Annotated in this window: 54 protein-coding genes, 1 pseudogene and 1 other annotated feature (2 of these 56 cut by a window edge); of the genes and pseudogenes, 51 read left to right on the top strand and 4 right to left on the bottom strand. The window is 44.8% G+C overall.

Annotated features, from left to right (window positions below; genetic code table 11):
- From cysS to B6K08_RS03640, 18 genes are all read left to right on the top strand, one after another.
- Nucleotides 1–988, top strand: partial view of a cysteine--tRNA ligase gene (cysS, locus tag B6K08_RS03725; RefSeq protein WP_039210711.1) — the 3' portion only. The gene continues 452 nt to the left of window position 1, outside the view; 988 of the gene's 1440 nt are visible here — the last part of the coding sequence; the start codon falls outside the window, past its left edge; its stop codon occupies nt 986–988.
- Between the two features lie 3 nt (nt 989–991).
- A complete protein-coding gene (locus B6K08_RS03720) occupies nt 992–1480 on the top strand; it encodes a Mini-ribonuclease 3 (protein ID WP_080325414.1) in 489 nt (162 codons plus the stop codon).
- A 31-nt stretch (nt 1481–1511) separates the two neighbouring features.
- The gene (gene thyX / locus B6K08_RS03715) at nt 1512–2201 is read left to right on the top strand and encodes an FAD-dependent thymidylate synthase (protein ID WP_037330021.1); all 690 of its coding nucleotides are present in this window, start codon (nt 1512–1514) and stop codon (nt 2199–2201) included.
- Nucleotide 2202: 1 nt separating this feature from the next.
- On the top strand, nt 2203–2973 hold the full coding sequence (rlmB, locus tag B6K08_RS03710; protein ID WP_234985200.1) for a 23S rRNA (guanosine(2251)-2'-O)-methyltransferase RlmB: 771 nt from the start codon (nt 2203–2205) through the stop codon (nt 2971–2973).
- A 2-nt stretch (nt 2974–2975) separates the two neighbouring features.
- Entirely contained in the window at nt 2976–3509 is a 534-nt protein-coding gene (locus tag B6K08_RS03705) for an NYN domain-containing protein (protein WP_027397250.1), read from the top strand.
- A 140-nt stretch (nt 3510–3649) separates the two neighbouring features.
- Nucleotides 3650–4396, top strand: coding sequence for an RNA polymerase sporulation sigma factor SigH (gene sigH, locus B6K08_RS03700; protein WP_027397251.1), 747 nt, complete (start codon nt 3650–3652; stop codon nt 4394–4396).
- Nucleotides 4397–4662: 266 nt separating this feature from the next.
- Nucleotides 4663–5016, top strand: coding sequence for an NADH-quinone oxidoreductase subunit A (locus B6K08_RS03695; RefSeq protein WP_027397252.1), 354 nt, complete (start codon nt 4663–4665; stop codon nt 5014–5016).
- Nucleotides 5007–5579, top strand: coding sequence for an NADH-quinone oxidoreductase subunit B (locus B6K08_RS03690; protein ID WP_080325412.1), 573 nt, complete (start codon nt 5007–5009; stop codon nt 5577–5579). Before B6K08_RS03695 ends, B6K08_RS03690 begins: the two co-directional genes overlap by 10 nt.
- 1 nt (nt 5580) lies before the next feature.
- Nucleotides 5581–6081: an NADH-quinone oxidoreductase subunit C gene (locus tag B6K08_RS03685; protein WP_039210717.1), complete on the top strand. Its 501-nt coding sequence runs from the start codon at nt 5581–5583 to the stop codon at nt 6079–6081.
- Nucleotides 6054–7151: an NADH-quinone oxidoreductase subunit D gene (locus B6K08_RS03680; protein ID WP_039210719.1), complete on the top strand. Its 1098-nt coding sequence runs from the start codon at nt 6054–6056 to the stop codon at nt 7149–7151. The genes B6K08_RS03685 and B6K08_RS03680 overlap by 28 nt, the downstream gene beginning before the upstream one ends.
- A 21-nt stretch (nt 7152–7172) precedes the next feature.
- Entirely contained in the window at nt 7173–8210 is a 1038-nt protein-coding gene (gene nuoH, locus B6K08_RS03675; RefSeq protein ID WP_080325411.1) for an NADH-quinone oxidoreductase subunit NuoH, read from the top strand.
- Nucleotides 8211–8224: 14 nt separating this feature from the next.
- The gene (locus B6K08_RS03670) at nt 8225–8632 is read left to right on the top strand and encodes a NuoI/complex I 23 kDa subunit family protein (RefSeq protein WP_039210724.1); all 408 of its coding nucleotides are present in this window, start codon (nt 8225–8227) and stop codon (nt 8630–8632) included.
- Nucleotides 8625–9128, top strand: a complete 504-nt coding sequence (locus B6K08_RS03665) for an NADH-quinone oxidoreductase subunit J family protein (RefSeq protein ID WP_039210726.1) — start codon at nt 8625–8627, stop codon at nt 9126–9128. The genes B6K08_RS03670 and B6K08_RS03665 overlap by 8 nt, the downstream gene beginning before the upstream one ends.
- Nucleotides 9125–9436 carry an NADH-quinone oxidoreductase subunit NuoK gene (nuoK, locus tag B6K08_RS03660; protein WP_027397258.1) on the top strand — a complete coding sequence of 104 codons (312 nt, stop codon included), beginning with the start codon at nt 9125–9127 and terminating at the stop codon, nt 9434–9436. Before B6K08_RS03665 ends, nuoK begins: the two co-directional genes overlap by 4 nt.
- Nucleotides 9437–9449: 13 nt before the next feature.
- Nucleotides 9450–11348, top strand: coding sequence for an NADH-quinone oxidoreductase subunit L (gene nuoL / locus B6K08_RS03655; protein ID WP_039210729.1), 1899 nt, complete (start codon nt 9450–9452; stop codon nt 11346–11348).
- Nucleotides 11348–12883, top strand: coding sequence for a complex I subunit 4 family protein (locus B6K08_RS03650; RefSeq protein ID WP_080325410.1), 1536 nt, complete (start codon nt 11348–11350; stop codon nt 12881–12883). The genes nuoL and B6K08_RS03650 overlap by 1 nt, the downstream gene beginning before the upstream one ends.
- On the top strand, nt 12883–14331 hold the full coding sequence (locus tag B6K08_RS03645; protein WP_039210735.1) for an NADH-quinone oxidoreductase subunit N: 1449 nt from the start codon (nt 12883–12885) through the stop codon (nt 14329–14331). The genes B6K08_RS03650 and B6K08_RS03645 overlap by 1 nt, the downstream gene beginning before the upstream one ends.
- A 265-nt stretch (nt 14332–14596) precedes the next feature.
- Nucleotides 14597–14860: a late competence development ComFB family protein gene (locus tag B6K08_RS03640; protein WP_039210738.1), complete on the top strand. Its 264-nt coding sequence runs from the start codon at nt 14597–14599 to the stop codon at nt 14858–14860.
- Nucleotides 14861–15096: 236 nt separating this feature from the next.
- On the opposite strand, the gene B6K08_RS03635 is transcribed toward B6K08_RS03640, so the two are convergent.
- From B6K08_RS03635 to B6K08_RS03625, 3 genes are all read right to left on the bottom strand, one after another.
- On the bottom strand, nt 15097–16872 hold the full coding sequence (locus tag B6K08_RS03635; protein WP_159446679.1) for a prolyl oligopeptidase family serine peptidase: 1776 nt from the start codon (nt 16870–16872) through the stop codon (nt 15097–15099).
- A 266-nt stretch (nt 16873–17138) separates the two neighbouring features.
- A complete protein-coding gene (locus tag B6K08_RS03630; protein WP_039210740.1) occupies nt 17139–18308 on the bottom strand; it encodes an aminotransferase class I/II-fold pyridoxal phosphate-dependent enzyme in 1170 nt (389 codons plus the stop codon).
- Nucleotides 18305–18784: an Lrp/AsnC family transcriptional regulator gene (locus B6K08_RS03625; RefSeq protein WP_027397264.1), complete on the bottom strand. Its 480-nt coding sequence runs from the start codon at nt 18782–18784 to the stop codon at nt 18305–18307. Before B6K08_RS03625 ends, B6K08_RS03630 begins: the two co-directional genes overlap by 4 nt.
- A 49-nt stretch (nt 18785–18833) precedes the next feature.
- Nucleotides 18834–19059 (bottom strand) — a binding site (T-box leader).
- Between the two features lie 175 nt (nt 19060–19234).
- Between B6K08_RS03625 and B6K08_RS03620 the strand changes: the two genes are divergently transcribed.
- From B6K08_RS03620 to holA, 18 genes are all read left to right on the top strand, one after another.
- Nucleotides 19235–19711: a NanQ anomerase/TabA/YiaL family protein gene (locus tag B6K08_RS03620; RefSeq protein ID WP_039210742.1), complete on the top strand. Its 477-nt coding sequence runs from the start codon at nt 19235–19237 to the stop codon at nt 19709–19711.
- Between the two features lie 36 nt (nt 19712–19747).
- Nucleotides 19748–23524: a phosphoribosylformylglycinamidine synthase gene (locus B6K08_RS03615; RefSeq protein WP_080325409.1), complete on the top strand. Its 3777-nt coding sequence runs from the start codon at nt 19748–19750 to the stop codon at nt 23522–23524.
- Between the two features lie 541 nt (nt 23525–24065).
- Complete coding sequence (gene glpK / locus B6K08_RS03610; protein WP_080325408.1) at nt 24066–25565, top strand: glycerol kinase GlpK; 1500 nt, start codon at nt 24066–24068, stop codon at nt 25563–25565.
- A gap of 141 nt (nt 25566–25706) precedes the next feature.
- Nucleotides 25707–26435: an MIP/aquaporin family protein gene (locus B6K08_RS03605; RefSeq protein WP_027397268.1), complete on the top strand. Its 729-nt coding sequence runs from the start codon at nt 25707–25709 to the stop codon at nt 26433–26435.
- A 113-nt stretch (nt 26436–26548) separates the two neighbouring features.
- Nucleotides 26549–27538 (top strand): dihydroxyacetone kinase subunit DhaK, encoded by a 990-nt coding sequence (gene dhaK / locus B6K08_RS03600; RefSeq protein WP_027397269.1) that lies wholly within the window; start codon nt 26549–26551, stop codon nt 27536–27538.
- 41 nt (nt 27539–27579) lie between these two features.
- Nucleotides 27580–28185, top strand: a complete 606-nt coding sequence (gene dhaL / locus B6K08_RS03595; RefSeq protein WP_080325407.1) for a dihydroxyacetone kinase subunit DhaL — start codon at nt 27580–27582, stop codon at nt 28183–28185.
- 72 nt (nt 28186–28257) lie between these two features.
- Nucleotides 28258–28644, top strand: a complete 387-nt coding sequence (gene dhaM, locus B6K08_RS03590; RefSeq protein ID WP_027397271.1) for a dihydroxyacetone kinase phosphoryl donor subunit DhaM — start codon at nt 28258–28260, stop codon at nt 28642–28644.
- A 257-nt stretch (nt 28645–28901) separates the two neighbouring features.
- Nucleotides 28902–29792: a DMT family transporter gene (locus B6K08_RS03585; RefSeq protein ID WP_080325406.1), complete on the top strand. Its 891-nt coding sequence runs from the start codon at nt 28902–28904 to the stop codon at nt 29790–29792.
- A 53-nt stretch (nt 29793–29845) separates the two neighbouring features.
- Nucleotides 29846–31036 carry a cell division protein FtsZ gene (ftsZ, locus tag B6K08_RS03580; RefSeq protein ID WP_159446678.1) on the top strand — a complete coding sequence of 397 codons (1191 nt, stop codon included), beginning with the start codon at nt 29846–29848 and terminating at the stop codon, nt 31034–31036.
- A gap of 11 nt (nt 31037–31047) precedes the next feature.
- Nucleotides 31048–31788 (top strand): tRNA threonylcarbamoyladenosine dehydratase, encoded by a 741-nt coding sequence (locus B6K08_RS03575; RefSeq protein ID WP_080325404.1) that lies wholly within the window; start codon nt 31048–31050, stop codon nt 31786–31788.
- Nucleotides 31789–31948: 160 nt separating this feature from the next.
- The gene (locus tag B6K08_RS03570) at nt 31949–32899 is read left to right on the top strand and encodes a TAXI family TRAP transporter solute-binding subunit (protein WP_051555464.1); all 951 of its coding nucleotides are present in this window, start codon (nt 31949–31951) and stop codon (nt 32897–32899) included.
- A 6-nt stretch (nt 32900–32905) separates the two neighbouring features.
- Nucleotides 32906–33442, top strand: a complete 537-nt coding sequence (locus tag B6K08_RS03565; RefSeq protein ID WP_080325403.1) for a DUF1850 domain-containing protein — start codon at nt 32906–32908, stop codon at nt 33440–33442.
- Between the two features lie 26 nt (nt 33443–33468).
- Nucleotides 33469–35406 (top strand): TRAP transporter permease, encoded by a 1938-nt coding sequence (locus B6K08_RS03560; protein ID WP_080325402.1) that lies wholly within the window; start codon nt 33469–33471, stop codon nt 35404–35406.
- A 157-nt stretch (nt 35407–35563) separates the two neighbouring features.
- Nucleotides 35564–37282 (top strand): bifunctional diguanylate cyclase/phosphodiesterase, encoded by a 1719-nt coding sequence (locus B6K08_RS03555; protein WP_080325401.1) that lies wholly within the window; start codon nt 35564–35566, stop codon nt 37280–37282.
- A gap of 39 nt (nt 37283–37321) precedes the next feature.
- Complete coding sequence (queF, locus tag B6K08_RS03550; RefSeq protein ID WP_039207063.1) at nt 37322–37819, top strand: preQ(1) synthase; 498 nt, start codon at nt 37322–37324, stop codon at nt 37817–37819.
- 144 nt (nt 37820–37963) lie between these two features.
- Complete coding sequence (locus B6K08_RS03545; RefSeq protein ID WP_080325400.1) at nt 37964–38563, top strand: ComEA family DNA-binding protein; 600 nt, start codon at nt 37964–37966, stop codon at nt 38561–38563.
- A 39-nt stretch (nt 38564–38602) separates the two neighbouring features.
- Nucleotides 38603–40966, top strand: a complete 2364-nt coding sequence (locus B6K08_RS03540; RefSeq protein WP_159446677.1) for a DNA internalization-related competence protein ComEC/Rec2 — start codon at nt 38603–38605, stop codon at nt 40964–40966.
- Nucleotides 40967–40994: 28 nt separating this feature from the next.
- Nucleotides 40995–42065, top strand: coding sequence for a DNA polymerase III subunit delta (gene holA / locus B6K08_RS03535; RefSeq protein ID WP_159446676.1), 1071 nt, complete (start codon nt 40995–40997; stop codon nt 42063–42065).
- Nucleotides 42066–42123: 58 nt separating this feature from the next.
- On the opposite strand, the gene rpsT is transcribed toward holA, so the two are convergent.
- The gene (rpsT, locus tag B6K08_RS03530; protein ID WP_027397281.1) at nt 42124–42387 is read right to left on the bottom strand and encodes a 30S ribosomal protein S20; all 264 of its coding nucleotides are present in this window, start codon (nt 42385–42387) and stop codon (nt 42124–42126) included.
- A 188-nt stretch (nt 42388–42575) separates the two neighbouring features.
- On the opposite strand from rpsT, the gene lepA reads away from it, so the two are divergent.
- The 15 genes and pseudogenes from lepA to B6K08_RS03455 all read left to right on the top strand — a co-directional run.
- Nucleotides 42576–44372, top strand: a complete 1797-nt coding sequence (gene lepA / locus B6K08_RS03525) for a translation elongation factor 4 (RefSeq protein WP_039207059.1) — start codon at nt 42576–42578, stop codon at nt 44370–44372.
- A gap of 295 nt (nt 44373–44667) precedes the next feature.
- Nucleotides 44668–45819: a radical SAM family heme chaperone HemW gene (hemW, locus tag B6K08_RS03520; RefSeq protein WP_080325397.1), complete on the top strand. Its 1152-nt coding sequence runs from the start codon at nt 44668–44670 to the stop codon at nt 45817–45819.
- A 129-nt stretch (nt 45820–45948) separates the two neighbouring features.
- A pseudogene (gene hrcA, locus B6K08_RS03515) lies at nt 45949–46975 on the top strand (heat-inducible transcriptional repressor HrcA).
- 25 nt (nt 46976–47000) lie between these two features.
- Entirely contained in the window at nt 47001–47600 is a 600-nt protein-coding gene (gene grpE / locus B6K08_RS03510; RefSeq protein ID WP_080325396.1) for a nucleotide exchange factor GrpE, read from the top strand.
- Between the two features lie 48 nt (nt 47601–47648).
- Nucleotides 47649–49499, top strand: a complete 1851-nt coding sequence (gene dnaK / locus B6K08_RS03505; RefSeq protein WP_080325395.1) for a molecular chaperone DnaK — start codon at nt 47649–47651, stop codon at nt 49497–49499.
- A gap of 117 nt (nt 49500–49616) precedes the next feature.
- Nucleotides 49617–50780, top strand: a complete 1164-nt coding sequence (gene dnaJ / locus B6K08_RS03500) for a molecular chaperone DnaJ (protein WP_027397287.1) — start codon at nt 49617–49619, stop codon at nt 50778–50780.
- 77 nt (nt 50781–50857) lie between these two features.
- Nucleotides 50858–51793, top strand: a complete 936-nt coding sequence (gene prmA, locus B6K08_RS03495) for a 50S ribosomal protein L11 methyltransferase (protein ID WP_080325394.1) — start codon at nt 50858–50860, stop codon at nt 51791–51793.
- A gap of 2 nt (nt 51794–51795) precedes the next feature.
- Nucleotides 51796–52545 carry a 16S rRNA (uracil(1498)-N(3))-methyltransferase gene (locus B6K08_RS03490; RefSeq protein WP_080325393.1) on the top strand — a complete coding sequence of 250 codons (750 nt, stop codon included), beginning with the start codon at nt 51796–51798 and terminating at the stop codon, nt 52543–52545.
- Nucleotides 52545–53846, top strand: coding sequence for a tRNA (N(6)-L-threonylcarbamoyladenosine(37)-C(2))-methylthiotransferase MtaB (gene mtaB, locus B6K08_RS03485; protein ID WP_080325392.1), 1302 nt, complete (start codon nt 52545–52547; stop codon nt 53844–53846). Before B6K08_RS03490 ends, mtaB begins: the two co-directional genes overlap by 1 nt.
- Nucleotides 53847–53976: 130 nt before the next feature.
- Entirely contained in the window at nt 53977–54324 is a 348-nt protein-coding gene (locus B6K08_RS03480; protein ID WP_039208592.1) for a histidine triad nucleotide-binding protein, read from the top strand.
- Between the two features lie 124 nt (nt 54325–54448).
- Nucleotides 54449–54631: a 30S ribosomal protein S21 gene (gene rpsU, locus B6K08_RS03475; RefSeq protein WP_027397292.1), complete on the top strand. Its 183-nt coding sequence runs from the start codon at nt 54449–54451 to the stop codon at nt 54629–54631.
- Nucleotides 54632–54831: 200 nt separating this feature from the next.
- Nucleotides 54832–55569, top strand: coding sequence for a hypothetical protein (locus B6K08_RS03470; RefSeq protein WP_080325391.1), 738 nt, complete (start codon nt 54832–54834; stop codon nt 55567–55569).
- Between the two features lie 16 nt (nt 55570–55585).
- The gene (gene sfsA / locus B6K08_RS03465; RefSeq protein ID WP_080325390.1) at nt 55586–56260 is read left to right on the top strand and encodes a DNA/RNA nuclease SfsA; all 675 of its coding nucleotides are present in this window, start codon (nt 55586–55588) and stop codon (nt 56258–56260) included.
- A 93-nt stretch (nt 56261–56353) separates the two neighbouring features.
- A complete protein-coding gene (locus tag B6K08_RS03460; RefSeq protein ID WP_080325389.1) occupies nt 56354–57538 on the top strand; it encodes a hypothetical protein in 1185 nt (394 codons plus the stop codon).
- Between the two features lie 55 nt (nt 57539–57593).
- Nucleotides 57594–57671, top strand: the 5' portion of a protein-coding gene (locus B6K08_RS03455) for a hypothetical protein (RefSeq protein WP_080325388.1). It continues 1083 nt past the right edge of the window; only the first 78 of its 1161 coding nucleotides appear in the window; it begins with the start codon at nt 57594–57596; its stop codon lies beyond the right edge, outside the window.

The following is a 57671-nucleotide window of genomic DNA, read 5'->3' as shown; positions in this document are numbered from 1 at the left end:
TGGTAAGCTCTCCGGCCGCAAGCTGGAGGACATGCAGGCGGGAGCCAGAGTAGAGGTGGACAGCCGCAAGCATAATCCAATGGATTTTGCCCTTTGGAAGTCTGCAAAGCCAGGGGAACCATTCTGGGAAAGCCCATGGGGTAAGGGTCGTCCAGGCTGGCACATCGAATGCTCCACCATGTCCCTTAAGTATTTGGGAGAAACCTTTGATTTCCATGGTGGTGGCAGTGACCTTATCTTCCCTCACCATGAGAATGAGATTGCCCAGTCCCAGTGCTGCTGTGGTAATTATAAGAGTTTTGCCCAGTATTGGCTTCACAATGGCTTTATTACCATTGATAACGAGAAAATGAGCAAGTCTTTGAATAACTTTATTACAGTACCAGATATTTTGAAGCAGTATCCTGGTGAAGTTGTTCGCTTCTTCATTTTGCGTACCCATTACAGAAGTCCGTTGGATTTCAGTGAAGAACGTATCAAGGAGGCCCAGGCTGGTCTTTTGCGCCTGAAAAACGCCTTTGACCTTGGTAATGAGGTGCTGGAGAAGGCAGGCACTACAGAAAAGGATAATCAGCTGGAAGAAATTGCTGAAAAGGCAATGGCTGATTTTTATGAGGCCATGGATGATGACTTCAACACCGCTCTGGCTATTGGCTATATGTTTACACTGTCCAAGGAAATTAATACCTATGCCAACAATGTAATTAATAAGGGAACTGAGTTTGATGCAGTTCACTTTGGTAAGCTGATGCAGGTTTATAAGGATATGGCAGCTGTAATTGGTATTTTTGAAAGCTCCCTTGAAATGCCTGAAGCTGATGACGGGGCTGGAATTTCTTCAGAGGAAATTGAGGCGCTTATTGCTGAAAGAGCTGAGGCCAAGAAAAACAAGAATTGGGGACGGGCTGATGAAATTCGTGACAGTTTAAAGGCTCAGGGCATTATTCTTGAGGATTCTGCAGCCGGAACCAAATGGAAGAAAGCGTAAAATATGACATTTGAGCATTTAAAGAAGCTAGTTGATATGATGTTCGTGGATGATGGCAATGGTGGTGTTCAGCAGAGATATGATTCTGTTGACCCCAAAAGCCTTAATCCCTTGGTGTTGGCCTATATAGGGGATGCCTATTTTCACCTGTTTGTAAGGGGACGAATTCTTTCCTATGAGCAGAGCAAGGTTCAGGTGCTGCATCAGTTCAGCGCTCAGATTGTATCTGCTGTGTGGCAGGATAAGGCATATCGTGGTATCGAATCCATGCTGACAGAGGAAGAAAAGGCTGTCTACAAGCGTGGTCGCAATGCCAAAAGTCATGCCCCAAGAAGTGCCAGTGTAGCCCAGTATCATTCCAGCACAGGCTTTGAAGCCTTATTGGGATATCTGTATCTCATGGAAAGAAGCGAACGCCTTTATGAGCTGGCGGAAGAGTCGTTTAAGATTATTTCCAAGGCCATGATGGATGAAATATCAAATAAGAAATAAATTTTGTGTATATATTAATTGGAGAAAAACTATGATAAAGGTTAAATTATTGGAGCATACTCCTGAGCCAGAGCGTGTTGTGGCTATGTCTGCAAGACTTTGCTATTCTGCCTCCGGCGCTGAGGAGCTGTCAGAGCGAATGACTGATGAGCAGGTTCAGAAGCTGCTGGCCAAGATTATTAAAATGGGTCATGCCTCCACCATGGAGCACGTTTCGTTTACATTCGGCATTGAAGGTGTATCCCGTGTGCTGACTCATCAGCTGGTACGCCATCGTCTGGCATCCTATAGCCAGCAGTCACAGCGTTATGTGGCAGAGCATGATTTCGAGTATATCCTGCCACCAAGTATTGAGGAAAAGCCTGAGGCCAAGGAGCGCTTCCAGAGTTTAATGGATGATATTCAGAAGGCTTATAATGAATTGGCTGATATGGGAATTCCTAAGGAGGATGCCAGATATGTGCTGGCAAATGCCACTGAAACCAAGATTGTGGTAACCATGAATGCCCGTTCTTTGATGCACTTTTTTAATCTTCGTTGCTGCAACCGTGCTCAGTGGGAAATTCGTGAGCTTGCTTATAAGATGCTGGAACAGGCGAAGAAGGTTGCACCGCTTCTGTTTAAAAATGCAGGAGCCTCCTGTGTGGCCACCGGCCATTGCCCTGAGGGTGCCATGACCTGTGGTAAATTTGCTGAAATGATAAAGATGAGAGAAGACTGATATGGATAATAAAAAAAGTCCTGTACGAGAAATGCCCGAGGATATGGTGGCTGGACGCAATGCGGTTATGGAAGCATTAAAGGGCAGTCGCAGCGTCAATAAAATTATGGTGGCCAAGGGCAGCAATGAAGGCTCAATTAAGGAAATAATTGCTGTGGCCAAGGAGAAGGGCGTTAATATTATGTACATGGAGCGCAGTAAAATTGACTCCATGGCCCGGGGAATCCGTCATCAGGGGGTACTGGCCCAGGTGGCACCAGTCCAGTATGTGGAGCTGGAGGATATCTTACAGATTGCCCGGGATAAGAATGAGCCTCCATTTATCCTGTTATTGGATGAGCTGGAGGACCCGCATAATTTGGGAGCTCTCCTTCGTACTGCTGATGCAGCCGGTGTTCATGGGGTGCTGATTCCTAAAAGGCGTAGTGTGCCTTTGTCTGCAACTGTGGCCAAAACCTCTGCCGGTGCAGTGGAATATGTGCCAGTAGCCCGTATTGGAAATATGGTGCAGACTATTCGCCGTTTAAAGGATGAGGGGCTGTGGGTAGCTGCTGCAGATATGGATGGCACTGACTATTATGAGGCTGATATGACAGGACCGTTGTTATTGATCGTGGGCAGTGAGGGCCATGGTGTTGGCCGTCTTGTAAAGGAGCAGTGCGACTTTGTTGTGCGTATACCAATGATGGGAAAGATCAATTCACTGAATGCATCTGTGGCAGGCTCCATTCTCATGTATGAGGCCATGAAGCAGAGAATTCAAAGGGGCTAGCTATAATGAAGAAAAAGCCAAGAGAATATTATATTATTGATGGCTATAATGTAATCAATTCCTGGCCGGAGCTCATGAAGCTAAGAAATAATCTGGCTGAGGCCAGGGATACCCTTGTCCATCTTTTGTCAGAATATGGTGCTTATGAGCGTTACGAAATGATAGTGGTTTTTGATGCCCTGTTTACCGATTCCGAGGAACATGTGGAAAAGGTGAATGAACACTTTACGGTGGTATATACAGGCAAGGGGGAAACTGCTGACAGCTACATTGAGCGCAATGCCTATGAGTATGTTCGTTTGGGTAAGGAGGTCCACGTGGTCACTTCTGACGGGGCGGAGCAGTCTGTTATTTTAGGTGCCGGAGCCTATCGTCACCCTTCCAAGGAATTTCATCGTATATTGAAGCGGGCCAAGAAAGAATTACGGCGTGAGTATCTGAATAAGCCGGTATTCCCTATTTCCCGCAATGAAATCAGCAGCCATCTTGATGCTGATACTTTGGCAAAATTAGATGCACTTCGTAAAATGAAATAGGCAAAATAAATATCAATTATAGTTAATTTGGGGAAATAGTTGTAACTCTTGATTATTTTTTTGCTGGGCTGTATAATCAATTTGTGGGCTGTATATAAAGATATGAAACAGTCTGACAGTTTATAGGGGGCAGGGGCTTAATGGAAAACAGCTTGTTGACCTGGGATGAATCCTTTGATGATTACATTGATCTTCCCGATGAAGATGTGATAGTAAAAATTCAGGATAATCAAGATGGCGTGGCCATGGATTATCTTATAAATAAGTACAGAAATTTTGTCAGAGCCAAGGCACGTTCTTACTTTCTTATTGGTGCTGACAGGGAGGATATTATCCAGGAGGGCATGATTGGCCTTTATAAAGCCATCAGGGACTTCCGTAATGATAAGCTGTCTTCATTTAGAGCTTTTGCTGAGCTGTGTGTTACCCGGCAGATTATTACTGCTATTAAAACCGCTACCAGACAGAAGCATATTCCACTTAACTCTTATATTTCGTTAAATAAGCCGATTTATGATGAGGACTCTGACCGCACCCTATTGGATGTTTTGTCCGGTGCCAAGGTAACCGATCCTGAGGAATTGGTTATCAGCCGTGAGGAGTTTATTGATATTGAGGCCAAGATGGAAGACATCCTCTCTGATCTGGAGTGGTGTGTTCTTATGGCATATCTCGATGGAAAGTCTTATCAGGAAATAGCGTTGGACCTGGACCGTCATGTTAAATCCATAGATAATGCTTTGCAGCGTGTTAAACGCAAGCTGGAGCGCTATATGGAAATGAACGGAAATGAAGTAGATATTGGAACTATATATAAGGGACTTACGACAATTAAGCGTAGGGGCCGTATTTTCTCTGAGATTAAAAAAGGAGAAGGGGTGCAGTGATGCGCCTCTTTTTTTATATATAAATATTTTTTATAACGTCATTGTTAAAATTTTTCCTTTTTATATAGAAATAACATACAGGGGTACTTTTTTTTTAAGAGAAGTACAATTTAAAAGTATAACGGGCTTTACAGTGGGCCTTTTTGTTGACAAGTTTACAATCAGTATATTATACTCTTTATTAATGGCGTTTATTGTAACATAAATGTAATCTTTACAAGATACAATTATGTTAAAACGCATAAAGGGGTTAAGGAGGGGTTTATATGGATGGTTATGCAACACTGGGAATTTTTTTCATCATGGCTTTGGGCTTTCCTATTGCGCCAATTATTATTGCCAATATTATTCAGCCTAAACAACCAACCAATGAAAAAGATATCCCCTATGAATGTGGTGTAAATACCATTGGAAAGAACAATGTGCAGTTTCATATAGGCTATTTTATGTACGCACTTGTCTTTCTGCTGTTTGATGTTGAGACAGTATTCCTTTATCCATGGGCTGTAAAATACAGCCAGCTGGGCCTTTTTGCACTGGTGGAAATGCTGGTGTTTGTGGGGATATTAACAATAGGTCTCTGGTATGCGTGGAAGAAGGGGGCGCTCTCATGGAAATAGTAGATATCGTGCCACCTGAGCTGAAAAATAATGTTATTGTTACCAGCGTGGATGCACTTTTTAAATGGGGTAAATCCAACTCCATTTGGCCGTTGTCATCTGGTCTGGCCTGCTGCTCCATTGAAATGATGTGTGCTGCTGCTTCCAGATTTGACTTGGCACGTTTTGGTTACGAGGTATTTCGTTCCTGTCCTCGCCAGTCTGACCTTCTTATCGTTGCAGGAACCTTAACATGGAAGATGACACCACCGCTTATTCGTCTCTACGAGGAGATGCCTGAGCCAAAGTATGTTATTGCCATGGGCAACTGTAATATCGGTGGCGGACCTTTCGCAGATTCCTATTCGGTGGTGACGGGGCTGGACAAAATTATGCCGGTGGATGTATATCTGCCTGGTTGTCCTCCAAGACCAGAGGCTCTTATTGATGCTATGCTTAAGCTGAAAAAGCTGATTCGTCATCCTGAGCTGGGCCGCGATGCCGCGGATGCCAAGGCTCTCAGCAGAGCTAATCTGGAACTGATGACCCGTCCTGTACGCAATGTGGAAGAAAGGGCGGAATAATATGGGAACTTATTTTGAATTAGAGAAGCTGGAGCTTTTGAAGGCCCAGTTTGATACAGCTGAATATGATACAGAGCAGGCTGAGCCAGCCCTGTATATTGGTAAGGAACAGCTCTTGGAGCTTATGCGGGTATTGAGGGAGACTCCTACCTATTCCTTCGACCGTATGGGTATGCTGACGGCAGTGGATTATAAGGAATATATTGAAATGGTATATAGTCTTTATTCCCGCCGTTATGACAAGTGGGTTACAGTAAAGGTAAAGCTTGACAGGGATAACCCAGAGGTGGAATCCATGACTCAGATTTGGGAAGGCACCAATTTTGAGGAAAGGGAGACCTATGATCTCATGGGAGTTAAATTCTTGCACCATCCGGATCTTCGTCGTATTCTGATGCCGGATAACTATGAGGCACATCCTTTAAGAAAGGATTTTGTACCTCTGGAGCCTAGAATCGAAGGAGGAGTGCTGACATGGCACAAACAGAGAAGTATGTCTTAAACATGGGACCTCAGCATCCAAGTACCCATGGTGTACTTCAGGTTCAGGTGGAGCTTGACGGTGAAAATATCGTTGGCGCAAAGCCTGTAATGGGTTACCTCCATCGTGGTATTGAAAAGCTGATGGAATCCCGCACTTATGTTCAGTGTGTCCCATTTACCGACAGACTGGATTATGTGTCCGCCATGAATAATAACCTTGGCTTTTGTATGGCTGTGGAAAAGCTGGCGGGGATTGAGGTGCCTGAGCGTGCAGAGTTCATAAGGGTAATTTGTGCTGAGCTTAACAGAATTGCCAGTCACCATGTATTTATCGGTTCTTTGACCAATGACCTTGGTTCTGCCACTGGTATGATTTACGCGTTCCGTGACAGAGAAAAGATTCTGGATTTATTTAATATTATCTGTGGCGCACGCATGACAGCCCACTACATTCGTATTGGCGGTGTGGCAGCTGATGCCCAGGATGAATTTTTAAGGGATACCCAAAAGTTCATTGATTATGTGCCGGAAATGCTGGATGAGTACAATAAACTGTTCAGTGGCAATGAAATTTTCCAGGCCCGTATGAAAAAGACTTCCATTATAACTAAGGAAATGGCCCTGAAGTTTGGCATGTCCGGCCCGAATATCAGAGCCAGCGGTGTGGATTATGATATCCGCAAGATCGATAAGTATGGTGCCTATGGCAAATTTGATTTTGACGTACCTTTGGGCAAGCGTGGCGATAACTGGGACCGTTACATGATTCGCATGAAGGAAATCGCTGAAAGTGCAAAGATTATTCAGCAGGCACTGGATAATATGCCAGAGGGACCTTATATGGCCAAGGTGCCAAAGGTTCTGCGTCCACCTAAGGGCGATGCATATCATCGCGTGGAAAATACCCGTGGTGAGCTTGGCTTCTATATTGTAAGTGATGGCTCCACCAAGCCGTACCGTGTTCACATCCGTCGTCCATCCTTTGTAAATCTTCAGGCGCTGGACACCATGTGTAAGGGAATGCTGCTGGCTGATGCCGTTACAGCATTTGCTACCATTGACCCTCTCATGGGCGAGGTAGATTGTTAATACAGATAGGCAGGTGGAAATATGCATAGCGGAATTCTTTACTCTTTGGGGCAGTCCCTTAGAGAAATTCTGACGTCATTGATAGGCGTTCCTATTTTAGTAGATCTTCTTATGACGATAATATGCGCAACGATTCTCCTTTTGATTATGGCTACCTCAGCCTTGGTATTTACCCTTGGAGAAAGAAAAATCTGCGCATTTATCCAGGTTCGTATCGGACCAAACCGGGTAGGTCCCGGTGGTTTGCTTCAGTCTGTGGCAGATATGCTTAAGCTGATGGACAAGGAGGACATTGTTCCACGTGGTATTGATAAGTGGCTTTGGGTGTTATCCCCAATCCTTTTGTTGGTACCATCTGCATTGATTTATGCCTTCTTCCCATTTGATGATGGCGTTATATTGGCAGATGTTAATGTGGGCTTGTTCCTGCTTATTGCCATAACTTCCCAGACCATTTTGCCATTTCTCATGGGCGGCTACTCCTCAAACAGCAAATACTCCCTGATAGGTGGTATGCGTACTGTAGCTCAGATGCTGGGCTATGAGGTACCTATGGTATTCGCCCTTATGGGTATCGTAATGATTACTGGTTCTTTGAAAATGAGTGCCATTGTGGAGGCTCAAAGCGACGTTTGGTTTATCGTGCTGCAGCCATTGGCATTCCTCATTTATATTGTTACTGCTCTTGTAGAGAGCAACCGTCCTCCGTTCAACATTGTAGAGGGTGAATCTGAGATTATTGCCGGTCCGTTTACGGAGTATACTGGTATGCGCTGGGCTCTGTTTTTCCTGGCTGAGTTTTCAAATCTCATGTGCATTGGTATTTTAACCACGACCCTGTTCCTGGGAGGCTGGCACGGCCCTGATTTCCTGCCGGGATTCTGCTGGTTCTGGATAAAGACCCTTTTATGTGTACTGTTTTATCAGTGGGTGGGTTGGACCTTCCCTCGTGCCAGAGTGGACAGCATGCTGTCCTTCGGCTGGAAGGTGCTGCTGCCAATCGCTCTTATTAACGTACTGCTGACTGGTGTTGGTATCTATGTTTACAATGTAATGTGATAGGAGGCTTCATTATGTGGGGCAAAGGACTTATTACAGGAATGAAGGTTACCTGGGGCCACTGGTTTGGCAAGAAGGAAACCGTTTATTATCCTGAAGAAAAGCTGCCAATGACTGAACGCTTCCGTGGTGGTCATCTGGCATTTGATGAAGAAAAATGTATCGGCTGCAAGCTGTGTGCCATAGGCTGTCCAAATGCGGCACTGGATCTTACGGTGTCCGTGGACGAAAATAAAAAACGTCACATGGAATCCTATATTCACCAGATTGGCCGTTGTATGTATTGTGATTTGTGCATTGAGGCATGTCCTACCAAGGCAATTACTTGGGATAAGAACTATGAATTCGCTTCTTATTTCAAGGAGGACATGACCTATGATGCATTGGTAGAGGCTCGGAACAGGAGGGGTAATAATGAATGAAATGATTAGTACCCTGGTGTTCTACGCAATGGCCATGGTGATTTTGGGTACAGCTTTGGGGGTTGTAATGAGCCGTAATCTGGTTCACAGCGCACTTTTGATGACTGCCTGCTTTATCGGTGTTGGTATGCTGTTCTTTTATCTGGATGCTGATTTTCTGGGGGCCATGGAGTTTATGCTGTACTCCGGTGGTGTAGCAATTCTGGTGGTAATGGGTGTCATGCTTACCAAGCGTCATGACGGACCTCCGGGGAACCCATTTAACAACAACACAATTCTGGCATTAGGCGGTGCGGGACTGTTTGTTCTGGTGATGATTGGTGTGGTGATTTCTACACCAGCTCCTGCCGGTGGCTACGTTTCTCCTGATACTGTCAACGAACTGGCGGATATGATGCTGAACAAGTATATCCTGCCATTTGAAATTGCAGCAACGCTGCTGTTGGCTGCCCTTGTGGGAGCTATTATCTTGGCGAAGGGGGATGGAGAAGCATGAGTATCGGATTGGGTCATTGCCTGCTCCTGGCTGCAATGCTGTTTTCCATTGGCCTTTACGGAGCGCTGGCAAAGCGTAATATTATTGCAATTCTCATGGGTATTGAGCTTATGCTTAATGCCGTAAATATCAATTTTGTTGCCTTCAACCGCTTCACTGTTGTTTCAGACCTGACAGGTCAGCTGATGACAGTTTTTGCCATTACCGTGGGCGTAGCTGAGGTGGCAATTGGTGTGGCGCTGGCTTATCGCATCTACAATGACAGATTAACTATCAATGTGGATGAGCTGGATAATATGAAGGGATAAGGGGGAGTTTAAGATGTTTTATGATTTTGCACTTGAACATGCCTGGCTGATTCCTCTGTTACCGGCAATGGCCTTTGTCATTATTGGCATGATAACCCGCTCCTACGGAAAGCTGTCAGCAGCTATTGCTGTTTGCATGAGCTTTATTAGCTTTTTGCTTTCCTCCGGTGTTACCTATGCCTTGGTAAATTATGGAATCAGTGTTGAGCAGCCTTTTGTGCAGCAGTTGAACTGGATGCATATTGGTAGCGTCAGCATTTCCATGGGTGTTCTTATTGATCCGCTGACGGCCATGATGCTGATGGTGGTTTCCACAGTATCATTGCTGGTTCAGATATATTCTGTGGGATATATGAAAGGGGATAAGGGCTACGGACGGTTCTTTGCATTCCTTTCGCTGTTTGCCGCTTCCATGCTGGGACTGGTATTGGCAGTAAACTTCCTTCAGATGTATGTATTCTGGGAGCTGGTTGGTCTTTGCTCCTATCTGTTAATCGGTTTCTATTATTACAAGGTTTCTGCAAGGGAAGCTGCCAAGAAGGCCTTTATGACTACCCGTGTGGGTGACTTTGGCTTGCTCCTTGGTATTCTCCTGTTACAGATTAACTTTGGAACTCTTGATTTCATGGAGCTTAGGGAGATAATTCCAGCCTACATTTCTATGGCTGGCACTGGCTTGATGACAGTCATTGCCCTGCTGGTATTTGTTGGTCCTATTGGCAAATCTGGTCAGTTCCCACTTCATGTGTGGCTGCCTGATGCCATGGAGGGTCCTACTCCTGTATCTGCACTGATTCATGCAGCAACCATGGTTGTTGCCGGTGTATATTTGGTAGGACGTGCCTTCTTCATGTTCACCGAGCTGCCTTGTGTTATGAATGTTATAGCCTGGGTGGGCGGCTTCACAGCCTTCTTTGCTGCCAGCATAGCCTTTACCCAGACTGCCATAAAGCGTATTTTGGCATATTCCACTATAAGTCAGCTGGGCTACATGATGTTGGCTCTGGGAGTTGGTTCCCTTACTGCCTCCTTCTTCCACTTGATGACCCATGCTTTCTTTAAAGCACTGTTATTCCTCTGTGCTGGTGCAGTAATGCACGCCATGGCGGATGAGGCAAATATCTTTAAAATGGGCGGCCTGAGAAAGAAGATGCCGATAACCTTTGCCACCATGACCATTGGTGTGTTGGCTATTGCCGGTATCCCGCCTTTTGCAGGCTTCTTCTCCAAGGATGAAATCCTGCTGGCTGCAGCTCAGGTGAGCACACCTCTTTATGTGCTGGCTACTTTAACAGCTTTTATGACGGCCTTCTATATGGCCCGTCTGCTGTTTGTAACCTTCTGTGCTGACCCTGCCAACGAGGAATCTTATGAGCATGCCCATGAACCATCAAAGTTTATGCTGTTCCCATTGATTGTTTTGGCAGCCTTGGCAGTTGTCAGTGGTCTTTGGGGGCATCTGGAGGGCTTTGGGGAGTGGGTACGCTTCGGCCATCCTCATGAAGCCGGTATTGATATGACTATTGCTGTTTCCTCCACTATTCTTTCCTTCATTGCTTTCGGCATTGCATGGAACATTTATGTGGCCAAGCGTTGGAGCTCCGATACAATAGCGGAGAAAACGGGTATTCTTTACAAATTAAGCTATAACAAATTCTATATTGACGAAATCTATGAAGCCCTTATCAAGGTATTTGTAGATGGCGTTGCCAAGGTATTCTACTGGATTGATATCTACATCGTTGATGGCATTGTCAACGGTCTGGCTCATCTGGTAGGGGGCATCAGCTGGATTTTAAGCAAGGCACAAAATGGACAGGCCCAGCATTATTCCGGGGTCTTCATCTGTGGTGTGGTAATCCTTGTGGCTTATAGCCTCTACTTTTTGGCAGTTCTGGGAGGTGCATTGTAATGACTAGCTTTCCTTTGTTATCAGCAGTCCTGCTGGCACCTATCTGCGCTGCTGTAATTCTGTGCTTTGTCTCTCCAAAGGCAGCACAGTCCGTAAGGGTTATTGCTGCTTCAGCCATGACTGTGGCATTGGCTCTTACCTTGTATGCTTTCTTTAGCTATGATATGACAGCAGGGGGCATGCAGTTTACCGAAAGTATTCCCTGGATTAAGGATTTAGGTGTTCACTACGCATTAGGTGTAGATGGGATTTCCCTTCCTATGCTGTTGCTCACAGATCTCATTGGGTTGGCGGCAGTGTACAGCTCCTGGAATATTACCAATCGCCCAAAGGAATTTTACATTCTGCTGATGATTCTCATTGCAGGTGTAACGGGTACCTTTATTGCAACCGATCTGTTTATATTCCTCCTTTGCTATGAGGTAGTGGTTATTCCAATTTACATCATGGTAATTATTTGGGGCTCCACCAAGAGGGTTTCAAAGGAATATGCTGGTATGAAGCTCACCATTTATCTTTTGATGGGATCTGCTTTTATGCTGGTGGGTGTAGTTGCCCTTTATCTTACTGTGGGTGATGTGGTTGGCTTCAGAACCTTTGATATGCAGGCATTGGCTGTGGCAGGTCAGAATGGTCTCCTCAGTGAGGAATTCCAGATTTTTGCCTTCTTGTTGCTGCTCCTGGGCTTTGGTTCACTGCTTTCCATGTTCCCTTTCCACAGATGGTCTCCAGATGGTTATGCTGGTGCACCAACTGCGGTTTCTATGATTCATGCTGGCGTGCTTAAGAAAATCGGTGGCTATGGTCTTATCCGTCTTGGTCTTCTGGTGCTTCCATTGGGTGCCAGATTCTGGGCTCCGGTTATTGCGGCTCTGGCCATCATAAATGTAATGTATGCCGCATATATAGCACTTGCTCAAAAGGATTTGAAGTATGTAATCGGTTATTCCTCTGTATCACACATGGGTTATGTTCTTCTTGGTTTTGCTTGCCTTAATGTGGTATCTGTAAGCGGTGCTGTGGCCAACATGGTGGCTCATGGTGTAATGAGTGCCCTGTTCTTCTCCATGATTGGCTTTGTATATGAAAAGACTCATATGAGAAGCGTTACTGAGCTCCGTGGTCTGGCTCATCAGATGCCTCGTGTAGCCACCGGCTTTATGCTGGCTGGTATGGCATCTTTGGGGCTGCCAGGTCTCATCGGCTTCATTCCGGAGTTTACAATTTTCGTCGGTTCCTTCAGCGTATATCCTGTTTTTGCTATTCTGGCAATTTCCGGTATAATCTTCACCGCTCTTTACACCCTGCGTGTATTGGCGAAGGTGCTGTTTGGACCAAGGGATTCCAAGTTTGACAGATATAAGGATGCCAGAGGCGTGGAGATGATGCCACTGGTAATTCTGGGTATTGCACTGGTTGGCTTTGGTATATTCCCACAGGTTCTTATGGGGATGGTTGGCTCCGGTACAGAGCAGCTGATGCCATTGCTTGACCGCATCGCAGAAGTACCTGGGTTCATAGGAGGGATCAGATAATGAATTTTGAAGCTATTAGTACAGAAATTTTCATTTTGGTCCTTGGCCTTTTTGCTATTGTTATGGACCTGGTATTACCTAAGAATGAGTCCCGCAAGAGCATTGGTGGGGTTCTGGTATTTGCCCTAACCGGATGGGTTCTGTATATGTTTTCCATGTATGTACCGGAAACTGCTGTGGCCGATGGTTCAGCAACTACAAGATATTTCATGGATATGATGTATATCGTGGATAACTATTCTTTGTTCTTTAAACAGTTATTTATGGTAGCCACTGTGTTTACGTTGCTGTTTTCCATGGATTATATGCAGACGGTGCTTCGTTACAAGGGTGAGTTTTATGCTCTCCTGATGACAGCACTTCTCGGTATGTGCGTTCTTGCTTCTGCCAATGATTTCTTGACTGCCTTCATTGGGCTGGAGCTTATGACCATTTCCTTCTATATTTTGGTTGGTGCAAGGATTTCTTCCGTGAATTCCTCTGAGGCTGCCGTAAAGTATCTGGTGGTTGGATCAGTATCTACGGCCATCATGCTTTATGGTATCAGCTTGGTATATGGTTCTACCGGCACAGTGCAGTTTTATGAGATGTTCCACAACCAGCATCTGTTTACCGCTGCAGGGCTTGCAGGAGCCACTATGATAATGATTGGCTTCTTCTTCAAGCTGTCAGTTATTCCGTTCCACATGTGGGCTCCTGATGTATATCAGGGGGCACCAACACCGATTACGGCCATGCTGGCCATGGGTTCCAAGGCTGCGGGGATTGCGGTGTTCATGCGGGTAATCTATGTGGCCTTCCCATTGATTGGCTTCTACTGGCTGCCAATTTTGGCAGTACTGTCTGCAGTATGTATGATTGGTGGTAACATTATGGCTATCCGTCAGAATGATGTGAAGCGTATGCTGGCCTATTCATCTATTGCTCAGGCAGGCTATATGATGGTGGGTATGGTATCTGCGGATTATCCTGGCATGAAGGCTGTAATGTTCTACGGTATGCTGTACGTATTTGCCAATGTAGGTGCCTTTACGGCTCTTACAGTGGTGGAACAGCAGCGTGGGGGATCTGATTACAAGTCATTGGCTGGGCTTGCCAAGTCGGCTCCTGTTCTGGCGGCTGTCATGACCATTTCCTTGCTGTCCATGGCGGGTATTCCTCCTACAGCTGGCTTTGCCGGAAAACTGTATCTCTTTACAGCTGTAGTAAATCAGGGGTATTTGTGGCTGGCCTTTGTGGGCTTTATAATGTCCATGATTTCCGTTTACTACTATTTACAGGTAGCCAAGGCTATGTATCTGGCTGAGGGTGATGGCAAGGAGCTTCATATTAGCGGTGCAGTTAGGGCTGCCGCTGTATTGAGCGTCATCGCTACTATTCTCTTTGGTGTATGGCCTGAGAAGCTGGCAGAGCTTACGAATTTGGCTGCATATACTTTCCTACAATAAGAGCATATTAATTGATAACAAAAAAATAGGGCCTGTGACGAGATAAGTGTCTTGTCATGGACCCTATTTTATTATGCTTTAAATTCAATTTTAGATAAATTTTTTTGGTCTAAATATGTATACAGTATATTTTGCAATAAATATTAATAATACATTGCCTGTATATTGGTATAATGTTAGAATCATGGTTAGTGGATAATTGCTAACAGCTTTGATATTAGTCTTAGCCAAGGGATGGCTAATTTAATCAGGGAGGATTAACGGGATGGTATTGAAGAACTACATGGAGGACTTTGTTCTGGATAAGCTTGAGGAGCTTATTCCTAAGTATCCGGGATGTTGTTTTTGTGAAAATTGTAGAACGGATATAGTAAATTTGGCACTTAATCACTTGCCACCTAAATATGTATCAACAGACAAGGGACAAGTTTTTGCCCGTGTGGAATGTTTTAACAGCCAAAGTGAAGTGGAAATCGTCAAACAAATTGCTGCAGCCATTGAGCAGGTGGAGGCACACCCAAGACATTAAGGTTCAAATGTATTCTAATACTGTAAATAATTTTTGGTATAAATTAGCGAGTTATCAGGTGGGTATAAAAAACATAGCTATGTGAGTGAGCACTCTATCCTAAGGTGGATTGAGTGCTTTTGTTATGCAGTAAATTGGAAAAAAATCGATTTTATTCAGAAGAAAAAGGATAATGCCGGAATAGTATATTAATTAATGGAGCTACTGAACATTTTCCATATAACAACGAAAAGCTATTACTGTAAATTTTGGTCACCTATAAAGCCGGTGGCTGCTGCTTTTGTGTACCATTCCTGGGCCTTTTGCAGATTTTTTTCTACACCAAGGCCACTTTCATACATATGCCCCAGAGCCACCATGGCTGGGGCGGCAATAATGTCACCGCGCTGGGCGGCTTTTTGATATAGGGTCAAAGCCTTGCGGTAATCCTGGGGAACACCATTGCCGGTTTCGAAAAGCCGTCCTAAATAATAGGTGCCTGTAATATCGCCACGTTTGGCGGCAATGGCATACCATTTGGCGGCTTCCTCGAGATTGGCTTTTACGCCATAGCCGTGTTCGTAGCAAAGGCCTATGTAACGGGAGGCCTTTATGTGTCCTTTGTTGTTGGCAGCTGTGAATTTTTCCAGTGCTTTTTTATAATCACCGGCTTTGTAGGCGGTGAGGCCGGCATCCTGTAAAGATTTGGCAAGCAAGCTGTGTTGCCCTTGCCCGTCATCTTTGCTCTGCTGAAATAGCCAGTCGCGGATGGCTTCGATATTATAAGAAAATGACCAGGTATACATGTGGTTGCCATCGGCAAAAACAGAATAATTTATTGGTGCCTTGGCAGCTGCCATATCTTTGACCTTATTATTGATTTCCGTCATGTCGGCATGACTGTCCCAGAAGGTTTCGTTTCGTGAAACCTTGCTGCCAAGGGATTCCCAAAGTTTTGTAGCAGCGTTCATGCCGGGGAAGGCCTTGGTATCCCCCTCGCATACTGTTATCCAAAGCTTCTTGTCCTTCATGGCGGCCATTTCATCTACATTCCATTGGCAAGCTACCAGCCATTGTGCAGCAAATAAATCAGGATATTTATCACTGATGGCAATGTTGGCCATACCTCCCTGTGATTGGCCGGTGCCATATATACGGTTTTGGTCTACACTGTATTTGTTAATTACGTAATTAAGCAAATTGGTAACAAGAGTAAGTCCGGGTGTCCAGACGTTTTCATCGGTGGTCATCATACCCAGCTTCTCCACCAAGTCGGCGGTGTATTGTGGTGCCAGGACAATGCACTGGTGCTTGGCCTGTTCATTGTCGCTTGCCCAGATGGTGGCACCATTTCCCTGAAACAACGGCGTTTTTATTGCATTGATGTTGGCACTGGCATCGGCCACGAAAAACAGCAGGGGATATTTTTTCTGGGGATCGTAGTTTTTGGGCAAGTACAGATTATAGGGAATGGTTGCACCGATCTGCTCATCTGTATACTCATCTTGCTGGAAGAGTTCTATGTCTGGCTCCTTTACTTCTGATGCCGCTAAATTCGCTGGGGTAAAGGTGGTGCCATCAATAGCGGTAAGGGGATGTACCTGCTGCACATGCAAGGTTAAATCTGGCAGCCTTCTGTTGGATTGTCGTGGCGCATCTGTACCTTTGCCATTATTATCATCTGCTGGTTTTGCCTGGTGTCCTGGCTTCTTGCTTAAATCACCATCAAAGACGTTGTTATGGTTGACAAATTGCAGGATGACATAACGCCCTGCCTTCCCTTTATCAGTTATTTCTGGTTTATTGTTGACTGTTACTGCGATAATTTCTTGGCCTTCCACCATAAAATCCGACGGCTTTACGGCTGATGGTAACAGTACCGTTGGGTATTCCAAAATAGCTTCGGCAATATGCTCACCATTGCCATAGACCCGCGCCACCGCCGTAACCTTCTGCATAGATTGAATGCTAATAGCTGACTGAATTTCCTCGGTATGAATAACAGCTGCCTGTACCGGCAGGGGATTAGGCATTATAAAAACTCCTGTCCCAATCAAGGCTATAGCTGAAGCTAAAAATTTTTGATATTTTCGCATATTATTTCCTCCATACTTTTTTTAGGCAATAAAAAAATCGACGCTCCCTAAAAGGGGGGAAACATTAATTGGTTTCCACGTCGATTTTCTGCTGCCAATGCAGCACGGCTCCTACACAGCCGTCTATGCTATTGGCATAACTATAGCATAGACGGCGGATATTTACAAGAATGTTTTTATGTTATTAGTGTAAAGGTAGCTTATTACAAATGATTTACAAAATGCTCGATACGGGCCAGGGCCTCGGAGATTTGTTCTATGGAGGTGGCGTAGGAGCATCTTACGAAGCCTTCGCCACATTCACCAAAGGCGTTTCCAGGTACCAGTGCCACATGCTCCTGCATGAGGATTTTTTCGGCAAATTCCTCTGATGAAAGACCAGTGGAGGTGATGTCAGGGAAAATATAGAAGGCACCCTTTGGCTCGAAGCATTTTAAACCAGCCTTTTGGAGTCCGTCGTAAATCAGACGACGGCGCTTGTCGTATTCTGATACCATTTTTCTCATGTATTTCTCACCGTGGCGCAGGGCCTCCACAGCAGCAATCTGGGCAGTGATTGGAGCACAGAGCATGGTATACTGATGAATCTTGGTCATGGCGGCAATGATGTCAGGATTGGACAGGGCGTAGCCAATTCGCCAGCCAGTCATGGCATAAGCCTTGGAAAAACCATTTAGAAGTATGGTTCTGTCCTTCATTTCGGGGAGTCCGGCAAAGCATACATGCTTGGTGTCCCCATAAGTAAGGTCACCGTATATCTCATCGGAAATTACGATAAGGTCATGCTTTACGGCAAAGCGGGCAATAGCCTCCAAATCTTCCTTGGAAAGAATGGCTCCCGTTGGGTTGTTTGGATAGCCAATAAGAAGAGCCTTGGTCTTTGGAGATACATGAGGCTCCAAATCAGCAGGGGTGATGCGGAAATCGTTTTCAGCCTTGGCTGGTACAGGCACCGGTATACCACCTGCCAGAGTAGCACAGGCTTTGTAGGAAACATAGCATGGCTCCGGAATGAGAATTTCATCTCCAGGGGAGAGAATGGTACGCATGGCAATATCCAGAGCTTCACTTACACCTACAGTAACGAGTACATCGGTCTTTGGATTGTAATCAAGCTCAAAACGTCTTTTATGCATGAAGCAAATTTCTTCACGAAGCTCCATAAGACCACGATTGGCAGTATATGATGTGTAGCCCTGCTCCAGCCCGTATACGCAGCTTTCACGAATGGACCATGGAGTGACGAAGTCAGGCTCACCAACACCAAGGGAAATAACATCCTCCATTTCGGAAGCAATATCAAAGAATCTTCTTATACCAGAAGGCGGCACACTTTTTACTATAGGTGAAATTCTGTCATTCCAGTTTGTCATATACTCATCACCAACCTACGATCTTTTTCTTTGTCATCAATGATAATGCCATCCTTCTTGTATGGCTTCAGCAGGAAATGGCTGCGGGTCTGGGTTACACCCTCAATGGTTGCCAGACGGGTGGCTACGAAATTGGCCACATCCTGCATGGATTTTCCTTCAATGATTACCAGCAAATCAAAGCTACCTGACATGAGATAAACAGTGCGCACCTCGTCGAAGCGGTAAATGCGCTCGGCAATGGCATCGAAGCCCACCTCTCTCTGTGGAGTGAGGTTTACCTCGATAATGGAGGTAACGGTATTTTCACCGGTTTTGTCCCAGTTGATGAGGGTATTGTAGCTGAGAATGATTTTATCCTTTTCCAGCTTGGCCATTTTTTCCTCAACTTCGTATTCGCTGATATTCAGCATTGATGCCAGCTCCTTGGCCGGGCGGCGTGCATCATGTTTTAAAAGCTCCAAAAGTTCACGCATTGTAAATACTCCTTTGTACGTTATTGTTAATAAAAAAAGCCCCGTCCAACAAAAGGACGAGGCATATTCCCGTGGTACCACCTTATTTAGCTCTACTGGAGAGAGCCACTTAAGCTGCCATTATCGCTGGCTGACGGCAGAATTTTTATCCCTTTGGGGGATATAATAATCTGCGGCTCATGAATAGCTTTCCGCTTATCAATAATAGCAATTTTCACCAAACATTGCCTCTCTGAATTATTTCGTAAGCGTACTTTTTCAATCATTGCCTTTGCAATTTAAAATTCTTTTGCATACTATAGCACATTGAATTTCATTTTGCAAGAGGTCGTACTTGATATTGTTTCCAATGGTGTAGAATTGTTTACTTCCTTTCGTTGCATTGAAGCGAATATTTGAGTACAATGAAAAAAGGATAAATTTCGCTGCTTGTTAAAGGAGTCGATTATTTTGGTACTTGGAAAAATCAAAGAAGTAAGTTCAGGTTTTACAAAGTTCCCTGAGGCCATACGAAAAGCTCTGTTTTTCCTGGCCGAGCATAATTTCAATGAAATGAAAGACGGTACTTACCCCATTGATGGTAAAAACAGCTATGCAATTTTGCAGCGTTATAGTACCAGACTGCCCGAAAGTGGCAAACCGGAGGCCCATCGGCAATATGTGGATATCCAGTATGTTGTCAGGGGAAGGGAGGAGCTGGGCTGGTGTCCATTGAATCCTGAGCTCATAGAGGCGGTCCCGTATGATATTGACAAAGATATAGTGTTTTATGAAAAGCTCGTTCCAGGAAGCAGTATAGTGCTTGATGAGGGCACCTTTGCTGTTCTTTATCCTGCTGACGTACATCGTCCTTGCGGTTCCTTAGATGGAAAACTCGCACCAGTTACCAAGGTGGTCGTAAAGATTGCCGTGGATTACATAAAGTGATGCTGTTTTTTTATTAAGTTTTTGGAGGCATGATTGATGACTGTAAGAAGAATTTACGTGGAGAAGCGTCAGGGGTTCTATGATATCCCGGCTCAGCAGCTTTGCGATGACCTTATTGAGAGTTTTCGCCTGACTGATCTTAGAGCTGTACGGTTGTTTAACCGCTACGATATCGAGGGCCTTAGTGATGAGGAATATGCTACAGTAAAATCTGTGGTATTTTCTGAACCACCTGTTGATGTAGTATACGAGGAGAAGCTTCCTGAGTTTGCCAATTCCAGGATGTTTGCTGCCGAATATCTGCCTGGACAGTATGACCAGACTGCTGACTCTGCCGCTCAGTGCGTACAGCTTGTTACCCAGAAGGAACGCCCTATTATTGCAACTGCAAGGGTTGTGGTTCTGGTGGGAAGCATCGATGATGCCACTTTTGCCAAAATAAAGGATTATTATATTAACGCAGTGGAAAGCCGTGAGGCCAAGCTGGAAAAGCCGGAGTCCTTGGAAATGAAGCTGAAGGCTCCTGCAGATGTTGAGGTCCTTACTGGTTTTACATCTCTTTCGGATAGTGAACTTAAAACCTTCATGAATAATCGTGGCTTTGCCATGAGCTTTGAGGACCTGAAATTCTGTCAGAATTACTTCCGGGATATAGAGCATCGTGATCCAACCATTACTGAAATTAGGGTTATTGATACTTACTGGTCCGATCATTGCCGTCATACCACCTTTACCACTGCAATTGATTCAGTGGGGATTGAACAAGGACCATATACACCAGTTATAGCCCAGGCATATCGACAGTATCAGGAGGACAGAAATCTGGTATACAGTGATGAAGATCGTGACGTTACTCTCATGGATCTGGCTGTTATCGGTATGAAGGTCCTTCGCCAGCAGGGAAAACTGGAGGATTTGGATAAGTCCGAGGAAATAAATGCTTGCAGTATCGTTGTCAATGCGGATATTGGCGGCGAAAACGAAGAATGGCTGGTTATGTTTAAAAACGAGACCCATAACCATCCTACAGAGATTGAGCCATTTGGTGGTGCTGCAACCTGTCTTGGCGGTGCTATACGTGATCCTCTTTCAGGACGCTCTTATGTATATCAGGCTATGCGCGTAACCGGTGCTGCTGATCCTCGTCGTCCTGTTTCTGAGACAATAAAGGGTAAGCTGCCACAGAAAAAGATCACTCAGGGGGCCGCAGCAGGCTATAGTTCTTATGGCAATCAGATTGGTTTGGCCACTGGCCAGGTGGCTGAGGTTTACCATGAGGGCTTTATGGCCAAGCGCATGGAGATAGGTGCCGTTATTGCTGCTGCTCCAAAGGTAAACGTAGTTCGTCAGGTTCCAAAGAAGGGCGATGTAGTTGTCCTGGTAGGTGGACGTACCGGCCGCGATGGCTGTGGCGGCGCAACTGGTTCTTCCAAGGAGCATACCACTGAGTCTTTGACCACTGCCGGGGCAGAGGTCCAGAAGGGTAATCCTCCGACAGAGAGAAAGATTCAGCGACTTTTCCGTATACCTGTTGTGAGCAAGATGATTAAGCGGTGCAATGACTTTGGTGCCGGCGGTGTTTCCGTAGCTATCGGTGAGCTGACGGATGGCCTTGTGATTAATCTTGACTCCGTAAAGAAAAAATATGAAGGCCTTGACGGTACAGAATTGGCTATCTCCGAATCCCAGGAGCGTATGGCAGTGGTTCTGGATGCCGGCAATGTGGACGATTTTATTAAATATGCCGATGAGGAAAATTTAGAAGCAACAGTTGTTGCCCTGGTTACTGACGACAGACGTCTGGTGATGAAATGGCGTGGCAATAATATTGTTAATCTCAGCCGTGACTTCCTGGACACCAATGGCGTTAAGCAGCATATTGATGTGGAGGTGGCAGCTCCAGCCAAGGAAGATTGCTACTTTAGAAGGCTGCCCAAGAAAATTGAGGCCTTGGGCTCTGATATAGAAAAGGCTTGGCTGGAAAACTTAAAGGACCTTAATGTATGCAGTCAGAAGGGGCTGGCTGAGCGCTTTGATTCCACCATTGGTGGCAATACCGTTCTTATGCCATTTGGAGGAACCCAGCAGATAACCCCTACTGAAGGTATGGTGGCCAAGCTGCCTGTTCTTGGTGCTGAAACTACAACAGCGACTGCTATGACCTATGGTTACAATCCATATCTTATGGAGTGGAGTCCGTTCCATGGTGCTTTGTATGCTGTAGTGGAGGCTGTGGCCAAGATGGTGGCTCTGGGCGGTCGTGCTGATACTATTCGTATGACCTTCCAGGAGTATTTTGAAAGTCTGGGCAGAGATGCTGCCAAGTGGGGCAAGCCGTTCAGTGCCCTTTTAGGTGCTCTTTGGGCACAGCATCAGTTTGAGATTCCTGCCATTGGCGGTAAGGATTCCATGTCTGGTACCTTTATGGATATGACAGTGCCTCCTACACTTACGGCTTTTGCTGTGGATGTTATGAAGGCTGATAATGCCATTTCACCTGAATTTAAGTATGTTGGCAACAAGGTTTATTATGTTGAATCTCTTCGTAATGAGTTTGAGATGCCTGACTTTACATATCTGAAAAAGGCATACAGCAAGATTAGCCAGATGATTGCCGAAAAGAAGGTATTTGCTGCTTCCAGTGTTCGCATGGGCGGTGTGGCAGCTGCCATTACAAAGATGTGTCTTGGTAACAATATTGGCTTTAAGTTTAGTGCCAATATGAAAAAGATGGATTTGTTCCGTGCAGACTATGGCGGAATTATTCTGGAATTAGCAGATAATGTTGATGTGAAGGAAGCTCTCAAGGGTGTTCGTTATATTGAACTTGGTGAAACCACAGCAGTTACCAGTATTGTTTGTGGCAATGCGGTTATTACCTTGGCTGATGCCCTTAAAGCATATACCAATCCATTGGAGAAGATTTTCCCAACAAAGATAAAAATAGACAAGAAGCCGGTTAATGAGTTCCTGTATAAGAGCGGCAACCGCATAAAGAAGCAGATTACCATTGCCAAGCCAAAGATTTTTATTCCTGTATTCCCTGGCACTAACTGTGAGTATGATTCTGCAAGGGCCTTCGAGAGGGCCGGTGGCGATCCGCAAACCTTGGTTATTCGCAACTTGACTCCTTCTGCAGTTGAGGAATCTGTAGAGGCCATTGTAAAGGGGATTAAGGATTCCCAGATTGTGATGCTGCCTGGTGGGTTCAGTGGCGGTGATGAGCCGGATGGCTCTGGTAAGTTCATTGCAGCTATGTTCCGCAATCCTCGCATAAAGGATGCAGTCCATGAGCTTCTTCAGAAGCGTGACGGTCTGATGCTGGGTATCTGTAATGGTTTCCAGGCATTGATAAAATTAGGATTGGTTCCTTATGGCGAAATTCGTGATCTGAATGATAGTTCCCCAACCCTTACTCATAACCAGATTGGCCGACATGTATCATGTATGGTGCGCACCAAGGTTGTGTCAAACCTTTCTCCGTGGTTTAACAATGTAAAGGTGGGAGATATATTCACCATTCCTGTTTCCCATGGCGAGGGTCGCTTTGTAGCTGACAAAGCTGTTGTGGGCAAGCTCCGTATTAACGGTCAGATAGCCACCCAGTATGTGGGTTCTACTGGTGCTCCTTCAGCAGATATTCCATTTAATCCAAATGGCTCTGTTAATGCCATCGAAGGTATTACAAGCCCTGATGGACGTGTGCTGGGCAAAATGGGGCATTCTGAGCGTATTGGTGACTGTGTTGCCAAGAATGTTCCAGGCAAGCAGGATCAGCAGATCTTCGAGGCTGGAGTAGCCTATTACAAATAAAATACAGTTGAAAGCTTGTATGTAAAAAGTTTCAAATGTGCTTTCTGGTATCTCGTTGAGATTTCAGAAAGCACATTTTTTCTTCCCTGAAAATTATTTTTTCAGTGTAAAATCAGTGATTACAAGTGCTCAGAATAATTGTTCAAAAAATTTTTTAAAAATTTTCAGAAGAAAGAAGGAATTTAGTTTATTATGGCGAAATATACACGCGAGGAAAAAGTTAATAGGCTTGGATGCGTTCCGAATGCCAATATGGCAGAGGAAACCATCTATCAACTGCTCCTGGTAATATGAGTTTAGCCGCCGTACCTTAAGAGAGGATTCTTGTATGTGCTGCCAGACCAAGGAGAAAAGGTCGTGAATGGTATAGCACCCGTGATGGTTGGTACCATATTGCTGGAGCAACATTTTGATTCGGGTATCATGTAGTTGCTTGCAGAGAGATAGGCCAGGCTAAAAAATTAACTTCACCTTTTATGAGTCGATAAATCGGGGATTATATCGGCTGCCGTATTTTAATTTTAGAGGGGGATTTTTTAAAATGGCAAAGAAGTATGTAATGGCGTTAGACGCAGGTACCACTAGTAACAGAGCTATCATCTTTGATGAGAACTCCAAGATCGTAGGTGTTTCTCAGAAAGAGTTCACTCAGATATTCCCACAGCCAGGTTGGGTTGAGCATGATGCAGATGAGATTTGGAGCACCATGACTACTGTTATGAAAGAAGCTCTGGAGCAGAGTGGCCTCGCAGCTAGCGACATCGCAGCTATCGGTATCACCAACCAGCGCGAGACTTCAGTTGTATGGGATAAGAACACTGGTCGTCCAGTATACAATGCAATTGTATGGCAGTCCCGTCAGACCGCTGATATCGCAGATGGCTTGAAGAAGAAGGGCCTCACTGAGGAGTTCAAGTCCAAGACTGGTTTGACTATCGATGCATATTTCTCTGGTACCAAGATTACTTGGATTTTCGAGAATGTACCAGGTACTCGTGAGCGCGCAGAGAAGGGTGAACTGCTCTTCGGTACTATCGATACTTGGCTGATTTGGAAGCTGACCGGTGGTAAGGCTCATGTAACTGATTATTCCAACGCTTCCCGTACTTTGATGTACAACATCAAGGAACTGAAGTGGGATGATGCACTTCTCGGATATCTCGGTGTTCCTAAGTGCATGCTTCCAGAGGTTCGTCCATCCTCTGGTGTGTATGGTGAGGCTGTTCCTTCCATTTTGGGTGCTGCTATTCCTGTTGCAGGTGCTGCAGGTGACCAGCAGGCTGCTCTCTTTGGTCAGAACTGCTTCGAGCCAGGTATGGCTAAGAACACCTATGGTACTGGCTGCTTCATGCTGATGAACACTGGTACTGATATCTATGATTCCAAGAATGGTCTGGTAACCACTATCGCTTGGGGTCTCGATGGCAAGGTTGAGTATGCTCTCGAGGGTTCCATCTTCGTAGCAGGTTCCGCTATTCAGTGGCTGCGTGACGGCGTTCGCATGGTTGATTCCGCTCCAGATTCTGAGTGGGTTGCCAAGAAGGTTCGTGACACTGCTGGTGTATACCTCGTTCCTGCATTTGTAGGTCTTGGTGCTCCATACTGGGATCAGAACGCTCGTGGTATGATCATCGGTATTACCCGTGGTACCACCAAGGCACATATCGTTCGTGCAACTCTGGATTCTCTTGCATATCAGACCAGAGATGTTCTGGGTGCAATGGAAGCAGATTCCAACATTAAGCTGGCTTCCCTGAAGGTTGATGGCGGTGCTGTTGCCAACAATCTGATGATGCAGTTCCAGGCTGATATCCTTGGCGTTCCAGTAGATCGTCCTCAGATCATTGAGACTACTGCTCTTGGTGCAGCTTACCTCGCTGGTCTTGCTGTAGGCGTTTGGAGCAACAAGGAAGAACTGAAGACTGCTTGGAAGTTGGATGTTCGCTTCGAGCCAGTAATGGATAAGTCCGAAGCTGATAAGCTCTACAAGGGCTGGCAGAAGGCTGTTAAGCACTCCATGCATTGGCTGGATGAGGACTAATCAAAAAAGATTAGTTTCTTAAGTTAAGTTGTTCATTTTTTAAGAATTCAATTTCTGGTACCGGCCCCATCCAGGGCTGGTACTGGATATGAATTGTAGCAATTATTTTTATTATTTTTTTGAAAGAAGAGGGATAAGAAAATGGATAATTTGTTAGGCGAGTTCGTCGGCACTATGGTACTGATGGTATTTGGTTGCGGTGTTAACGCAAACATGACTTTGGCTAAGTGTTATGGTCGCGGTGGCGGCTGGATCTGCACAACCACTGGATGGTGTTTTGCAGTTGTAATGGGTGTTTACACCTCTGTAGCTCTCGGTGCTCCTCAGGCAGATATCAACCCTTCCGTTACTATCGCTAAGACTTTGGCTGGTGTTTACACTTGGGATCAGTTCGCTGCTACTTCCATCGTTCAGATTCTCGGTGGTATCCTCGGTGCAATCATTGTTTACCTGGCATATCTCCCACATTGGGCAGAGACTGAAGGCAGCAAGCTTGGTGTATTCTCCACTGCTAATGCTTGTGGTAACCAGATGACTGGATTCTTAGGCGAGTTTATCGCTACCTTCTTCCTGATGTTTGGTATCTGGTGTATCTTCTCCAAGGGCGTACAGGGCTCCATCGGCCTTGCTCCTGGCTTTGGTCCTTATCTCGTAGGTTGCTTGATCTGGGCTCTTGGTCTTTCCCTTGGTGGTTGCACTGGTTATGCAATGAACGCAGCTCGTGACCTTGGTCCAAGAATTGCTCATGCAATCCTGCCAATTCCTGACAAGGGCGACGGCAACTGGGGTTATGCTTGGGTTCCAGTAGTAGCTCCTCTTTGCGGTGGTGTTGCAGCTTATGTTGTATCCAGCGCTCTCGGTATTATCTGATAGCATTTTGCTAGGTTAAGTTAATTAAACATCCCCACTTGTGACTTCATGGGTGGGGATGCTTTTATTAGACAGGGGTAGTAGTGGTTATTAACTTTTCAGGAGGGATTTTTATGAAGAAGCTCATTAACGAAGTTGTAAATGTTGAAGAGGAAATGATTCTTGGCTTGGTAAAATCTGCACCAGATAAGCTCCGTAAATTGGATTGCGGTACTGTTGTAGTAAGAGCCAACAAAAAAGAAGGCAAGGTTGCATTGGTTTCCGGTGGCGGTAGTGGTCATGAGCCTGCACATGGCGGTTATGTTGGGGAAGGCATGCTGGACGGTGCAGTAGCAGGTGCTGTATTTACATCTCCTACTCCAGACCAGATTTACGAGGCCATTAAAGCTGTAGCAACTGATAAAGGTGTTCTCTGTATCGTAAAGAACTACACCGGTGATATCATGAACTTTGAGATGGCTATTGATATGGCCAAGGATGAGGGCATCAAGGCTGATTATGTAGTAGTAAACGATGATGTAGCTGTTAAGGATTCCCTTTACACTACTGGCCGTCGTGGCGTAGCTGGTACTGTTCTGGTACACAAGATTGCCGGTGCATTGGCAGAGAAGGGGGCCAGCCTGGAAGAGGTTAAGGCCGTAGCTGAAAAGGTTATTGCCAACGTTCGCACCATGGGTATGGCTATTACAGCATGCACCATGCCAGCAGCTGGCAAGCCTGGTTTTGAGCTTGCTGACAATGAGATGGAAATCGGTATCGGTATCCATGGTGAGCCAGGTACTTCCCGTGAGGCTTTAAAGCCTGCCAATGCTATTGCTGAGGAGCTCCTCAATAAGATTACTGATGATATTGATTTTGTTGGCAAGGAAGTAGCTGTTATTGTCAATGGCATGGGTGGTACTCCTCTTATGGAATTGTACATTGTTAACAATTTCGTTCATGATTATCTGGACAAGAAGGGTATTAAGATTTATGATACTATGGTAGGAAACTATATGACATCTATTGAGATGGCTGGTTTCTCCATTACTCTGCTTCGTCTGGATGATGAACTTAAGTCCTTGTACAATGCAAAGGCAGATACACCAGCTCTGAAGCGCTAATAAACTGAGGGGAGCTGTTTAAAACGATTACTAATGCACAGATGATTGACATCTTGAAGGCTATTGCTGCCAAGATCGATGAAGAAAAGGATTATCTCACTGAACTTGACAACGAGATTGCTGATGGTGATCACGGTGTAAACATGGCTAAGGGTTTTGATGCAGTTGTAGCAAAATTGGATGCTATGGCTGGAAAGGATATTGGAAGTATCCTTAAAACAACTGGTATGACACTGGTATCCACCGTTGGCGGTTCTGCCGGTCCTCTTTATGGTACTGCTTTTATGAAGGCTGGTGCCAAGCTGGCTGGCAAAAACGAAATGGATGGCAAGGACCTTGTTGAGGCAATGGAGGCTGCCATTGGCGGTATCCAGATGCGTGGCAAGGCTACCACTGGCGAAAAAACCATGCTGGACGCTCTCTGCCCTGCTTTTGATGCATTGAAGGAAGGCATAGAGGCTGGTGAGGATCTTAAGGATGCTTTGACCAAGGCTGTTAAGGCGGCTGAAGACGGTGTGGAGTACACCAAGACCATCAAGGCTACCAAGGGACGCGCAAGCTACATTGGTGACCGTAGTATTGGTCATCAGGACCCTGGCGCAACCTCCGCATTCTATATGCTGGAGACCCTGTTGGCAAACATCTGATAATTAAGTTTTCTAGAGCCAGGCTTAGGGGAAGCTCCTGGGCCTGGCTTTTCTTTTAAGGAGAATTGAAATATGGTTGGTGTAGTTATTGTTTCTCATAGCCAGACTTTGGCCGAGGGCGTAGTTGAATTGGCAAAACTGATGGCTTCTGATGCAAAGATTGTTGCAGCGGGCGGTCTTGACGATGGTACTCCTGGTACCAGCTTTGAGAAGATTTACAATGCTGTTGAGGAAGTTTATTCTGATGACGGTGTTGCAGTTCTCATGGATATGGGCAGTGCTGTAATGACCACTGAAATGGTTATTGAGGCAATGGAAGGCCGTAAGATTGTTATGCTGGATGGTCCTGTTGTGGAAGGCGGCGTTGTAGTAGCCCTGGAAGCATCACTGGGTACTCCGTTGGAGGAACTTCAGGAAAAGGTTGATGAAGCAAGAGATACTAAAAAATTAGATAACTGATTGGTTTTACCAATATAACAATACATAATATGAGGCTGCGGATATGGCTGTTTGATGTCATACATCCGCAGTTTTTTCTTTATACATAATATGAAATAGTACCATAGTCTTTATAATAAAAAGGAAATTTACATGGTATATATAAATTAGACGACAAATTGGCTAAAAAAATTAGCAAAAGGATGATTTGAAATTGTTAAAATATTCCTTTTTCTTTACAAATTATGCTATAATAAAGTAGTCGGGAGGGGTATCGATTGAAGTTAAGAGGAAGCTTATGTCTGTTGTTGGCAGCTTTTATTTGGGGAATCACATTTGTGGCCCAGCTTGTTGGAATGGACAATATTGGCCCCTTTACCTACGGCTTTGCTCGCTATGTGGTAGGCGTTATGGCCATATTTGTTATTTGGTATGGCTTTAGAGGAAAACGCCGTGATGCCAAGGAGCATGGTGAATATTACTCAGGCTGGAAGGCCGGCATGGGCGCCGGCGTAATTATGTTTGTGGCTTCCGCCTTTCAGCAGTGTGCGCTGCAGTATACGACTGCCGGTAAAACAGCATTTATAACCTGCTTATATATTATTTTTGTCCCGATTATTTCAGTGGCCATAGGGAAAATATTGAAGCTGGAAAATTGGATAGGTGCCTTGGCAGCTCTAGTGGGGCTATATTGCTTGTCCATAAAGGGAGATTTTGACTTAAATTACGGTGATGTTCTTGCTTTTATCTGCTCTATATTTTGGTCATTGCATATTATGTATATTGACCGTTTTGCGGATAAAAAGGATAACATAGATATATCGGCATCTCAGCTGGTGGTTTGTGCTGTGCTTAACGGTATAGCCGCCTTTGCCATGGAGAGTGTAGTATGGCAACACATTGTAGATGCTTGGTTTCCAATAGCTTTTGCCGGGGTAATGTCCTCCGGAATAGCCTTTACCTTGCAGATTGTGGGGCAGAAATATGCAGAACCAGCTCATGCCGCTATTATAATGAGTCTTGAGTCAGTATTTGGCGCTGTGGGTGGCTGGTTCGTGCTTAATGAGCAAATGTCCCATATAGAGGTGTTTGGCTGTATGATGATGCTAATGGGAATGCTGATTACTCAAGGCAGTGTTATTATAAGAAATCATTCGTTTAAAATATAGTATAGTATAGAAGAAATATGGGATTCTTTTACACTATGGGGAGGATTGTAAGGATGACTGAATCTAATTCTTCAATAAGAGGAGCAGTTGTTACTATAAAAATCGTTGGTGTCGGTGGTGGCGGCAATAATGTTTTGGCCCGTCTTGCTGAGGATGGTATGGACAAGAGCCAGCTTGTAGCTGTCAATACGGATGTGCGTCAGCTCAGAATCCTTGATGCTGCAGGTATTCCTGCAGTTTTGATAGGTGCAAATTTAACTAGAGGTCGTGGTACTGGTGGCGATCCTGAAAAGGGACAGTCAGCAGCTATTTCTGATGCGGATCAGATTGCAGAGGCAATTCAGGGAGCTGATTTAGTATTCATTACTGCTGGCATGGGTAAAGGCGTTGGCACCGGTGCGGCACCTGTAGTAGCTAAGATTGCCCATGATATGGGCATCCTTACAGTGGGTATGGTAACATTACCATTTTCCCATGAGGGCAGCCGTAAAATGGAAGTCGCACGGGATGGCGTAAAGCTCCTGCGTGAGCACATGGATGCTCTGGTTGAGGTTAAAAATGATAATATTCAGCGTCTGCCTGAGTTTAAACAGAAGTCTGTCGGTGAGTCCTTCAGCATGGTGGATGATGTATTGCGTCAGTCCATCAGCAGCATAGTGGAAATGATTCAGACCACAGGCGTTATTAATGTGGATTTTGCAGATGTTACAACCATTTTTAAGAGTGGTGAGAACTGTGATGCTGTCATGGGTATGGGTGAGGGAGCCAATGCCTTGGAGGCTGTTCAGACTGCAATTAGTTCTCCGCTTATTGAGACATCCATTAAGGGTGCCCGTGGACTTATAGTAAATCTGACAGGCAGCAAGGATTTGCCTCTCCATGATGTTAGGGAAGCCAATGAATTCCTTTATGATAACACCCATCCGGATGTAGAGAATATTATTGGTTTGGTTGTTGATGATAATATGGGGGAAAGAGTAAGAGCTACAGTTATAGCCACTAACTTTGACCCTGCTGTGCTTGCTGATAAAAACAGCATTGTAAAGCCAATTCAGTTTGGCAAGGTGGAAGCACCTAATCCTGTTCCACCGCTTTACGTGGATAAAAAGCCAGAGCCTCAGCCAGATGCAGAGGGAAATGTTCAGACCAATGATGGTCCTGAGCTTATTGGCTTTATGAAGCGTCCTGCCCACATGGGAGGTAGCAGTGTAAATGCAGTTAAAATAGAAGAAAAGAAAGATTAATAAATAGATTTATGGAAACTCGTTTTGAAAGGACAGAGCTGCTTCTGGGAGAAGTGGCTCTGACGAAGATGTCCGGTAGCCGTGTAGTTATTTTTGGTGTTGGTGGTGTTGGTTCATATACCGTTGAAGCCTTGGCCAGATGCGGTATCGGGCATTTTTTGCTTATAGACAATGATGTAGTCAGTGTAAGCAATATCAACCGGCAGTTACATGCACTCACAAGTACAGTGGGGCAGTACAAGACCAGGCTTATGGCTGAACGCATAAAGGAGATTAATCCAAAGGCGGTGGTAGAAACAATTGAGGATTTTTATCTGCCAGATAACCGGGATAAATTCCTCAAGGGGAAGATTGATTATATTGTGGATGCCATAGACACAGTGACAGCCAAAATAGACTTGGCTGTGCAGGCTGATAAAATGGGAATACCGATTATCAGCAGCATGGGAGCTGGCAATAAGCTTAATCCGGCAGAATTTGAGGTTTCGGATATATATAAAACCAGCGTGTGTCCCTTGGCAAGAGTGATGCGTCAGAAGCTGAAAAAGCTGGGAGTGAAGAAGCTTAAGGTGGTCTATTCCAAAGAAGAACCTATTAAGCCAAAGAAAAAATCTGGGGAGACAGATGATGCTTCCAATGGTGCATCAAAAAAGGCTGTTCCAGGCAGCGTGTCGTTCGTTCCTTCAGTTGCCGGCCTTATCGTAGCCAGTGAGGTAGTGAAGGATCTGTGTAATGGGTTAATTGAACGATAAAATTAACCTTGGTTTGGTTATTTCCGTGTATACATTATAATTTAACAATTTTGTTATATCTACTATGACAATAAAATAATATTATGATATAATATTATTTGTTGTATGCCAAAACTTTATAAGGGGTTTTGAGGTGTAAATGTATAAGGAGGAATAAGAAATGAAACTGTTTGGCAAACTTTCTCTGTTAAGCGTCATGCTGGTGACAATTATTGCACTGGTTGCAGGTTGCGGCGGCGATGGCGGTAAGAAATTCCTGAACATTGCTACTGGTGGTACTGCTGGTACCTACTATCCAATCGGTGGCGCAATGTCTGAGATCCTGAACAATGAGATTAAGGGCATGAACGCAAGCGCTCAGAGTACTGGTGCAACTGTAGCAAACATCAATATGTTGAAAGAAGGTCAGGTGGATCTGGCTATCGTTCAGAACGATATTACCTACTATGCTGCTAACGGCACAGAGATGTTCGAAGGCAAGAAGGTAGAAAACATTAAGGGTATTGCTACTCTGTATCCAGAGACCTGTCAGATTGTAACTCTTGATGGTAAGGGCATCAAGACAATTGCAGATTTGAAGGGTAAGCGCGTTGCAGTAGGTGCTATGGGTAGTGGTGCTGAGGCCAATGCACGTCAGATTCTCGCCGCTTATGGCATTACTTATGATGATATTGATGAGCAGTTCCTTTCCTTCAGTGAGGCTGCAAGCGCATTAAAGGACGGTAACGTTGATGCAGCATTCCTCACCGCTGGTTATCCTACTGCTGCAGTACAGGATATTGCTTCCCAGAACAAGGTTCGTCTGCTTCCTGTAGAGGCTGCAAAGGCTGATGCTTTGATTGCCAAGTATCCATTCTACACCAAGGTTACTATTCCAGCAGGTACTTATGGCATGACTGAGCCAGTAGAGGCTATTTCTGTTATGGCTATGCTCGTATGCTCTGACAAGGTTGACGATGCTCTTGGTTATGAAATCACCAAGGCTCTCTTCACTCACCTTGATCGCATTCAGGCAGCACATGCAGCAGCAAAGGCTATTAGCAAGGAAGGCGCAGTTAAGGGTATGCCAATTCCTATGAATGCCGGTGCTGAGAAGTTCTTTAAAGAGTAAGAGAATATGAAAGCTATGGGAGCTGTTATAGAAGCCATTCTTTCAGCTCCCCTTTTTAAAATGATAAAAAGAATACTTGCATCATGTATACTGGTATTGGTCTTGTGCTGTACCGGCTGGTGGCTGACAAGGCCAATGCTCAGTATATATGGAAATGAAACTCAAAAAGTTGTAACTATGAATGTTACACCAGAAACCAAACTGGAAATAAGCTTTATACATTCAGTACAAAAGACTTTAGTGGAGGAGTTTCTCGTCCCCGATGAGAAGCTAAAAGGTTTTGTGCTGAATTCCACCAAATATCATTCCTTTGGTGTTGGATTGCCTTTTATGGAGTCAGATGGTGCCTTCCGACAGGAAGGAAATGCCTTTATTATGGATGATATGAACCGTCACTTCAATGAATTGAACCTGCGTACTGGAGTGGGTACTAAGCTGACGGTTACGGTTGATGATCAGAAATTTGAGCTTTATGAAATGTTTGAGCCTGGTCAAAAAATAGATATTGTTATTATACCTAGATATAAGACCTTTTTAAGGTAACGGTAAGAAGGAGGGATTATACAGCTATGGCAGAAGAAAAAGATGAAAAAGAACTGGCCGCCGAAGTGCTGAAAAAGTACGATAAAGAGTCAGATACTATGCTGTATACAGGGGTTATGGCCAAGATTGTTTCGGCCATTGCAATTACGTTTTCAGTATTCCAGTTATATACCGCTATCTTTGGTGTACTGGATGCCCAGCTCCAGAGAGCTGTGCATTTAGGGTTCGCCTTGGCGCTGTCATATTTACTTTATCCTACCAGAAAATCCTGGTCCAGAACCAAAGTCCACCCATTTGATGTGCTCCTGTCAATATTGGGTGCTGCAGCACCTGCTTACATCTGTATTATGTACCGTGAGCTGGCCATGCGTGCTGGTATGGTAACACCTACAGATATGATAATTGGTGTTCTCGGTCTGCTGCTGGTGGTGGAGGCCACTCGCCGTGTAGTTGGTATCCCAATGGTTGTTGTGGTGTTGGTATTTTTAACCTACGCATTTGCAGGACCTTATATGCCTGGAGTTCTTGCTCACAGAGGATTGTCCATAGAACAGCTGGTAGGTCACTTGTATTTTACTACTGAGGGTATTTTTGGTATTCCGTTGGGGGTATCGTCGACCTTCATATTCCTGTTTATTTTGTTTGGTGCTTATCTGGAATCAACTGGATTGGGCAAATTCTTCATCGATATTGCCAATGCAATAGCTGGTTGGGCCAGTGGTGGCCCGGCAAAGGTAGCTGTACTTTCCAGTGCCCTTATGGGTACTGTATCCGGAAGCTCCGTTGCTAATGTTGCCGGCACCGGAAGCTTTACTATCCCAATGATGAAAAAGCTGGGCTATCGCAAGGAATTTGCGGGAGCAGTTGAGGCCGCATCCTCCACTGGTGGTCAGCTGATGCCACCAGTAATGGGCGCTGCTGCATTTCTCATGGCGGAGTTTGTAGGTGTGCCTTATATTGATATCGTCGCAGCTGCTGTAATTCCAGCAATTTTGTACTTTACAGGCTTGTGGCTGGGTGTTCATCTAGAAGCCAAGCGCAATAATTTGAAGGGTGTACCTCGTGATCAGCTGCCAAAGGCATGGGTTATCTTCAAGGAACGCGGTCATTTGGCTATTCCGCTGGTAGTTATTGTTTATCTGTTGGTAACCGGTTATACTCCAATGCGTGCTGCACTGGTAGCAATTGTGCTTTCTATTGTGGCATCTGCTTTAAGAAAGTCCACCCGCATGAAGCCAATCGAGATTATCAAGGGCTTGGAGGCTGGTGCCCGTAATGTATTGGGCGTTGTTATTGCATGTGCTTCCGCAGGTATCATTATTGGTGTTGTAACCAAGACTGGTATTGGCTTGAAGCTGGCATCTGGTCTCTTGGCATTGTCCGGAGGCAATTTGCTCCTTACAATGTTCTTTACCATGATTACTTCAATCATTTTGGGCATGGGCGTTCCTACCACCGCAAACTATGTAATTACATCAACTATTGCGGCTCCGGCTCTTGTGCAGATGGGTGTACCGGTATTGGCTGCCCACATGTTCGTGTTCTACTTCGGAATAATTGCGGATGTAACACCACCTGTAGCCTTGGCGGCCTATGCGGCCTCGGGTATCAGTGGCGGTAAACCGCTGATGACAGGTGTAAATGCGTCGAAGCTGGCTATAGGAGCCTTCATCATACCGTACATATTTGTAATGTCGCCAATGATATTGATGATAAATGCCACGGCCTTTGGATTGATATTCTCCACGGTCACGGCAATATTGGGAATGGTTGGTGTAAGCTCTGCAATGATTGGCTATCTGGCCGATCACAGCAAGCCTATTGAACGGGTTATCCTCTTTGTAGGTGGTATTTTGATGATTATTCCAGGTGTCGAAACCGATATTCCTGGTATGATCATCTTAGTTGCAATCATGCTGTTGCAGAGAAAACGCCGCACTAGCAGAGAAGCAGCTGCAGCATAAAACTTAATTTTGTGACTAATAACAGCATCCTGAGTTACTTGGAAAATGTAATTCGGGATGTTTCTTTTTTGGCTAAAAATATTGAATAAAAAGGGGAATTTGTATATCATTGTATATAAGAGTGCTAGTATCTGCGATTGGGGGATGAGTGATATCAATGAATAAGCGTACGAATATCCCACAAGGCTCTATTCTCAGACGAATATCCTTATTTTTCAAAATGATTCAGCGAACCACGGATGATTATTATTTTGCTACTGACCTTGATGAGAATCTGATTACGGTATCGGCTAATATGGTCAATGACTTTGAGGTTCCCAGTGAGTGCTTCTACGATATGGATCGTTATTGGACACCGTTGATTCATCCGGATGATTTGGACGGTTTTTATGAATCCATGAAGATACCGGAATCCAGAAAGGCTAATATTGGCCACGATTATGAATATCGTGTGAAGAACAGAAAAGGAGATTATGTATGGGTGCGTTGTCGTGGGCAGTATGCCTTTGATACCCGTACGGATAAGCCTTTCTTGTTTCTTGGCTGTATCAAAAAGCTGGCCCAGAGAAATCATGCCGATGAGCTTACGGGATTGCTGAACAAGTATCAATTTGAACATGCTGTCAAGGTAGCCTTGAACCGGTATCGCGTGGATGGAACCGGCGGGGCTTTGATGGTGCTCGGAATCGATAATTTTAAAATCGTTAATGAAACCTATAACCGTCACTACGGTGATGAGGTGCTGAAGCTGGCTGCAAAGATGATATCAGATGTATTACCAGCTGGGGTAATGCTGTATAAGATGGACGGTGACGAATTCGCCCTGGTTATACAGGATGTGGACACAGAAAAGGTTGAAGATATTTACGGAAGTATTCAGAAAAGCTTTGCCCGTCCTCATAATATTGACGGCAAGCAATTTTTCTGTACTGTTTCCTGTGGTACTGTGTTGTTCCCTCAGGCTGGCAAGGACTATCTGGTTCTTCATAAGCATGCAGAGGCTGCCTTGGATTTGGCCAAAAAGGATGGTAAAAACAAGAATTGTATTTTTTCAAAGGAGAACTACAATCGCTGGATACGTTCACTGAGTATGCGTGATGATCTCAGGGTAAGTATTGAGCGGGGCTGTGAAGGATTTTCTCTGTTTTATCAGCCACAGGTCAGTGCCAAGGAAAATAGAATTATTGGTGCGGAGGCTTTGCTTCGTTGGCGCAATCCTAAGGGACGCATGGTTTCACCGATGGAATTTATCCGTATTCTTGAGGAAACCAAGATGATTATTCCGGTGGGACACTGGATTTTTGAAACTGCTGTTAAGCAGTGCAAGGAGTGGCAGAAGATTAATCCGGACATGAGCATCAGCATCAATTTGTCCTATGAGCAGATTAAGGATGCTTCCTTCAAGGATTTTGTGGTGGACTGTCTGAAGCGGTATGAGATTGCCCCGGAGCAAATCGTGCTGGAGCTGACGGAATCAACCATCGTGTCTGATTGGAGCAATATTAACCGCCAGTTTGATGATTTCCGCAAGCTGGGTATAAGGATTGCCATGGATGATTTTGGTACAGGCTATTCTTCTTTGGCTTATTTGAAAAATTTGTCCTGTGATATCGTAAAGATTGACCGGGCCTTTGTTACTCACATTACAGAGAAGGATAATGCCTTTGACCGTCGACTTGTAGGGGTTACTGTGGATTTGTGCCATAGTGTTAATATCAAATGTTGTATAGAAGGCGTGGAAACCGAGGAGGAATATGCCCTCCTTAGGGATATATGCCATGCTGACTGTATTCAGGGATATTTGTTTGGTCGTCCTGAGTCGCCGGAAACCTTCGAATTGAAATATTTTAAAGGTGAATCCACCAGCGCGGAATAGAGTGTTTTTGTAAAGTTGTAGTTTGTTTTAGGAGATTCTATGCCAAGAGATAAGGAAGAAATGCCGGAGATTACCCTATTGGGCAATCAGAATACTAAATATGGTTTCGAATATGATCCGGGGGTGCTGGAGACCTTTGATAACAAGCATCCGGACAATGACTATTGGGTAAAGTTCAACTGTCCTGAATTTACTTCCCTGTGCCCTATTACAGGGCAGCCGGATTTTGCTACCATCTATATTTCCTATGTACCTGATATTAAGATGGTGGAAAGCAAGTCACTGAAGCTGTATTTGTTCAGTTTCCGCAATCATGGTGATTTCCATGAGGATGTGGTGAATATTATCAAGAAGGATCTTATTAAGCTTATGAACCCAAAGTATATTGAGGTGTGGGGCAAGTTCCTTCCAAGGGGTGGTATTTCCATTGATCCTTATACCAACTATGGTCGCCCTGGAACCAAGTTTGAGGAGCTGGCCTGGCACAGATTTCAGCAACATGATTTGGCCTTTATGGACAAAGTGGATAACCGATAAAATAATTATTAATGAGTGTTTAGAATACTCCTGTATATTTTATGCAGGGGTATTTTTTTGCATTAAAATAGAAAAATAAGTAGAGTATCATATTGAAAATATTTAATAATAATATATAATTTAATTAAAAAAGAAGGTGGGAACATGGATATTGTTAAAAAATCACTACTAATGTTAGCGGGGATATTATTACTTGCAGTTGGTATAACCTATTGGCAGCTGGGCAGTGATGAAACCCTTGAAAACGAGGCAACCAGCGGACAGACACTGGATAATACCACAGAGGAGCGTGGTGGAGCAGCTAATATTGCAGTATATGTTTGTGGGGCGGTGAAGAATCCTGGAGTAGTGCTGCTAAGTCCCAACAGTCGTGTGGGAGATGCCATAAACAGCTGTGGAGGCCTGCTTCCCAATGCCAATGCAGAAAACATTAATTTGGCGGAGGGGATTAAGGATGGGATGCAGATAAAGGTACAGTCAAGGAATATGAATCCCGGTAGTGAGGGAATGGGGCAGGGGACTGCCTTACCAGGAAAAGGGGAATCGGCTGATGGCAAAATCAATATCAACACAGCCGGCATTGAGGAATTGACAAGGATTCCAGGCGTAGGAAAGGCAACAGCCCAGAGAATAATTGATTACAGAGCTCAGAACGGTACTTTTGAGGATATAGAAGATTTAAAGAAAATCAAGGGGATTGGCAAGGCAAAGTTTGAAAAAATGGCGCCTAAAATAACCATTTAAATAGCCGACATTTAAATGGGATTTATTCGATGTGGAAGAATGATGGAGAACAATATGTTTAATGGACGGCTGTCACCTAAGGTATTGGTAAACGGGTTGCTGGTTTTGCTTATTGTGGCAATACTACTTGGAAGGAAGTTTGCCTGTTTACCCGGCATGAATATGGATCAGGGAGATATTGGCCAATGGGCGGAACGGGAGATTACAGTGGTGGGAGAGCTGGTGAATGCACCTGCGATGCGTATTGATGATGCTGGTAAGCGTCATATAAAATATGTAATAGCCAGTAATCAGGTTCTTGTAGGAGGGAAATGGACCGATACCCACGGAAAAATTATTTTGTATGCCAATGACACTTCTTTTGATAACCATAAGGGGCTGTTGGGGGAAGGGGAATACGGCGAAGAAAAATATGGGCGTTCAGGGGATCAAATCAAATTCAGTGGTAAATTGATGAAGCTCCATGACTATCAAAATCCCGGGCGTATAGATATGATAATGGTCAATTTTGCCCAGGGAATTCATGGTCAGATGTCTGCAGGGAAATACAGCATTGAGCTTACGGGGCAAGAAAAAAATATAATGTCACGGGTGGCTGAGAAAATACGTCATTTATATAAAAGTCAGATGGAGGCTGTTATGCCCAGAGAGGATAGTGCTGCCATATTTGCCATGTTATTTGGAGGTTATGGAGGTATTAAGCCGGAGCTGCTGGAGGCCTTTACGATTACAGGCTTGATTCATATTCTCTCAGTATCCGGTTCCCATATCACTTTGATGGCTGGCACCGCCAATGTTATAGGGCGATTACTGGGATTGAGAGGTGACCTGACTTCCCTTTTGGCAACAGTGATTATTGTAGTATACAGTTTGTTGGCAGGCTTTACCACCCCGGTTATTCGCTCGGCAATTATGGGAATATTAACTGTTATGGCCCTGTCTTTGGGACGGGAAAAGGATGCTCGGCATATTTTGAGCGTTACGGCCTTGGGATTATTGTTGATATGGCCACTTTCCCTTTTTGATATATCCTTTCAGCTATCCTTTGGGGCTACGGCTGGATTGCTTTATATATCACCGCTAATTGGCAGATATTTGAGAAAGTATTTACCTCATTATGTGGCTGATTCTTTGGGAGTAACCTTGGGTGCACAGCTGGTTGTTTTGCCCTTTATAGCTTGGTACTTCAATGTAATATCCATAAGCTCCTTGTTGGCAAATCTTGTGGTGGCTCCAGTGGTGGAATTGATTATTGTGATAAGCCTGCTGGCAGGCGTCTTGGTTGGGTTTCTTCCGATGCTGGGGCAATTCATTTTTATTGTATCCTCGATGCTTTTGGGATTGGCATACGAAATGACCAGAATTATAGCCAGGCTGCCGGGGAGTCAGGTTTATTTGCCAACTCTTTGCGTAACATTTTGGGGGATGTACTATGTATTATTGTTAATTTTTATTATGCCTGAGGATAAAAGAGCTTATTTTCGCAATAAGCTCAGCAATTTGTGGTGTATTGTAAAAAACGAAAGGAAAGGCAGAAAAATAATTGGTGGTGGAGTGGCGTTGCTGTTGGCTGTAGCTGTAATTAGCTATGCAATTAGGCCAAATGAAATGCAGGTTCACTTTATTGATGTGGGGCAGGGGGATGCGGCTCTTATAGTAACTCCAAATGGGCATGCCTTTATGATTGATACGGGAGGTACCCGTCAGGGGGCTTATGATATAGGTGCCAGGGTGGATGTGCCGTATTTGCTTCACTATGGGGTAAGAAAGCTGGATTTTATAATGCTTACCCATGCCCATGATGATCATGCCAAGGGAGTAAGTGGCATATTGGGAAAAATATCAGTGGGGGCTGTTATGATAGGCCATGAAGGCCAAGGGGCCTATTTAAAAACCTTTGGTGGCTTAAATCCGGCCGTGAAAACAGAGCCCATGGTGGTTCTTAAGGAAGGTACTGAGATGAACCTTGACGGTGTACGGATTCAGGTATTATATGCTCCGGAGGAAAATAAAACTGGTGGAAGTACGGGAAATGAGTTTTCCAATTTGATAAGGGTATCCTATGGTAAGCATAGTTTTCTTTTTACCGGGGATTTGTCCAGTGAACATGAAAGCATATTATGCAGTAGGGGGACTCCTCTGGAAAGCACAGTTTTGAAGGTGGGCCATCATGGAAGCAACACTTCAAGCTCCCAGGAGTTCCTGAGGGCAGTAAAGCCTAAATGGAGCGTTATCAGTGTGGGATATGGCAATAGCTTTGGTCATCCTAAAAAAGAAATTTTGCAAAGACTGGAAAGCTGTACTGACAGTAAGGTATTGAGAACAGATGAAAATGGAGCGGTTGTATTTTATAGTGATGGAGAAAAATTGCGTGTTGATGCTCAAATAGTGTATGATAAATAAGCACTGTATGATATACGAAGGTGATTATATGAATTTTGGGGAATTGAAAACACGCTTAAAAAAGGGAGACATCAGCTGGCTTTATTTATTGTCCGGAGAGGAATCCTATTATATACAGAAGGCTGAAGAAGCAATTTTAAATACCTTGTTTCCTAAGGGATATAATGTTGAGGATGTGCAGCTTGTAGACGGCACCAGTCTGTCCATTGTGGATTTCGTTGGTATGGTGGAAACAGTGCCGTTTTTTTCGCCTAAAAATGTAATTATTGTAAGAGATGCTATAATGTTTAAGGCAAAAAAGAGTGCCGAAAATGAAGCTGCTGGCAAGGACTCAGCAAAGCAGGCATCTGCAATGGAGGAGCGTCTCTATAAGCTGTTTGCCAATATGCCTGATTTCAGCATTGTTATTTTTGAGCTTCGGGGAAAGGCGGATGGCAGGAAGAAGCTCTATAAGGAATTTTCCAAGCACGCTCAGATTATGGAGGCTGCGCCAGTAAAGGCCTACAATATTGATGAATGGTTGCAGGGAAAGCTCCAGGAGATTCATAAAACCATGGACAGGGAGGCCCATGCCTATTTTGTACGGGCTGTGAGTATGATGGAGAATATTCCTCTGGGTTTTCTGGACAAGGAAATGGAAAAGCTGTCCTTGTTTATGGGGCCTGAGCAAAAGCTAATAAATCGTGATACTCTGGTGCAGGTTTTTTCTGATATGCCGGAGATTTACGGCTTTGCCATGAATGATGCCATAAGCAATCACGACATAAAAAAAGCCCTGTACCTGTTTAATAAGCAGCAGGAGCAGGGAGTATATATAGTACCTATAATAGGTCAGCTGGTACATTTCGTTCGTCAGATGTGGCAGGCGAAAACTATGCTGAAGAAGGGACTTAGGGATAAGGCCTTGGGACAGGCCATTGGGGTATCTCATCCCTTTATAATTAAAAAAATAATTAGAGAATGTCAGGGCTTTTCAGAGGAAACCCTTAAAAATGCCTTCCTCCAGTTGGCAGAATGTGATTTGGGAGCCAAAACGGGCCGTCTGGATAACGCTGAGGTAGAAGGGGTAATTATTAGTCTTTGTGCCAATAATAAATAAAGTGCAATGTAATAAAGCCTGCCTCCATGGGAGACAGGCTTTTATTTCATGCGAATCATTATGCCATTGCGTTAACCTTGCGAGCTAAACGGGACTTCTTACGGCTTGCACAATTCTTGTGATATACATGATTTGCAGCAGCCTGGTCGATAGTCTTGCATGCAAGTGCAAGGAGGGCCTTTGCTTCTTCAACGTTACCAGCTTCAACAGCGTCCATAACCTTGCGGGAAGCAGTTCTTACGCGAGACTTCTCAGCCAGGTTCTTAGCATGGCGCTTCGCGTCAGTCTTTACACTCAGAATAGAAGATTTGATGTTTGGCAATTAGTTCACCCCCTTGAAATTTCAGTACCTATGTATTCTAGCATGCTAAAATGAAAAATGCAACATTTTATTTATGATTATTTTTCTGTCAATGGGAGTTTTTTCTATATAAATATGGAAAAATATTAATAACTGGGTTATAATAATTTGACTATTTGTGTTTACTTTTAACTCGAAGGGAAGAGATTATGGATACAAAGAAAATTCGTAATTTTTCAATTATAGCTCACATTGACCATGGCAAGTCTACTATTGCCGATCGTCTTATCGAATATACAGGTACCCTTTCCAAGCGTGAAATGGAAAATCAGGTGCTGGACAATATGGATTTGGAGCGGGAGCGTGGTATTACTATCAAGGCTCAAACGGTTCGCATTGATTATAAGGGTAAGGACGGGGAAATGTATTGCCTGAATCTTATCGACACACCGGGCCATGTGGATTTTACCTATGAGGTTTCCCGTAGCTTGGCTGCCTGTGAGGGTGCCCTGCTGATTGTGGATGCTGCCCAGGGCGTCGAGGCCCAGACTCTGGCCAATGTTTATATGGCATTGGAGCATGATTTGGAAATTATTCCTGTTATTAACAAGATTGATTTGCCAAGCGCGGATCCTGACAGAGTTAAGCAGGAGATTGAGGATGTTATTGGCCTGGATGCCTCTGAGGCAATTTTGGCTTCTGCTAAAACCGGTGAGGGTATCGAGGAAATACTTGATGCCATTGTGGAGCGTATTCCTGCACCATCCGGAGAGGCGGACAAACCTTTAAGTGCGCTGATTTTTGACTCCTATTTTGATTCCTATAAGGGTGCCATTGCCCATATCCGTATTATGGACGGCGTTCTTAAAAAGGGCATGGGGCTTAAAATGATGGCCACAGGCAAGGTGTTTGATGCCACAGAAATTGGCTGCTTCCGTCCTCAGACCACGGAGCTTCAGGAAATGGGACCCGGCTCTGTAGGATATTTGGCTGGTTCCCTTAAGCAGGTTCGTGATGTGCGGGTTGGTGATACTGTAACTCTTGCGGAGGGGGGCGTTACTGAACCATTGCCTGGTTATCGGGGCGTTACTCCGATGGTGTACTGCGGCCTTTATCCTGTGGACAGTGCAGATTATGATAATTTAAAGGATGCCTTGGAAAAGCTGCAGCTTAACGATGCTGCCCTGGTTTTTGAGCCAGAGACCTCCATTGCCCTTGGCTTTGGCTATCGTTGTGGCTTCTTGGGACTTCTTCACATGGACGTTATTCAGGAGCGCCTGGAGCGTGAGTATAATCTGAAGCTTATAACAACCGCTCCAAGTGTTATTTATCACGTATTTAAGACTGATGGGGAAATGGTAACGGTGGATAATCCATCCGACCTGCCTGACCCTACTACCATTGATCATATCGAGGAGCCATTCGTTAAGGCCACGGTAATCGTGCCAAAGGATTTCGTGGGCGCTGTTATGGAGATTTCCCAGAATAAGCGCGGTGAGTTCAAGAGCATGGACTATCTGGATGTGAACCGGGTTATGGTAATTTATCATATTCCTCTCAGTGAAATAATCTATGATTATTTTGATAAGCTGAAATCCTCCACCAGAGGCTATGCGTCCCTGGATTATGAGTTGGCGGATTATCAACCAGCGAAGCTGGTTAAGCTGGATATCCTTATGAACGGTGAAGCGGTGGATGCTCTGTCTACCATTGTTCATGTGGATAATGCGGCTTCCCGTGGTCGTTCTCTGGCTGCTAAGCTGAAGACCATTATTCCTCAGCAGATGTTTGAGATTCCAATTCAGGCAGCTATCGGCAATAAGATTATTGCCCGTGAGAATGTCCGTGCATTGCGTAAGGACGTATTGGCCAAGTGCTATGGCGGTGATATTTCCCGTAAGCGCAAGCTGCTGGAAAAACAGAAGGAAGGTAAAAAGCGCATGAAGGCTGTGGGCAGGGTAGAGGTGCCACAGGAAGCATTCATGGCAATACTCAATATAGATTAAATACGTCAAAATAGTGTTGTCCTTCGCTCGGCTTCGTCACTAAAACTATTTTTTTTCTTTCAATTAGTCAGTGAGAAAAATCCAAACTCGCTCGCCTTTATACGATTGGTGTTGCTTCGCTCAAACAGTGGATGTTTTCTCACTGTGTAAGTATGAAAAAAACAGTTTATTAACGTTCCTCAGCCTAATGTCTCAGGACAATCACCCTTTCGACGGCTATATAATAGAGGTGTGTGCGTATTGCCATGTAATCACATACCTCTTTTTTATGACTATAATAGAGCTGGTGTAGGTTATGACAACTGATTTTGGCGTATATATCCATATCCCCTTTTGTAAGCATAAGTGCTTTTATTGTGATTTTCCATCCTTTGCTGGGCGGGAGAAGTACATAGATGAGTACCTTAACAGTCTGCACTATGAAATGGAGTTGGGGGCAGAAAAAATTGCTGAAAAGGGGAAATTGACTCCCCATACTATTTATATTGGTGGCGGAACCCCTAGTCATTTGAATTTATCTCAGATGAAAATACTGTTTAAAAGTATTCATGCCAATATGCAGGTGAAGGATGTGGCAGAATTTACCATGGAAGCAAATCCTTGCACCATAGATGAAGAAAAACTTCATTTAATGAAGTCCAATGGCATAAATCGTATAAGTATAGGTGTGCAAAGCTTTGATGATGGCTGCTTGCAGCGCATTGGCAGGATTCACAAAAGCAGCATGGCAATTGAAAAGGTTAGGCTGGCCCAAAAGGCTGGTTTTGATAATATCAGTATCGACCTTATGTATGGCCTGCCGGGGCAGACATTGGATATGCTTAAGAAATCACTGGACAAGGCCATGGAGTTAGGCATTCAACATATTTCTGTTTACGGGCTTCAGCTGGAGGAAGGTACAGTGCTGGCAAAGCAGCAGGAAATGGGCAGATTGGAGCTGCCGGATGACGAAGCAGTGGAGAAAATGTACGATTATCTGGTGGAGTATTTGCCGGCCCATGGCTTTAGCCGCTATGAGATATCCAATTACGCTATGGGTGGATATTATAGTCGCCATAATACCCTTTATTGGCAGGATGTACCATATCTTGGATTTGGCTCTGGTGCCCATTCCTACTGGCGGGGAAACCGCTATGAAAATCCAGTGGACATTGGGGAATATATTAAGGCCACAGCAGAGGGCAAATTCCTTCATATTGTGGAGGAGGCTGTCAGCGAAAAGGCCCATATGGAAGAATTTTGTTTTCTGGGTTTGCGCATGACTAAGGGCATTAACAAGGAAAAATTCAGGGAAATATTCAATCGGGACATTTATGAGGTTTTTGGCAAGGTTATAGATAAAATGGTTGCCAAGGCACTGCTGGGGGAATCGGAAACTGCTATATTCCTTACCCCTTTGGGGATGAAATACGGAAATGTGGTGTTTGGGGAGTTCATCTTGGAATAAAAAATAAGCAAAAAAATAAAAAGTCAAATATTTTGTCTTGACTTATTGACTTTTATGTTCTTTAGGTTTATAGTCTTTATAGAAGTTAGCACTCAGCAACATGGAGTGCTAACAACAGGAGAGATTGTTATGATTGATGAGAGAAAGCAGCATATACTGCAGGCTGTCATTCAGGATTATATATCATCTGCGGAGCCGGTGGGATCAAGAACCTTGGCCCGTAAATATGATTTGGGCGTCAGTCCTGCAACTATAAGAAATGAAATGGCAGACCTTGAGATGCTGGGATATCTTGAACATATTCACACATCATCAGGCCGTATCCCTTCTTCCAAGGGTTATCGTCTTTATGTAGACTCTCTTCTGCCAGTTAAGCCTATGACTGATGCTGAAAAGGCTATCATTGATAAGTGGTACAAAACCAAGGTTCAGCGCATAGACCAGGTTTTCCAGGAAACGGCCAAGCTGATTTCCAAGATGACCAAGAATGTGTCCCTGGTGTTGGCACCACAGATTTCAAAGGCAGCCTTTAAATGTATGCAGTTTCTTCCATTGGATGATCATCGGGTCATTGCGGTGCTGATGACTGATGCGGGCTTTGTAGAGAACCGCATTATGGAAATGCCGGATGGAGCGTCCTTTGAAGATTTTCAGCGTATGGCTCAGGTGGCCAATGGCCACTTATCTGGTCACACACTGGAGACCATTCATACCAAGAGCTTGAAGCAGATAGAATCCGCTATAGGTGATAAGGGCCTTTATGATTCAGCCTTTGACCTCATTAGCAAGGCATTGGATTCAGACCGCAGGGAGCGCCTCTATTTGGGGGGGCACCACGGAGCTGATGACGCAGCCGGAATTCCACAATGTGGATAAGGTGAAGGAGATTCTGCTTATGCTGGAGGAGGATCAGCTCATGAAGGATATTCTTCGTTCCCATTTGGGAGATGGTCTTACCGTATCCATAGGACAGGAAAACGAATACAGTGGTATCAAGGATTGCAGTATTATTACTGCAACATACCATCTGGATGGAGAATTGCTTGGTTCATTGGCAGTTCTTGGGCCAACCAGAATGGAATATGGACGCACAATGTCCCTATTAAATTACATGAACCAAAATCTCAATGAAGTCGTAAAAAGGCTGAATTGGTAGAATACTAAAGAGGTGAAAAAACAGAATGCCTTTCGATAAAGACAAGCTTAAGAAAAAGGATGAAGAAAAGCTAGAGGAAATGCAGAGGGAGATTGATGAACATGATGAATCTTCTGAGGAGCTTGCCGATGCCGATGCTGAAGCTGCAACAGAGGTTGTAGAGGATGTTCCGGAGGAAAAGGACGAGCTGGAGGAATTAAAGGAAAAACTGGCTGAGGATGAGGAAAGATACAAGCGTCTTCAGGCGGATTTTGAAAACTTCCGTCGTCGCACCCGTCAGGAAAAAGAGGAGCTGTCAGATCTGGTGGTTCAGAATTTCATTACTGAGCTTTTGCCAATGGTGGACAATTTTGAGCGTGCTATGGCTGCTGAGGCTAATGACGCCACGTCTTTCCAGCAGGGTGTGGATATGATTTTCAATCAGCTCATGGATATTTTGAAGAACCGGGGGCTGAAAAAAATTGAAACCAAGGATGCAAAGTTTGATCCAAACTTCCATCAAGCAGTAATGCGTGTGGAGAATCCTGAGCTGGAGGATGATACCATTGTCATGGAGCTTCAAAAGGGCTACATGGTAAAGGATAAGGTTATCAGACCTTCCATGGTTCAGGTTGTATCCAATTAAGGCTTGTTTTAATAAAATAGTTTGTTACTTTTAAGGAGGAAATATAAAATGTCTAAGATTATTGGTATTGACTTAGGAACAACTAACTCTGTTGTATCCGTTATGGAAGGCGGCGAGCCTACAGTTATCACTAACCCTGAGGGCAGTCGCATTACCCCATCTGTAGTTGGCTTCACCAAGACTGGTGAGCGTCTGGTAGGTCAGCTGGCAAAGCGTCAGGCTGTATCCAACCCTGACCGTACCATCGCTTCCATCAAGCGTCACATGGGTGAGAAGAATTACACCGTTACCATAGATGACAAGAGCTATACTCCACCAGAGATTTCTGCTATGGTTCTTCAGAAGCTGAAGGCTGATGCAGAGGCTTATCTCGGTGAGACCGTTTCCCAGGCAGTAATCACTGTTCCGGCATACTTCAATGACAGTCAGCGTCAGGCTACCAAGGATGCTGGTCAGATTGCAGGCCTTGAGGTTCTCCGTATTATCAACGAGCCTACTGCTGCTGCACTGGCCTATGGTATTGATAAGGAAGATGCTCACACCGTTCTGGTATTCGACCTTGGTGGTGGTACCTTCGATGTATCTATCCTCGATATTGATGGCGGTATGTTTGAGGTTCGTGCTACCAATGGTGATACCCATCTGGGCGGCGATGACTTCGACCAGGCTGTTATGAACTGGATTGTTGAAGAATTTAAGAAGGAAAACGGCATTGATTTGTCCGCAGATAAGATGAGTGCACAGCGTGTTATTGAGGCTGCTGAGAAGGCTAAGATTGAGCTGTCCAGCATGATGTCCACCAACATCAACCTGCCATTCATCACTGCTGATGCTTCCGGTCCTAAGCATCTTGACCTCACCCTTACCCGTGCTAAGTTTGATGAGCTCACTGCAGACCTGGTTGAGCGCACCATGGTTCCTACCCGTAAGGCTATGGAAGATGCTGGCCTCACTGGCAACGATATTGACAAGATTCTGTTGGTTGGTGGTTCTTCCCGTATTCCGGCAGTTCAGGAAGCTATCAGAAAGTATCTTGGCAAGGAGCCACATCGCGGTATTAACCCTGATGAGTGCGTATCTGTTGGTGCTGCTATCCAGGGCGGCGTTCTCTCCGGCGATTATGACGAGAAGGGCGTAGTTCTTTTGGATGTAACTCCACTTTCCCTTGGTATTGAGACTTTGGGCGGCGTTTGCACCAAGATTATTGAGCGTAACACCACCATTCCTACTTCCAAGAGCCAGGTATTCTCCACCGCAGCTGATAACCAGCCAGCAGTAGAGATTCACGTACTCCAGGGTGAGCGTGAGATGGCAGCAGGCAACAAGACTCTGGGCCGTTTCAATCTTACTGATATCCCACCAGCTCCTCGTGGAGTTCCTCAGATTGAGGTTAAGTTCGATATTGACTCCAATGGTATCGTACATGTATCCGCCAAGGACCTTGGTACTGGCAAGTCCCAGAATATTACCATTCAGTCTGATAGTGGCATGAGCAAGGAAGACATCGACCGCATGGTTAAGGAAGCTGAGGCTCACGCAGCAGAGGACAAGAAGCAGAAGGAAAACATCGAAATCCGCAACAACGCTGACTCCATGGTTTACCAGACTGAGAAGGTTATTAAGGAGATGGGTGACAAGGCTGATGCCACTCAGATCGAAAAGGTTAAGGCTGGCGTAGAGAAGGTTAAGGAAGCACTGAAGGGCACTGATAACGAAGCTATCAAGAAGGCTACTGAGGAGCTCCAGCAGCCACTTTACGAAATCAGCGCTGCAGCATACCAAGCTGCACAGCAGGCTCAGCAAGCACAGGGCGGTCAGTCCGGTGCAGGTGCTCAGCAGGCGCCAAAGGATGATAATGTAGTAGATGCAGACTTCACTGAGGTTAAGGAAGATAAGTAATCCCGATTTTATTGAAGGCATAGATGCAGCTATTGCATAATGCATAAAAGTATTGTAGTATATATGGGCTGCTGCCTTATGGTGGCAGCCCATACTTGATAGGATAAGGTGGATTATATGAGCGAAAAGCGAGATTATTATGAGGTCCTGGGACTCCAGAAGGGTGCTTCCGAGGCTGAAATAAAAAAAGCATATCGCAAGATGGCTATAAAATATCATCCTGACCGTAACCGTGATAACAAGGAAGAAGCAGAAGCCAAGATGAAGGAAATCAACGAGGCTTATGACGTTCTCAAGGATCCTCAGAAGAAGGCACAGTATGACCAGTTTGGCCATGCAGCCTTTGACGGCCCCGGCGGTGGAGCTGGTGGCTTCGGTGGCGGCTTCGGTGGCTTTGGCGGCGGAGATTTTGGAGATATATTTGAAACCTTCTTTGGCGGTGGTGGCGGCTTCGGTGGCTTTGGCGGCCGTTCCCGTCGTCCTGGTCCTGAGCAGGGGGCAGACCTTCGCTATGACTTGGAGATTACCTTTGAGGAAGCTGCATTTGGCAAGGAAGTGGAGCTTAATATTCCTCGTACTGAGAACTGTGAGAAGTGTCATGGTACTGGTGCTGCAGAGGGAACATCCCCTGAGGAATGTCCGCAGTGTCATGGAACTGGCCAGGTTCAGACTGTACGCAATACCCCATTGGGCCGTATGATGAGCACCTCCACCTGTGGTCGTTGCAGTGGTACTGGAAAGATTGTAAAAACTCCATGTAAGGAGTGCGGTGGCAAGGGTCAGAAGAAGGTTCAGCGGAAGATCAAGGTTAATATTCCGGCTGGTATCGACGAGGGACAGCGCATCAGAGTTGCTGGCGGTGGCCAGGCTGGTAAGCGCGGCGGTGCCAACGGTGATCTCTATGTATATATCTACATTAAGCGTCATGAGCTGTTTAGCCGCGAGGGCGCTGATGTAATGTGCGAGGTACCTATTTCCTTTGTTCAGGCTGCTTTGGGTGACACCATAGAGGTGCCTACTATCCACGGGAAGGTTGAGATGAAGGTGGCAGCTGGTACTCAGTCCGGCACCATTATGCGTCTCCGTGGCAAGGGAATTCCTATTTTGAGGCGTTCTGGTTCCTTTGGAGACCAGCACGTTCGTATCAAGGTTCTGACTCCGCAGAAGCTGTCTGATAAGCAGAAGGAACTCCTGAAGGAGTTTGGCGAAATCAGCGGCAAAAAAGTAAATCCTGAGCAGGATAGCTTCTTTAATAAGATGAAGAAGTTGTTTAAGAATTAATTGATGTATTTACCCTGGGCGCATTATGCGTCTAGGGTATTCGTCATGTATAGGAGAATTTTTAAGGAGCGAGAAATATGAAGTGGTGTGAAATAAGCATTCAGACAACCCATGAGGCTACGGAGCTTATTGCAGAGATTTTCAATGACTTGGGTGCCACTGGGGTGGTTATTGAGGACCCGGAACTGGTAAACGATTATATTACCTCCGGCAAATGGGATTATACAGATATTCCTATTGCCACTGAAACTGAGGTGGTTACAGAAAAGGCATATTTGGCAGTGGATGGAGAACTGGAGGGCAAGCTCCAGACCTTCAGACAGGAGGTAAAGGCTCTTGAAGGCCGTGGCGTAAGCATTGCCCCTGGTATTATTACCACCAGCGAGCTGGCAGATGAGGACTGGTCAGATACATGGAAGCAGTATTTTCATACAGAAAAGCCGGGAGATCGCATTGTTATCAAGCCTAGCTGGGAACAATATGAGCCAAAGGATGATGAAATCGTTGTGGAGCTGGACCCGGGAGCTGCCTTTGGAACGGGTACCCATGCCACCACCTCCATGTGTATTTGCGAACTGGAAAAGCTGGTACAGCCGGGCATGAAGGTTTTTGATGTGGGCACAGGCTCCGGGATTTTGTCAATTATTGCTGCCAAGCTGGGAGCAAAGGATATTCAGGCAGTGGATTACGATGATTCCGTATTGAAAATCGTCCAGGAAAATCTGGAGGAAAATCATGTGGAAAATGTGATTTCAGTTGCTCAGAGCGATTTGATGCAGAATGTTCACGGCAAGGCCAATCTGGTAATTGCTAATATTGTGGCTGACATTATAATTCGTCTTTTTGATCAGCTGGATGAGCATCTTGAGGAGGATGGTACTCTCCTTACCAGCGGTATTATTGAGGACCGTATTGATGATGTAATTAATGCTGCTACGGCCCATGGCTACGGCGTGGTTAAGCGCATGGAAAACAAGGGATGGGCATGCATAACGTTTAAGAAGCAGGCTTAATAATGAGAAGAATCTTTATATCTGATTTATTAAAAGAAAATATAACCATAACCGGCCCTGATGCCCATCACCTTTCTCGGGTGATGCGTTCCAAAGAGGGAGACCATATTGTGGTGGCTGATGATGAAGGCAGGGTTGGGGAATATGTCATGACTGGCTTTACAGAGAATAGCGTGGAGTTGAAGTTGGTGGCATATATTGATGAAAATACCGAATCCAATGTGGAGATTACTCTGGCTCAGTGTCTGCCCAAGGGAGATAAGCTGGAGCTTATTACCCAGAAGGCTACGGAGCTGGGGATAAATTATATTGTACCCTTGGCCAGTGATAACTGTGTGGTGCGCTATGATGCCAAGAAAGCCAAGACCAAGCGTGATAAATGGCAGAAGATTGCCAATGAGGCTGGAAAGCAGTGTGGCAGAGGCCGTCTTCCTGAAGTGGAGGAAATTCAGCCTTTGAAGCAATGGCTGAAGGAAATGGCGGCTCATCAGGATGATGTGGCCCTTTGTATGTGCTACGAAAATGAGGAGCAGACCGGAATAAAGGAGTTTTTGGCAAAGTGCAGCCAGAAACGATTTGCCGTGGTTATTGGACCGGAGGGAGGATTTTCCCTTGATGAGGCGGAGTATGCCAAAAAGCTGGGGATACCTTCCGTAAGCCTGGGCAGCAGAATTTTGAGGGCAGAAACGGCGGCTATTTCCGCCATGTCCATTATCCAGTATGAAAAAGGTGATTTAGGAGGTAGAAATTAATGTCGACAGTGGCGTTTATAACGCTGGGCTGCAAGGTAAACCAGTTTGAGACGGAATCCATGGAAGGACTGTTTAAGCAGTCCGGCTATGATATTGTTCCCAATACCAATGTGGCTGATGTTTATGTTATTAATACCTGCTCTGTTACCAGCTTTGGTGACAAGAAGTCCCGTCAGCTTATTCGCCGGGTACAGCGCCTTAATCCTAAAGCAATTATTGCCGTCACTGGCTGTTATTCACAGGCGGCTCCAGATGAAGTAAAGGCCATTGAAGGGGTGCGTGTTGTTCTTGGTACCAGTGACCGTGCCAATATTGTAAACTATGTTGAGCAGGCCATGGCAGAGGATGGTATTATTGACAGGGTCGATGATATTATGAAGGCACGGGATTTTGAGGAAATTCCCCTTTATGAAATGCCTGCAAGAACCAGAGCCTTCCTTAAAATTCAGGAGGGATGCACCAATTTTTGCAGCTATTGTATTATCCCTTATACCAGAGGTCCCCTTCGTTCCCGCAAGCTGGAAAGCATTCGCAGTGAAGCCAAAAAGCTGCTGGACCACGGCTTTAAGGAAATTGTGCTGACTGGTATTCACCTTGGGGCCTACGGCAAGGATTTTAAGGATGGCACCTCCCTTTATGATGCGGCCAAGGCCGTTTTGGAGCTGCCGGGTCTCAGGAGATTACGCCTCAGCTCCCTGGAATCCATTGAACTTTCACCTGAGCTTTTGGAGCTTATCAAGACTAATCCTAAATTCAGTCATCATTTGCATCTGCCATTACAGGCGGGCTCCGATGAGGTGCTGAAAAAGATGAACCGTCATTATAATAGGGATGAGTTCACCAGTCTCATAAAAAATGTGAAGGAAAGTGTTCCGGGTGTGGCTATATCCACCGATGTTATTGTGGGGTTCCCAGGAGAGACGGAGGAAATGTTTGCTGAAAGCCTTGAGTATATAAAGACCCTCGGTTTTGCCAGAATGCATGTATTCCCTTATTCCCCACGTACTGGTACTCCTGCAGCCAAGATGCCGGATCAGGTGCCTGAGCCGGTGAAAAAGGATAGGGTACACAGACTTCAAGCCCTGGCCCAGCAGATGGCCGATGATTTCCATAGCCAGTATTTGGGTACTGTTCAGGAGGTTCTCTTTGAAACCAACAATGATGGTATTACGGATGGACTTACGGATACTTATATTCGGGTTTATACCGATGATGAAGTTAAGACCGGGGAACTATATAAAGTGCGTCTTGAAAAATTGTATAAAGATGGCGTATATGGTAAGCTTACTGGACACATATGATGTGTCCACACGCCCTTACACGCACACTAAGCTTGCACTACGCCATTCGGCTTGTGTTCGCTAAGTGTTTATAGTAAAATATACAAGTGTGAGTAACATTTAAGCATGATGTAAAGGGAGGTGTACCGAAATGGCAGATTGTATTTTTTGTAAAATTGCAAACAAGGAAATTCCTTCCACTGTTGTATATGAGGATGACCAGGTCATTGCTTTTAAGGATTTGGAGCCTCAGGCACCAGTACATGTGCTTGTTATCCCTAAAAAGCATGTTGCTAGTATTGCAGCCTTAAAGTCTGAGGACAAGGAGCTGGCAGGCCACATTCTCTGTGAGGTTATTCCTAAGATTGCAAAGGAACAGGGCGTTACAGATAGTGGCTTCCGCGTAGTTGCCAATACTGGCGCAGAAGGCGGCCAGACCGTCAACCACTTGCATTTCCACCTGTTAGGTGGTCGTTCCATGCAGTGGCCTCCAGGTTGACATACACCATTGGCCATGGGGGATTAATTCCCATGAAATATTGACATGGCTAAAATCTTTGTGTATAATAGTCAGGTGTAGTTATGAAATACACTCCCAAGTCAATTGGAGGGGGGAAAAATAGATGGCAAACGAAATTAAAGTTGGTAAGAACGAGAGCATTGACAGCGCACTCCGCCGCTTTAAGCGCATGAGCCAGAAAGCTGGTACCATCGCTGAGGTTAGAAAGCGTGAGCATTATGAGAAGCCAAGTGTTCGCCGTAAGAAGAAGTCTGAGGCAGCTCGTAAGCGCAAGTTTAGAGCTTAATTATTAAAGCTTAATATGAGATTAAAGGCTATAGTCGTCCCGTTTCCATGGGATGGTTATAGCCTTTTCTAATGATTAAAATTTAATTATAAATGTTTAAAAAATAAATTATAAAAGCTCATCACTCATTAAACTTGTGTTAAATAAGGGCTTTACGTATTGCGGTTACTTTTTTGCGTGTTATTCTTTGGGTAAGAATAATGAAAAATGGAAAAAGGGTGATGGATATGAAAAAGAAGCTGGCAGTAGCTATTGCTTTGGCTTTAGGATTGAATCTGGGAGCAGGGCAGATAGTACAGAATGAGTTTACCGCCAATATGGGACTAAACAGCAAAGCGGAGGCCTTTAATATTTTCAGCCTCTTTGCTCCGTCCAAGAAGGAAATTCAGAATTCCTACAAAAAGATGATTTCTTATTACATGGCAGGCTTTGAACTGAGCAGCCGGGCGGCTGCAGTTTCCCACGAGCTGCTCAATGATTATGGAGTAGAGGCGGAGCTGGTAAATGTAAACGGCATAAATGCTTCCACCGCTGGCTATGATTCCTCGGTGGATATGGTCATGCAGAAGGGCAATTCCGGCAAGACCGTGAAAATGCCTGAAATAGATGCCAATAGGTTCTTTAATATGATACCTGCTGAGGATGCCCGTCTGGCAGAGGCCAAGAGGCTGGTTATGCTAAAGGATGAATGCTTTGCCCGTGGAAGGGACGAAGGAACTTTCCTTGCGGCACAGGCCTTACTTTGTGGTGGTGATCAGACCAGAAATATAGCTATGCTTATAGGCAGTGCTATGCTCCTGAATGAGTGGAAGGACAGTGTGGACAGCTCCACAGGAGTAAATTATCAGAACTTTGAGAATTCCCTTCGGGCCATGAATAAAGTGGAAGTGGACAAAAGGAAAATAAAAGAAGCCGCTGATCGCCTGCGGAAGGGATAAATACTGGGAGAAATATATGCAGTATGGAAAAGTAATATGGGCTAAGTTTATTGAACGGCCTAATCGTTTTGTAGCCAAGGTTGAAATAAATGGTACGTTGGAAACGGTGCATGTAAAAAATACGGGCAGGTGCAAGGAGCTTCTCCTGCCCGGAGTGGATGTGGTGCTTTCAGAGGCAGACAACCCTAATCGCAAAACCCGTTATGATTTAATAGCTGTGGAGAAAGCAGGATTGGGCCTTATAAACATAGATAGTCAGGCTCCTAATAAGGTTATGGCAGAATGGCTGGCTACTCAGGGCTTTGACTATATAAAGCCGGAGTACACCTATGGTGCTTCCAGAATAGACTTTTACATGGAGTGCCAAGGGCAAAAGTATTTACTTGAGGTAAAGGGATGTACTCTTGAAAGAGATGGCATAGGATTTTTCCCCGATGCCCCTACAGAGCGTGGGGTGAAGCACATACATGAGCTTATTAAGGCAAAAAAGGAAGGGTATTGGGCCGGAATTGCCTTTGTGGTGCAAATGCCTAAGGTCAGTGAGGTCCGTCCAAATATTGAAACCCATCCCGCCTTTGGGGAAGCCATGGAGCAGGCAAGGGCTGTAGGAGTACAGATTTTAACCCTGGGCTGCACGATAAAGCCTGATTCTTTGACAGTGGATAAAAAACGAATAAGTGGAAGTTTTTAATTTTTTTCTAATTAGCCTCTAATTGCCCTGTAGGGCAAAGGGGCTATATTTATTGTAAGGAAGTTGATGATGCTAACTAATGGGGGATGAAATATGAGGCGGGCACTGGGTATATTTTTCATATTGGTAGTTATGGTGGTACTTCCAATGAGGATTGTATTTGCTGAAAAACCGGTGGTTTATATTCAGCCAGCCCTGACATACGAAAATTCCATCAATAAGATAAATATTGATGAGGATACCCGCCGGCAGGTGGAGCGGATAATTGGGGAAAGGCTAAAGCAAATCGCTGATGCAGGGGATTTGCCCTATGAGGTCAGAGTGGCTACGGCGGATTCCTATCATAGCACCAATGAGCATATTACAGACAGTGATAAGATATTTCTTTACCCTACCATAATGGTCAGCACTTCTATAGATACAGTTAATAATAATTCACTGGAAACGGCATACACTTCAACTGTTATTGCAGGGATTTCGCTAATGTTCTGTATGCCAGAGGAAAATTTGGATATAACTAGGGTAACTGAAGACGGAAATCCGGTGAGCTTGAGGCTTTTGGGGCTAGTGCCTATGGTGGAGGCTGAAACTATAGGTCTTTCCAGATATAATCCAAGCAATGACAGATGGCAGAATATTCACAATGCTCCCATAAGCGAATGGGAAAAGACGGGAAAGTTTATTTCCCTGGTGCGACAGATGATGAAGGATCATATCAGCTTTTCCAATCTAATTGGCAATCTTAGAGATGACAAGGCAAAGCTGGGTATGGATACATATCAGGTGACAGATGTTGATATGTCCTCGGAGATGGCCAAGGAGCTATTTACAGGAAAAGAAGCTGAGGATTTAAAATTTCTGGTGGGCTACTGTTTCACATCGGCTTATCAGAAAAAGACCAAAAGGGTAATGTACCCACCGGCAGTTGGGGGGCAGGATCTGGTTAACAGCATGATAAATGGAGCCTACAAGCTAAGCCTTGACAGTGCCAATGGTAAGGTGGATGTACATATGAGTAATCCTGGACATTCTATACGGTTGGATATATCCGGGTTGGCCAGTGAAGTAGTGGATTCAGGGAATAACGTATACACGACTTTGCATAAGGTGTGGTTGACAAAGAGTCCAGTGGAGGGTAAGGAAAAACGGGAGCTGAGTCGATTGCATGAGAGAACTGTTAAGCTGCCACCGGGCACCAGCACCGATTCCGATGATAATCAGATTTATGCCGCGTTGCTTTTGGGACTGGCTCAGGAGTTGGGCGGGCAGGATAAATAGTATGTATTGAAATAACGAGGGAAATGATAGTGGGCAGGAAAAGGATGATGGGAATATGATTAAATGTATAAAGAAAAAATGGATTATTCCTATAATGGCCTTTGGAGCATTCCTGCTTGGCAGCGGATTAATT

Origin of the sequence: Anaerovibrio lipolyticus DSM 3074 (genome assembly GCF_900141865.1) — a bacterium.
Taxonomy (GTDB): domain Bacteria; phylum Bacillota; class Negativicutes; order Selenomonadales; family Selenomonadaceae; genus Anaerovibrio; species Anaerovibrio lipolyticus.
Note: the sequence above shows the minus strand (reverse complement) of the source record. Positions and strands in the feature narration are given on the sequence as shown.

Excerpts from the sequence above, each read along its gene's own strand:
- B6K08_RS03685 (WP_039210717.1), top strand. The coding sequence starts at position 5,581 with ATGGGAACTTATTTTGAATTAGAGAAGCTGGAGCTTTTGAAGGCCCAG.
- dhaK (WP_027397269.1), top strand. The coding sequence starts at position 26,549 with ATGAAGAAGCTCATTAACGAAGTTGTAAATGTTGAAGAGGAAATGATT.
- glpK (WP_080325408.1), top strand. The coding sequence starts at position 24,066 with ATGGCAAAGAAGTATGTAATGGCGTTAGACGCAGGTACCACTAGTAAC.
- B6K08_RS03640 (WP_039210738.1), top strand. The coding sequence starts at position 14,597 with ATGGTATTGAAGAACTACATGGAGGACTTTGTTCTGGATAAGCTTGAG.
- B6K08_RS03555 (WP_080325401.1), top strand. The coding sequence starts at position 35,564 with ATGAATAAGCGTACGAATATCCCACAAGGCTCTATTCTCAGACGAATA.
- sfsA (WP_080325390.1), top strand. The coding sequence starts at position 55,586 with ATGCAGTATGGAAAAGTAATATGGGCTAAGTTTATTGAACGGCCTAAT.
- nuoH (WP_080325411.1), top strand. The coding sequence starts at position 7,173 with ATGCATAGCGGAATTCTTTACTCTTTGGGGCAGTCCCTTAGAGAAATT.
- B6K08_RS03575 (WP_080325404.1), top strand. The coding sequence starts at position 31,048 with ATGGAAACTCGTTTTGAAAGGACAGAGCTGCTTCTGGGAGAAGTGGCT.
- B6K08_RS03460 (WP_080325389.1), top strand. The coding sequence starts at position 56,354 with ATGAGGCGGGCACTGGGTATATTTTTCATATTGGTAGTTATGGTGGTA.
- rlmB (WP_234985200.1), top strand. The coding sequence starts at position 2,203 with ATGGATAATAAAAAAAGTCCTGTACGAGAAATGCCCGAGGATATGGTG.
- B6K08_RS03570 (WP_051555464.1), top strand. The coding sequence starts at position 31,949 with ATGAAACTGTTTGGCAAACTTTCTCTGTTAAGCGTCATGCTGGTGACA.
- B6K08_RS03645 (WP_039210735.1), top strand. The coding sequence starts at position 12,883 with ATGAATTTTGAAGCTATTAGTACAGAAATTTTCATTTTGGTCCTTGGC.
- B6K08_RS03545 (WP_080325400.1), top strand. The coding sequence starts at position 37,964 with ATGGATATTGTTAAAAAATCACTACTAATGTTAGCGGGGATATTATTA.
- dhaM (WP_027397271.1), top strand. The coding sequence starts at position 28,258 with ATGGTTGGTGTAGTTATTGTTTCTCATAGCCAGACTTTGGCCGAGGGC.
- B6K08_RS03565 (WP_080325403.1), top strand. The coding sequence starts at position 32,906 with ATGAAAGCTATGGGAGCTGTTATAGAAGCCATTCTTTCAGCTCCCCTT.
- dnaJ (WP_027397287.1), top strand. The coding sequence starts at position 49,617 with ATGAGCGAAAAGCGAGATTATTATGAGGTCCTGGGACTCCAGAAGGGT.
- B6K08_RS03665 (WP_039210726.1), top strand. The coding sequence starts at position 8,625 with ATGAATGAAATGATTAGTACCCTGGTGTTCTACGCAATGGCCATGGTG.
- B6K08_RS03680 (WP_039210719.1), top strand. The coding sequence starts at position 6,054 with ATGGCACAAACAGAGAAGTATGTCTTAAACATGGGACCTCAGCATCCA.
- mtaB (WP_080325392.1), top strand. The coding sequence starts at position 52,545 with ATGTCGACAGTGGCGTTTATAACGCTGGGCTGCAAGGTAAACCAGTTT.
- queF (WP_039207063.1), top strand. The coding sequence starts at position 37,322 with ATGCCAAGAGATAAGGAAGAAATGCCGGAGATTACCCTATTGGGCAAT.
- grpE (WP_080325396.1), top strand. The coding sequence starts at position 47,001 with ATGCCTTTCGATAAAGACAAGCTTAAGAAAAAGGATGAAGAAAAGCTA.
- prmA (WP_080325394.1), top strand. The coding sequence starts at position 50,858 with ATGAAGTGGTGTGAAATAAGCATTCAGACAACCCATGAGGCTACGGAG.
- dhaL (WP_080325407.1), top strand. The coding sequence starts at position 27,580 with ATGATTGACATCTTGAAGGCTATTGCTGCCAAGATCGATGAAGAAAAG.
- B6K08_RS03670 (WP_039210724.1), top strand. The coding sequence starts at position 8,225 with ATGTGGGGCAAAGGACTTATTACAGGAATGAAGGTTACCTGGGGCCAC.
- sigH (WP_027397251.1), top strand. The coding sequence starts at position 3,650 with ATGGAAAACAGCTTGTTGACCTGGGATGAATCCTTTGATGATTACATT.
- B6K08_RS03635 (WP_159446679.1), bottom strand. The coding sequence starts at position 16,872 with ATGCCTAATCCCCTGCCGGTACAGGCAGCTGTTATTCATACCGAGGAA.
- B6K08_RS03480 (WP_039208592.1), top strand. The coding sequence starts at position 53,977 with ATGGCAGATTGTATTTTTTGTAAAATTGCAAACAAGGAAATTCCTTCC.
- B6K08_RS03490 (WP_080325393.1), top strand. The coding sequence starts at position 51,796 with ATGAGAAGAATCTTTATATCTGATTTATTAAAAGAAAATATAACCATA.
- B6K08_RS03615 (WP_080325409.1), top strand. The coding sequence starts at position 19,748 with ATGACTGTAAGAAGAATTTACGTGGAGAAGCGTCAGGGGTTCTATGAT.
- lepA (WP_039207059.1), top strand. The coding sequence starts at position 42,576 with ATGGATACAAAGAAAATTCGTAATTTTTCAATTATAGCTCACATTGAC.
- B6K08_RS03560 (WP_080325402.1), top strand. The coding sequence starts at position 33,469 with ATGGCAGAAGAAAAAGATGAAAAAGAACTGGCCGCCGAAGTGCTGAAA.
- B6K08_RS03690 (WP_080325412.1), top strand. The coding sequence starts at position 5,007 with ATGGAAATAGTAGATATCGTGCCACCTGAGCTGAAAAATAATGTTATT.
- nuoL (WP_039210729.1), top strand. The coding sequence starts at position 9,450 with ATGTTTTATGATTTTGCACTTGAACATGCCTGGCTGATTCCTCTGTTA.
- B6K08_RS03625 (WP_027397264.1), bottom strand. The coding sequence starts at position 18,784 with ATGCGTGAACTTTTGGAGCTTTTAAAACATGATGCACGCCGCCCGGCC.
- B6K08_RS03540 (WP_159446677.1), top strand. The coding sequence starts at position 38,603 with ATGATGGAGAACAATATGTTTAATGGACGGCTGTCACCTAAGGTATTG.
- hemW (WP_080325397.1), top strand. The coding sequence starts at position 44,668 with ATGACAACTGATTTTGGCGTATATATCCATATCCCCTTTTGTAAGCAT.
- B6K08_RS03695 (WP_027397252.1), top strand. The coding sequence starts at position 4,663 with ATGGATGGTTATGCAACACTGGGAATTTTTTTCATCATGGCTTTGGGC.
- B6K08_RS03720 (WP_080325414.1), top strand. The coding sequence starts at position 992 with ATGACATTTGAGCATTTAAAGAAGCTAGTTGATATGATGTTCGTGGAT.
- rpsU (WP_027397292.1), top strand. The coding sequence starts at position 54,449 with ATGGCAAACGAAATTAAAGTTGGTAAGAACGAGAGCATTGACAGCGCA.
- B6K08_RS03605 (WP_027397268.1), top strand. The coding sequence starts at position 25,707 with ATGGATAATTTGTTAGGCGAGTTCGTCGGCACTATGGTACTGATGGTA.
- B6K08_RS03470 (WP_080325391.1), top strand. The coding sequence starts at position 54,832 with ATGAAAAATGGAAAAAGGGTGATGGATATGAAAAAGAAGCTGGCAGTA.
- dnaK (WP_080325395.1), top strand. The coding sequence starts at position 47,649 with ATGTCTAAGATTATTGGTATTGACTTAGGAACAACTAACTCTGTTGTA.
- B6K08_RS03630 (WP_039210740.1), bottom strand. The coding sequence starts at position 18,308 with ATGACAAACTGGAATGACAGAATTTCACCTATAGTAAAAAGTGTGCCG.
- nuoK (WP_027397258.1), top strand. The coding sequence starts at position 9,125 with ATGAGTATCGGATTGGGTCATTGCCTGCTCCTGGCTGCAATGCTGTTT.
- thyX (WP_037330021.1), top strand. The coding sequence starts at position 1,512 with ATGATAAAGGTTAAATTATTGGAGCATACTCCTGAGCCAGAGCGTGTT.
- holA (WP_159446676.1), top strand. The coding sequence starts at position 40,995 with ATGAATTTTGGGGAATTGAAAACACGCTTAAAAAAGGGAGACATCAGC.
- B6K08_RS03650 (WP_080325410.1), top strand. The coding sequence starts at position 11,348 with ATGACTAGCTTTCCTTTGTTATCAGCAGTCCTGCTGGCACCTATCTGC.
- ftsZ (WP_159446678.1), top strand. The coding sequence starts at position 29,846 with ATGACTGAATCTAATTCTTCAATAAGAGGAGCAGTTGTTACTATAAAA.